The sequence below is a fragment of the Rhodococcus triatomae genome, from assembly GCF_014217785.1.
In the GTDB taxonomy this organism is placed as follows: domain Bacteria; phylum Actinomycetota; class Actinomycetes; order Mycobacteriales; family Mycobacteriaceae; genus Rhodococcus_F; species Rhodococcus_F triatomae.
In genome coordinates this window covers 1,709,044-1,765,422 of record NZ_CP048814.1, presented here as the reverse complement: position 1 = coordinate 1,765,422, position 56,379 = coordinate 1,709,044, and the positions used below count along the sequence as shown (strand labels likewise).

The window sequence follows — 56,379 nt, the reverse complement described above, 5'->3', positions numbered from 1 at the left end:
GGTGCAGAAGGAGGAGGTCTCCGGCAAGGAGGCCCGCCAGCTCACCGACGACGACGTGCTGAAGGTACTCGCCCGCGAGTCCAAGAAGCGTGGCGAATCCGCCGAAATCTACACCGAGAACGGGCGTGGCGAGCTGGCTGCCCAGGAGCACGCCGAGGCCCGGATCATCGACGAGTACCTGCCGACGCAGCTCAACGACGCCGAGCTCGCCGACGTGGCGGACACCGCCATCGCCCAGGTCGCCGAGCAGATCGGTGAGCGCCCGGGCCCGAAGCAGATGGGGCAGGTGATGAAGGCTGCCACCGCGATCGCCGCAGGCAAGGCCGACGGTTCCCGCGTCGCGAAGGCCGTCAAGGACCGCCTCTGAGCGAGGTCGCGTCACCTACGTGGAGGCCGCCCCGACCCACCCCACAGGCCCCGCCCGGTCGGGCGGGGCGGCTGGGTCAGCGGGGGATGCTGGGGATCTGGATCGGTGGTAGTCCCGGGATCTGGATCGGCGGGATGCCACCGCCACCGGCGCCGCCCGGAGCGGGCGGGGGCCCGGCCGGGTTCGCGCGTGGCGCGCGGCCGTCGCTGACGTAGATGGTGACCGCGGACCCGGGCACCGCCGAGCCGGACGGCGCCTGGCTCACCACCGTGCCCGACGGCGCCTCGGAGTTGGAGGTGCTGGCGGTGACGCTGAATCCGGCGCCCTCGAGGGTGGAGCGGGCCTGGGACTCGGGCATGCCGGTCACGTCCGGGACCTGACCGTTCTGCGATCCGCGCACATACTTCTGATCCACCGGCGGCAACGACGTGGGGCCGAAATTCTCCGCTACCGGCTTGATCGACTGGAACCAGGTCCGGGCAGGCTCGTTGCCACCGAACAGGTTTCCGTCACCACACGAACGCAGCGGGAACGAGCAGATCTCGCCGGGATTCGGTGAGTCACCGAACACGTAGGCGGATCCGGCGATGTTGTTGGTGAAGCCGAGGAAACCGGACGACATGTGCGACTCGGTGGTGCCCGTCTTGCCGGACATGGGCAGATTCCAGCCGACGCTGCCCGCCGCTGCGGCAGCGGTACCGCCGGGCAGATCGTCCTTGCTCATCGCGACGGCGAGGGTGTCCGCCAGACCTGGATCCACGACCTGCTCGCAGGCCTGCTCGGTGAGCGAGACGGGCTTGCCCTCCCGGTCCACGATCGAGTCGATCGGGCTCGGCGGGCACCACATTCCGTGCGAGCCCAACGTCGCGGCGACGTTCGACAGCTCCAGCGGGTTGATCCAGGTCGGGCCGAGTGTGAACGAGCCCAGGTTCTGATCCTTCTGGAAGTCGGCCATGCTGCGGTTGTCGAATCCGGAGGTGCCCGGGCGGGCGTAGGAGCGCATGCCGAGGCGCACCGCCATGTCCACCGTCGGCTCCACGCCGGTCGCCTGGATCAGCTTGACGAAGGTGGTGTTGGGGGACTGGGCGAGCGCATCCGTCACCGACAGCGCGGGCGGATAGGCGCCCGCGTTGCCGACACAGTAGGCGTCGGCAGGGCACCCACGGGCACCACCGCTACCCATACCGCGGGCCTGGTACGTGGGCGGGACGTCCAGGGTCGCGCTGGTGCCCAGCCCCTGCTCCATCGCGGCCGCGGTGGTGAAGATCTTGAAGATCGACCCCGCGCCGTGACCGGCGAGGGAGTACGGCTGGGGCTGGACGGTCTCGTGTGCGTCGATGTTGAGCCCGTACGTGCGGCTACTGCCCATCGCGAGCACCCGGTGCTTCTCCTGGCCGGGCTGCACGACGTTCATGACGTTCGCGACGTGCGGCAGGTTCGGGTTCGCGTTGGCGACCAGGGCGGACTTGACGGAGTCCTGTACCTCGGGGTCCAGCGTGGTGCGGATCAGGTAGCCGCCCTTGTCGATCTGCTCCCGGCTGATGCCGGCCTCGGCCAGGTACTGCAGCGCGTAGTCGCAGAAGAACCCGCGGTCGGCGGCAGCGATGCAGCCACGCGGCAGGCGGTTGGGCTGCGGCAGAACGCCGAGAGGCTCCTCCTTGAGGGCGCGGAACTCCTCGGCACGTTCGGGGATGTTCGCGATCATCGTGTCGAGGACGACGTTACGCCGTTCGGTGACACCTTCGGGGTTGGTGTAGGGGTTCAGTGCCGAACTGGACTGCACCATGCCGGCGAGCATCGCGGACTGGCCCGCGTCGAGCTCGGTCGCATCGATACCGAAATACGTCTGGGCGGCGTCCTGGACGCCGAACGACGCGTTGCCGAACGGGACGAGGTTGAGGTAGCGGGTGAGGATCTCGTCCTTGGTCAGTTCCTTGTCCAGCGTCAGCGCCATCCGGATCTCGCGGATCTTGCGAGCCGGGGTGGTCTCGATCGCGGCCCGGCGCTCGGCGTCCGTCTTCGCGACGACCAGGAGCTGGTAGTTCTTCACGTACTGCTGGTCGATCGTCGACGCGCCCTGCTGCACCTCACCCGACGTGGTGTTGGTGAGGAACGCGCGGATGGTGCCCTGCCAGTCGACGCCGCGGTGCTCGGCGAACCGCTTGTCCTCGATCGAGACGATCGCGAGCTTCATGTCGTTGGAGATGCGCTCGCTCGGCACCTCGAAGCGGCGCTGCTCGTACAGCCACGCGATGGGGTTGCCTGCCGCGTCGACCATCGTCGAGACAGCAGGGACCGTGCCTTCCACCAGTTCGGCGGACACGTTGTCCACGGTGTCGGCGGCGCGGTTCGATGCGTAACCGAAACCACCTGCCAACGGAAACATCACGCCGGCCAGGAGGACACCCGCCAGCAGGGAGCATCCCGCGAGCTTCCACAGAGTCTTAGACGTCGACACGGTCTACAGAGTACGTGCCGAGGCGACGAACGACGGGCGACGAGGGAGTACGCGCGTGGGCGGGCGGCGGCAGAGTACGTGACCGACGTCGAGAGCTGGGGAAATCGGCCGGTCACAGTAGGTGGTTTGGGACACGAACGGGTGGGGAACACGGTCTTTGCGGTGGTAGGGACGTCCGTACCAAAAAGGCCAACACAACATCTTGCGCGGTTTGGGATCTTTACCTAAATTGTGAGAAACAGTGTGACGTAGATAACACCCGATTGCGAATGTCGCGAAGTTATGCGGGGTACAGACCTTGTGAACGGCGTGAACATTGTGAACACCGTGAACAGCGGTGTTCGGACACGAAGAGGGGACACAGCATGCACACATCCACCCCGTCCGCCCATCTGAACGTCGAACAGGCCGAAGCGCGAATCGCCTGGGTGACGCAGGCTCGCTGCCGTCAGGTCGATCCCGACCAGTTGTTCGTTCGCGGCGCGGCGCAGCGCAAGGCCGCGACCATCTGCCGTCACTGCCCGGTGCTGATGCAGTGCGGGGCGGACGCTCTCGACAACCGCGTCGAGTTCGGGGTCTGGGGTGGAATGACCGAACGCCAGCGCCGTGCCCTCCTCAAGCAGCATCCCGAGGTCGAGTCCTGGTCCGACTTCTTCGCGGCCCAGCGTGAACGCCAGGCCACGCAGTCCGCTGCGGGCTGACCGGACTCGGTCCGGCACCCCGCGGGTGACCGGTTCAGCCGACCCGGGTGAGCTGGTCGCCCACCGCCCGTAGCGCCTCGAGGTCCGAGACCTCGAACGGCAGCGAGGGCACCCCCACGGTGGCGACGCGCGGATGCGCCGAGGTGAACCGCGCGAGGAGACCGACCTCGCGCTTGGCGGTCACCGCCCGCCGCTCGTGAATCCTCAGCACCGCCGCGGCGAGTTCGCCGTCCTCGGACGGCTCCCGGCCTTCGAGTAGGTCGGCCGCGGATCCGGCGCGATCGGCACCGAGCCGGGACAGCGTCGGGTGGGTGCGGTTGAGAACCAGACCCGCCAGCGGCATCCCGTCCGCGCCGAGCCGGTCCACGAAGTAGGCAGCCTCCCGTAGTGCGTCCGGTTCGGCTGCCGCGACCACGACGAATTGCGTGGCCGGCTGACGGAGCAGTTCGTACGTACTGGTGGCACGTTCCCGGAAGCCGCCGAACATCGAGTCGAGGGATTGGACGAAACTCGAGGCGTCCGACAACATCTGACTGCCGACGATGGTCGAGACACCCTTGAGCGCGAGCCCCATCGCCCCGGTGACGAAGCGGGTGATGCCGCGACCGGGCGCCGCGAGCAGCCGGATCATCCGGCCGTCGAGGAACGCGCCGAGACGCTGCGGCGCGTCCAGGAAGTCCAGCGCATTGCGCGACGGCGGTGTGTCCACCACGACCAGATCCCATTCGCCGCTCGAGGCGAGCTGGCCGAGCTTCTCCATCGCCATGTACTCCTGCGTGCCGGAGAAGGAGGTGGCGACCGTCTGATAGAAGGGATTCGCGAGAATCTGCTCCGCCTTCTCCGGCTCGGCGTGTTCGAGCACCATCTCGTCGAACGTGCGGCGCATGTTCAGCATCATGGCGTGGAGTTCGCCCGTCGCGCCCTCGGCCAGATCGACCGGCTGCGGGGTGTTGTCGAGCTCGGCCACACCGAGTGCCTGCGCCAGCCGCCGGGCCGGGTCGATCGTGAGGACCACGACCTTGCGGCCCTGTTCCGCCGCTCGCAGTGCGAGGGCCGCAGCCGTCGTCGTCTTGCCGACACCGCCCGCGCCGCAGCACACCACGATGCGGGTCTGCGGATCCGAGAGCATCCCGGCGACGTCGAGGGCGGGGGCGGTGCGTCGCTCGCGCCGGGCACCGCCGCCACTCGTGTTCTCGTTGTCCGCATTCTTTCCGGCCATGTCACCGCACCCCCTGATCGCCGAGGAGAGCGGCCAGCTCGTACAGGCCGCCCAGGTCGATGCCGTCCACCAGGGACGGCAGTTCCAGTCGTGAACCGGGCACGTCCGCGAGCTGCCGAGTGCTCTCGGCCTGGGCCTGGAGCACCGAGGCATGTTCGATCGTCTCGGTGAGCAGGCCGGCGAAGTCGTCGTCGGGCAGGTCCAACCCCGCCGACGACAGTCCGGCACGGATCGCGTCCGCGTCCAGCACGCCTTTCGCGGCGTCCGTCACCGCCGACTCCGGAAGGAACCGTGGCGTGGTGCGATTGACGACGACGGCACCGAGCCGGAGGTCGGAACCGGCGAGTTCCGCAGCGGCATCGGCGGTCTCCTGTACCGGGAGTGCCTCGAGCAGCGTGACCAGGTGCACCATCGTCTCGTCCGAGTGGAGCAGCCGGACGACGCCCTCGCTCTGGGAACGGACCGGCCCGCCCTTGGCCAGATCGGCCATCGCCTTGGTGACGTCGAGGAAGCTCCCGATCCGGCCGGTCGGCGGAGCGTCGACGACGACGGCGTCGTAGACGCGCTTGCCCGACTTGTCGGTGCGGACCGCGCACTCCTTGATCTTGCCGGTGAGCAGGACGTCCCGTAGACCCGGTGCGATGGTCGTCGCGAACTCGATCGCACCGAACCGGCGCATGGCCCGGCCGGCGAATCCCAGGTTGTAGAACATCTCGAGGTATTCGAGGAACGCGGTCTCGATGTCGATCGCCAACGCGACCACCTCGCCACCGCCCTCGGCGGCGGCGACCTTGGTCTCCTGCGGTGGGAGCGGGGGAACCTCGAACAGCTGGGCGATGCCCTGACGGCCCTCCACCTCGACCAGCAGTACCCGGCGTCCACCCTCGGCCAGCGCCAGCGCCAGCGCGGCAGCCACCGTGGACTTGCCCGTCCCACCCTTGCCGGACACGAAATGCAGACGGGCGCGGGCCGCGAGGTCCGGCCAGCCGGTCGGCTGTTCCGAGGACCCGGAAAGGGCGGCGTTCGAGGATGCAACCACGAGTGGAGCCTATAAGGCTGGGAGGACGAGCACGCGGGGGATAGGCTCACCCACATGAGTGAATCGACTTCGTGGGAGTACGCGACCGTGCCCCTGCTGACCCATGCCACCAAGCAGATCCTCGACCAGTGGGGAGCCGACGGCTGGGAACTCGTCACCGTGCTGCCCGGCCCCACCGGAGAGCAGCACGTCGCCTACCTGAAGCGTCCGAAGGACTGATTTTCATGGCAGACAACGGAAGTGACCGGAGCTGGACGGGTCGGCTCGTCGAGCTCGGCATCACCCTCCCTCCGGTCGCGGCCCCGGTGGCGGCCTACGTCCCCGCGGTGCGAGCCGGAAACCTCGTCTACACCTCCGGGCAGCTGCCGTTCGTGAACGGGGAACTGCACTCGTCCGGCAAGGTCGGCGCGGAGGTGAGCGAGGAGACCGCCAAGGACGCCGCCAAGCTCTGTGGGCTCAACGCGCTCGCGGCTCTGGACTCCCTCGTCGGCATCGACACCGTGGTGCGCATCGTGAAGGTCACCGGGTTCGTCGCGTCCGCGGACGGTTTCACCGGCCAGCCGGGCGTCGTCAACGGTGCGTCCGAGCTGTTCGGCGAGATCTTCGGTGACGTGGGTGTGCACGCCCGGTCCGCGGTGGGTGTCGCCGAGTTGCCGCTGGGTGCTCCCGTCGAGGTCGAGTTGATCGCCCAGGTGATTCCGGACGTCCCCGAGTAGCCGCGATGACCCAGAGCGATTCCGCACCGGGAGCGTCTCCACCGAGTCACCCCGCCTATGCGCAGCTGCGGCAGGTCACACCCGTCGCGGCGGTGATGCTCGAGAACAATCCGGGGATGATGACGCTGGACGGCACCAACACGTGGGTGTTGCGTGCACCGGGCCGGGACGAGTGCGTCGTCGTCGATCCCGGTGACCACGACGAGGAGCATCTGCACCGGGTCGCCGGGATCGGGCCGGTGGCGCTGACGCTCGTCACCCACCGGCACTTCGACCACACCGGCGGTGTCGAGAAGTTCGCCGAGATCACCGGCGCCCCCGTGCGCGCCGTCGACCACCGGTTCCATCGGGGTGGCGGCACGGCCTTCGAGCAGGGTGAGGTGATCGAGGTGGCCGGGCTGGTATTGCGGATTCTGCCGACGCCGGGTCACACGGCCGACTCGGTGTCCGTCGTGATCGAACCGGACCGTTCCCAGCCGGGGGCGGTCCTCACCGGAGACACCATCCTGGGTCGGGGCACCACCGTCCTCGACGACAGCGACGGCGACCTCGGCGACTACCTGACGTCACTGCGGGACCTGATCGGTCTCGGCGGTGGGCGCACCGTGTTGCCCGGGCACGGCCCGGACCTGCCCGACCTGGAGACCGTCGCCCGCCAGTACCTCGCGCATCGTGAGGATCGGCTGGCTCAGGTCCGCTCCGCACTGGACACCCTCGGTGCGGACGCGCCGGTACGCGCCGTCGTCGAGCAGGTGTATTCGGACGTCGACCCGACACTGTGGCCGGTGGCCGAGAAGTCGGTCAACGTGCAGCTGGAGTACCTGCGCCGCTGAGTGCGCTGCCGGACCCGACACCGGCACGATGCCCCATCGGTTCGATCTGACGAAACCGGTGTGACATCGTGCCGGGTGGGGGAGTCGATCAGCGGGCGCGGCGGGCCAGACGCTCGGAGTCCGAGATCAGCACGCTCTTGCCCTCGAGCCGCAGCCAGCCGCGGTGGGCGAAGTCGGCGAGCGCCTTGTTGACCGTCTCGCGGGAGGCGCCGACGAGCTGGGCGATCTCTTCCTGCGTCAGATCGTGCGTGACGCGCAGTGCGCCCGCCTCCTGGGTGCCGAAGCGCTGCGCCAGCTGCAGCAGGGCCTTGGCGACGCGGCCGGGGACGTCGGTGAAGATGAGGTCCGCCAGGTTGTTGTTGGTGCGGCGCAGACGACGCGCGAGGACACGCAGCAACTGCTCGGCGATCTCGGGGCGGTGGTCGATCCACTGCTTGAGCGCCTCGCGGTCCATGCTCACGGCACGCACCTCGGTGACCGTGGTGGCGGTGGAGGTACGCGGCCCGGGATCGAAGATCGACAGTTCGCCGAACATGTCGGACGGGCCCATGATCGTGAGCAGGTTCTCCCGGCCGTCCGGGGAACGGCGTCCGATCTTCACCTTGCCGGACACGATGATGTACAGGCGGTCGCCGGGTTCACCCTCGTTGAAGATGACATGTCCGCGGGGGAAGTCGACGGGCTGCAGCTGCTTGGTCAGCGCCGCTACCGCTGAGGGCTCGACTCCTTGGAAGATGCCGGCTCTTGCCAGGACGTCGTCCACGTGCGCTCCTTGAGAAATCGTTCTGCGAAATCGTGTGTTGTGTCATTCTGCGCACCCGTGTCGAACGGTGGTTCGACTTCGTTGCAGACGACGACCGGATCAGCGCTCGTGGTGCCGCATGCAACTGGTACGCGTGAAGTCTACGTTGACCTCGTGCCCAGCGAGTGACCGATACCACGTTACTGTCCGATTCGTTCGGAAGCGGGTCATGCGGCCCGGCGAGTCATCCGGCCTGTCCGGAACCGACGGCGTGGATGCCCGTGGGGCGGGGCTCGTTGCCTGCTGCGCCCTTGCGGCGAAGGTGGAAACGGTCGAGCGCATTCGGGAATCCCTCCTGCGCCAGCGCCGCGACCTCGTCGTGACTTGCCTGGTCGAGGAACTCTTCGACCTCCTGCTGGCGGACGGAGAAGCGACGGAGACGGAACTCCACACGCTCCATCGCCAACGCGAACAGCATGAGCAGCACTGGGAAGAGGATCACAGCGAGACCTTGCATACTGGGCAGTAAACACGCCCAAGGTCTCAGAAGCGACACGGCCCCGACACGGACTCGGCGGCTGCGGAATCGTGACCTGGCCGGGTCCGTACAGTTGACGGCGTGTCTTCTTCCACGCCCGTGCAGCGGCGGTCGCCGCGCGCGCCGGAGTCGCATCTGGCGCTCGTCCGCAGGGCACGGCGGATGAATCGCACCCTCGCGGTCGCTTTTCCGCACGTGTACTGCGAACTCGATTTCACCACTCCGCTCGAGCTGACCGTGGCCACGATCCTGTCCGCGCAGACGACGGACGTGCGCGTGAATCAGGTCACTCCGTCGCTTTTCGCCCGGTATCCCGACGCCCGCGCCTACGCGGAGGCCGATCGCACCGAGCTCGAGGAGTATCTGCGTCCGACCGGGTTCTACCGGAACAAGGCGAATTCGCTGATCGGGCTCGGGCAGGCCCTACTCGAACGTTTCGACGGCGAGGTACCGCGCACCCTGAAGCAACTCGTCACTCTCCCCGGTGTCGGCCGGAAGACGGCGAACGTGATTCTCGGCAACGCCTTCGACGTCCCGGGGATCACGGTCGACACGCATTTCGGACGGCTCGTGCGGCGATGGAAGTGGACGGACGACGAGGATCCGGTGAAGGTCGAGCACGCGGTCGGCGCGCTGATCGAGCGCAAGGAATGGACCCTGCTGTCGCATCGGGTGATCTTCCACGGTCGCCGGGTGTGTCACGCCAGGAAACCGGCCTGCGGAGTGTGCGTCCTCGCCAAGGACTGCCCGTCGTTCGGGCTCGGCCCGGTCGACAAGGAAACGGCGGCGAAACTGGTCAAGGGTCCGGAGACGGAGCACCTGCTGGCGCTGGCCGGCATCGCGGAATCGTCAGGTACCGACGGGCAGTGAGCAATTCGGCACGGTGGTCCCTGGTGGCTCTGGTGATGGTCGCGGCCCTCGTCGTCGCGATCTGGCCGCGCGGCGAGGACGAGGCGTCGTCGTACGACGACAGGTTCGGGCAGACCGGCAGAACTCCGGTCGGCGAGGTCGATGCCGACCCGTCCACGCTCACCGCCCTCCGGGCGGACGCCGCCCTCGAGGCCTGTCCGGAACCCGGAACAGCCGGTGCCGGGGCCGCATTGGCGGGGATCACGCTGTCCTGCCTCGCCGACGGCACGCCGGTCGACCTGGCCGACGCGTTGGCGGGACGCCCCGCTCTGGTGAACCTGTGGGCCTACTGGTGTGCTCCCTGCGCCGAGGAACTGCCCTATCTCCAGGAGTTTTCGGCCAGGGCAGGGGACGCGGTTACTGTTCTCACGGTGCACAGCGATCCCAACGAGACCGAAGCACTCGGCCGACTCGTCGCCTACGACGTGTCGCTGTCCGGGGTACAGGACCCGTCCGGACGGGTCCGGGCCGCGGTGAGTGCCCCACCGGTGCTGCCCGTGTCGGTGCTCGTCCGCGCCGACGGAACGGTCGCCAAGGTCCTGCCCCAGCCGTTCCACAGCGTCGACGAGATCGCCGACGCCGTGGACGAGCATCTGGGAGTCGCGGTATGAGCGGGAACCGGGTGCCCGACTGGTTGCGTGGCGTCGTCGAGCGCACACCGAGCGATCCCCATCACCTCAACCCGGTCGTCGGCCGGCGTGCGCCCGACGGGGCACCGGTGCGGGACGCGGCCGTTCTGATCCTGTTCGGCGGCCCGGCCGAGGCCGACCCCCTGGTGCGTGGGGGACTGCCACCGGACGCAGACATCCTGCTGACCCAGCGTGCCGCGACCATGCGCCAGCACAGCGGGCAGGTCGCCTTCCCCGGCGGTGCCGCCGACCCGGGCGACGACGGACCGATCGGGACCGCGCTCCGTGAAGCGGAGGAGGAGACGGGGCTCGACCCTGCCGGGGTTCGCCCGCTGACCGTGCTGCCCGAGATCTTCGTCCCCCCGTCCGGCTTCGACGTCACCCCGGTGCTGGCGTACTGGGAGCGACCCTGCCCGGTAGGGGTCGTCGATCCGGCCGAGGCGGCCCGGGTGGTGCGGGTGCCGTTGCACACGCTCATCGACCCGGCACACCGGTTCCAGGTGTCCCATCCGGCCGGCTATCAGGGGCCGGCCTTCACCGCCGACGGCATGCTCGTCTGGGGATTCACGGCAGGCATCCTCGCCGCGTTGCTCGCGGTGTCGGGGTGGGAGGTGCCCTGGGACACCGACGACGTCCGTGATCTCGAGTCCGCGCTGGCCGATGCGGGCCAGGATTGGGAAGGGCCGGCCACCGACACGGCCGACGGCAGGCCGGAGCGTGCGCGGTGACCGGATCGAACTGGCTCGACGTCCTGCTCGTCGTCGTCGCGCTGATCGCTGCCGCGTCCGGCTGGCGGCAGGGGGCGGTCGCCTCCGTCCTCGCCTTCGTCGGGGTCGTGCTCGGTGCGGTGGCGGGCATCATGATCGCGCCTCATCTGCTGGTCCACATCGAGGACTCCCGCTGGCGGATCCTCGCCGGGATCTGTCTGATCGTGCTGCTGGTGATCATCGGCGAGGTCGCCGGGATGGTGCTCGGCCGCGCGGCCCGGGGCAACATGCACAGTCCCGTCGCCCGGTCGGTGGACAGCATCGTCGGTGCCGGCGTACAGGCGGTGGCAGTGTTCGTCGCCGCGTGGTTGTTGGCGATTCCGCTCGCCTCGTCGTCGCAGCCGCAGATCGCAGCGGCCGTGCGCGGCTCGTCGGCACTGCAGTTCGTCGACGACCTGGCCCCGGACTGGCTGCGGGATCTGCCCGCCGAGTTCTCCGCTCTCCTGGACACGTCCGGTCTGCCCGAGGTCATGGGGCCGTTCGGCCGGACTCCGATCACGACCGTCGAGCCGCCCGACCCGAGCGTGCTGGAGAGCCCCGTCGCGCAGCGTCTGCAACCGAGTGTGCTCCGGATTCGCGGGGTGGCACCCAGCTGTCAGCGGGCGCTCGAGGGGTCCGGTTTCGTCGTCGCTCCCGAGCGGGTGATGACCAACGCGCACGTCGTCGCGGGCACTGCGGGCGTGGTCGTCGACACGATCGACGGTGGCAGTCTCGACGCCGAGGTGATCCTGTTCGATCCGGGCACCGACGTCGCCGTGCTGCGGGTACCCGGGCTGGACGCCACACCGCTCGACCTGGCCCCGGAGCCGGGACGGACCGGGGACGACGCCCTCGTGCTCGGCTACCCGGGTGGCGGACCGTACACCGCGAGTGCCGTCCGGATCCGCGAGGTGCTCAACCTCGAGGGGCCGGACATCTACCGCAGCGGCACGGTCACCCGCGAGGTCTACACCGTGCGCGGATCCATCCGGCAGGGCAACTCCGGGGGGCCGCTCGTCGACGTCGAGGGCCGTGTCCTCGGGGTGGTGTTCGGCGCCGCGGTGGACAACACGGACACCGGCTTCGCCCTCACCACCGGTGAGGTGTCCCGGCAGCTGGAGCTGGCCTCCGGCACGGGCGCGGCAGTCGGTACCGGCGCCTGCATCGGCTGATCGCGGAACGGCGCCGCGAGCGGCTCGTCAGCCGGTGGTGTCGTCGAGGAAGGCGCCGAGCTTCGCCGTCGTGAACTCCGGTGCCTCCCAGTGCACGTAGTGACCGATTCCCGGAGCCGATTCGACGTGCCGGTGCGGCGCGAGGCGGTCGCCGTGACGGATCGTCGGAGCGAGGATGTACGGGTCCAGTTCGCCGTGCAGGTGCAGGACCGGTAGATCCACCACCCGGTCCATCGCGTGCATGAAGCGGCGTCCGTCGGGACGGAACTGGCTGCGGAAGGCCCACCGCTGGTACTCCAGGGTGCAGTGCGCCGCGCCGGGGATGCGGATGGCCGAACGCATCCGCGTCACCACGTCCCGGTAGTCGTCCCGACGCGGGAATGCCGGTCCGCTCCGGTCACGGATCAGCTGTTCGACCCGGTCGCCGCCGTCTGCGGTGAGGCGCCGCTCCGGCCGCCACGGCAGCTGGCAGGCGAGGAACGAGGGCAGCAGCGCCGCGCGCTGGCGCCGGTCGCGCAGCACCGATTCCTTCAGCGCCACCGGGTGGGGCGATCCGATCAGCGCGATCGAGCGGACCAGGCGGGGATGGAGGATGGCGGTCGCCCAGCAGACGAGGCCGCCGTCGGCGTGCCCGATCAGCGTCGCGTCGGCGTGCCCGAGGGCGCGGATCAATCCCGCGATGTCCCCGGCGAGGGTCCATCCGTCGTATCCGCGCGGCGGCTTGTCGGAATCGCCGTATCCCCGGAGATCGACGGCGACGACACGGTAGCCCTGCTCGGTGAGCGCGGGAATCTGGTGGCGCCACGACCACCAGAAGTCCGCGAACCCGTGCAGCAGGACCGCCAGCGGCGCGCTCGGAGTGCCCCCGGGCGACTGCACGGTGTGGAACCGGATTCCGTTGGCGTGGACGTCGAGATGTTCCCACGGTCCGGGAAAGCGGACCGTCGACGGATCAGGTGCCGGCACAGCCCGTCGTCTATTTCGCGTGTCGCCCGGTGGGGACGGGCTCGTGGCCTGCCGCCGACAGCACCGACCCCGTCGTCTTCAAGGACTCGATGGTCTTCTCCGGAGCCCGGATCTTCTTCACCCGCCGATAGCCGATGAACGCGAGGATCGCGGTGGCCACGACCATGATGAGGAACACGATGAGGAAGGCCAGCCAACGAGCGACCCACACGTCCAGCAACTCGGCGAGGAAGAAGAAGAAGAAGAACGAACTGAAGAGCAGGACGGTGAAGGCGAGGATGAAGAACACGCTGCCCTGCAGGCCCCGCTTGACCTCGCCGGTCACCTCGGCCTTGGCCAGCTCCACCTCGGCGCGCACGAGCGTCGACATCTGCGTCGTCGCATCCTTGACCAGCGCGCCGATACTCGCGTCGGCCGGGGTCCGGGCATCGACGTCGGTCAACGGGATGGACGTGACGGTGCGCGGTACCCCGTCACCGGTGTAGCGCTCGTACGTGCCGTCGGTGTTGCTCACTAGTCGACCCCTCCAGGTAGCTCGTGTGGTTGCTCGGCGTCGTGTGCCGCTGTCGCATGCACTCGAACACCTCGCAACAGTAGTGCGGATCCGTTCGGGGAGGCAGCCACCGACCGCCACCCCGCCGCGGGGAGTTCTGCTACGTGCAGGCTAGCGGCACGCCGGATGCGGCGATGGCGGACCGCACGGCGGGATCGGATAGATTGAGCGGCGGTGTGCCGGGAAGCCTGGTCGGCGTCTGCATTCGTCGACGGCTCGTGAAGGTGGCTGCATGGTCTTGGTCTGGGCGTTGATCGTCCTGTCGGCGGCGGCCGTCGCCGCCCCGTTCGTCGATCGCGCCGTCGGCAGGGCCACCGGCTGGATCCTCGCCGCGGTGTTCACGACGGTCGGCGCCGTGGTCGCGGTCGTCGCCACGCCCCAACTCGCGGATTCCGGCGTCGTACAGGTGACACACGCATGGATCCCGGCCCTCGGGATCGACTTCTCGCTACGTCTGGACGGCACCGCATTCCTGTTCCTGGTGCTCGTGCTCGGCGTGGGTGCGCTGATCATGGCGTACTCGGCGAGCTATTTCGGCCACGGCAGGCACGGCGGTTTCTACCTTCTGATGACGCTGTTCGCCGCGTCCATGTTCGGGCTCGTCCTCGCGGACGACATCGTGTTGCTGTTCGTGTTCTGGGAGTTCACGACGATCTGCTCGTTCTTCCTGATCGGACGTTCCGGTGCGAGGGCGAGCGGCCCCGCCGTACGTACCTTCCTGCTCACCGGCGCGGGCGGGCTGGCACTGCTCGCCGCCGTGGTCACGATGTGGTCGTTCACCGGCACGACAAACCTCGGCGCGATACTCGCGGATCCGATCTGGCACGAGAACACCGCGTTCTCGACCAGTGTGGGAATCCTGATCGCGGTCGCCGCCTTCACGAAGTCCGCGCAGTTCCCGTTCCACTACTGGCTTCCGGACGCGATGGCCGCCGCGACGCCGGTGAGTGCCTATCTGCACGCCGCGGCGATGGTCAAGGCGGGGATCTACCTGCTGATGCGGTTCTCGCCCGCGCTCGGCGCGAACGGCGTCTGGCAGGCGATGCTGATCGGCGTGGGCCTGCTCACCGCGGTCCTCGGCGCCGTGTTCGCACTGCAACGCCACGACCTCAAGGAACTGCTCGCCTATTCCACCGTGAGCCAGCTGGGCCTGATCGTCGCCGTCATCGGGGTGGGGACGCCCACCGCGCTCGCCGCGGCCGGGTTGCACACCCTCGCCCACGCCCTGTTCAAGGCGACGCTGTTCATGCTGGTCGGGGTGATCGACCGGGAAGTGGGCAGCCGGGACATCCGGCAGCTCACCGGCCTGTGGCGGGTCATGCCGGTCACCGGAGTTCTCGCCGCGCTGTCGGCGGCCTCGATGGCGGGGATACCCCCGCTCCTCGGCTTCGTCTCCAAGGAGAACCTGTTCGGCGCCTATCTCGAGGCGCCGGGGCCGCAGTTCGCGGGCGGGGTCGTCGGTGCCGTCGCGGTATCGGCGTCGATCCTCACGTTCGCCTACTCCTTCCGCATCGTCTACGGCGCGTTCGGTGGTCCCACCACGCAGGCCCGGCTGCACGACCCGTCGATCGCGTTCCGCGTGCCCGCCGCGGTCTCCTCGATCGCCGGACTCGTCCTGGGGTTGAATTCGCAGTGGCTCGCCCCGCTGGTGGATCGCATCTCCCTCGACACCCAGGGCGAGGTGGGCAACGTCCACCTGGCGCTCTGGTACGGGTTCACACCCGCACTGTGGATGTCGGTGACCGCGATCGCCGTCGGTAGCCTGCTGTTCCTGCGCCGCGACGCGGTCGACCGGGTACTCGACCGGGATCTGTTCCCCGTGCGGGGGGTCGACGTGTTCGAGCGGATCCACGCGGGGACCATCGCGTTCGGCGCCCGGGTCGGAGACCTGACCAGGTCCCAGTCGCCGACCCGGCACCTGGCTGCCCCGCTCCTCGTCCTCGTGGCCTCGGCGGTGGCGGCGCTCGTGCTCGGCGTCGTGGTCGTGCCCTTCCCGGAACCGGTGACGGAGCCGGTCGACTGGCTGCTGCTGGTGCTCGTGGCGGTGGGCGTGCTGGGTGTCGTCTCCACCTCGTCCCGGCTCGCGGCCCTGGCGTTGCTCGGTGTGGTGGGGTTCGCCGTCGCTCTCGTCTTCTTCGTCCTCGGTGCCCCGGACGTGGGGCTCACGCAGCTCCTCGTCGAGGTGCTCACCGTCGTCGTCGCGGTGCTCGTGCTGCGTCGGCTGCCCGCCCGGTTCCGCAGGCCGTCCCGGATGCGGCGCAACGCCGCGGCGGGGGTCGCCGTCGCCGCCGGTGCCGCCGCCGCGTTCGGGACGTACTTCCTCACCGGCCGTCGCGAGCGGTCACCGGCGGCCGACTACTTCGTCGCCGAGACGGAGGCGGTCACCGGTGGTACCAACATCGTCAACACGATCCTCGTGGACTTCCGCGCGCTCGACACCCTCGGCGAGCTCACGGTGCTGGGGATCGCCGGGCTGGTGGTCGCCGGTCTGCTCGATTCGGCGCGATTGCTCCCCACCAGGCCCGACCCACACGCGGAATCTCTGCGGGACACACCCGTCGGATCGGCCGTGGACAACACGCTTCTGGCCCGCACCGTCGGCCGATGGCTGACCCCGGCGCTCATCGTCCTGTCGGTGTATCTCCTGCTCCGTGGACATTACGACCCCGGTGGCGGGTTCATCTCGGCCCTCGTCGGCGGCGCGGCGTTCGCGCTCGCCTATCTGAGTGCCCCCGACGCCGCCCGGGCGCCGATCCGGTTGCCGTACATCGGGCTCATCTGCTCCGGCGTCGCGTTGGGAACCGCAGTCGGTCTGCTCGGCTACGTCGACGGCGCGTTCCTCACTCCGCTGCACTTCACCGTCCCGTTGCCGTGGGGCGGCGACTACCACTTCACCACCGCCCTCGTCTTCGATCTGGGCGTCTACCTCGCGGTGATCGGGATCGTCCTCGCCTCGCTCAACCGGCTGGGACGCGACCCGGGCACCGAGGCGGAGCCGGCGGTGCCCACGCGGGCGGCCCGGTCCGGACGGAACGGAGACGGCCGATGACTCTCGCTCTCCTGGTCGGTGTCCTCGTCGTCGGCGGGGTGTACCTCGTGCTGCAACGCGGGATGGTCCGCATCACCTTCGGTTTCGTGCTGCTCGGCCACGCCGGGAACCTCGTGCTCATGGCGTCGGGGGTGACGTCCGATCGGGACGCCCCGCTGGTGCATCTGTCCGATCTCGCGTCGATGGCGGATGCGCTGCCACAGGCGTTCACCCTCACGGCCATCGTGATCGCCTTCTCCATCACGATCTACATGCTCACGCTGGCCGCGGTCGACGACGGTACGGACGACGACGACACCGTCCCCGACCCCGACCCCGACACCGGCCCCGGTCCCGACAGCCCCGGTCCCGCCGGCCGTGACGAGGAGACCTCATGACCGGAACACTCCTGCCGCTGGCCGTCGCCGTTCCGCTCCTGGCCGCGGCGCTCACGGCAGTCGTCCCCTCGCGGACGGTGCGCGCGGTGATCCTGCTCGCCACTCATCTCGCCGCCGTCGCGTTCGGCGTCGTCCTCGTCGTGGCCGTCGACGGCGGCGAGGTCCTGGTGAGCAACGTCGGTCTGTGGCCGAACGGAATCGCCATCCCGTTCGTCGCCGACATGTTCAGTGCGCTGATGATGACGGTGACCGCGCTGCTCACCCTCGTGTGCTCGTGGTTCGGTGTGGTCGCCGGCGACAGCGACCGCCGATACTTCGCTCCGCTGGTACTGGTGCTGTCCGCCGGTGTCTACGGCGCACTCTTCACCGGCGACCTGTTCAACCTGTTCGTGTTCATCGAGGTGATGTTGCTCCCCTCGTACGGGCTCATCGCGATCTTCGGTGGTGCGCGTCGCCTGTCTGCCGGTCGCCTCTACGTCACGACGAACCTGCTGACGTCGACGATCTTCCTGATCGGGGTCGGCCTCGTGTACGGGGTGGCGGGAACGGTGAACATCGCCGAACTCGCCGGCGCCGCCCGAGAGTCCCCGCTCGTCGCCTCGGCGTGCGCCGTCGTCCTCGTCGCGCTGTGCGTCAAGGCCGCCGTCGTCCCGGTGCACGGATGGCTCACACAGACCTACCCCGACGCGTCGCCGGCCGTGCGGGCGCTGTTCTCCGGACTGCACACCAAGGTCGCGATCTATGCGATCTACCGGATCTACGCGGTGATCTTCGAGGGCGAATCGACGTACCTGTGGATCGCCCTGCTCGTCACCTGCGCCACGATGCTGGTGGGGGTGTTCGGTGCCGTCGGCGAGAACGAGGCGCGCACCATCCTGACATTCCACATGGTCAGCCAGATCGGCTACATCCTGCTCGGTGTGGCACTGTTCGGGCCGATCGGCCTCACCGCCGGGATCTTCTACCTGCTCCATCACATGATCGTGAAGGCGTCGCTGTTCCTGTCGACCGGCGCGGTGGAGACGACGTACGGCACCGACACCCTGGGGTCCGTGCAGGGCCTCGCGAAACGTGAACCACTCGTCGCCGCCGCGTTCTTCGGTGCCGCGCTGTCGCTCGCGGGACTGCCGCCCTTCTCCGGGTTCGTGGCCAAGCTCCTGCTCGCCGAGGCGGCGGTCGAAGAACGTCGGTTCCTGGTCCTGGCAGTGGTGATCGTGGTCAGTCTGCTGACGCTCATGTCCATGCTCAAGATCTGGAAGGGCATGTTCATGGGCAACTACGTCGCCGCTGACCGGCCGCTGGTTCCGGTCGGCGGAGGGGGGCCCACTCGCGCTGCGGCGCAGGCGGACCCGAGGTCGCCGAGGATTCCGTTACGCCTCGCCGGGCCCGCCCTGGTCCTGACCGCCGCGACGCTGTGTGTCGGTCTCGGTGCGCAGGGCGTCCTCGTGCTGGTCGAGCAGGCCGCGGCCGGTTTGTACGATCCCGCCGCCTACGTCGAGGCGGTGCTGCGATGAGCGCCGCACGCCGTGTCACACACCTGATCACCTGGCCGTGGCGGCTGCTCGGGTTCGCCGGCTACTTCGGATGGCTGCTCGTCGTCTCCAACTTGACGGTGATCAGGGACATCGCCACCCCCGGTAGCGACGTGCAGGCCGGCATCGTCGAGTTGCCGCTGCGGTGCCGGACCGATCTCGAGATCACCCTGCTGGCGAATCTGATCTCACTGACCCCGGGGACGCTCACTCTCGCGGTACGTGCCGGGCCCGAGCACCCGGTGCTGTACGTCCACGGCATGTATGCGCCGGAGCCGGGGGCGTTCCGGCGCGAACTCGGTGACCTGGAGGCCCGGATGCTCCGCGCACTCCGGCGGAATGCGAATGTCGGTGCGTTGCCGGGCCGGAGTGCATCGGACAAGGGAGAGCAATCGTGAACCTCGTCGTATGGACGGTCCTGGTCGTCGTCGCACTCACGATGGTCCCGGCGGCCTGGCGGATCCACACCGGGCCCACCGATGCCGATCGCGCGGTGGCCACCGACCTCATCTTCTTCGCGTTCGTCGGAGTGGTCGCCCTGCTGGGCACACAGCTTGCCGAGGGCGTGGTCTTCGACGTGATTCTCGTGGCCACAGTGGTCGGGTTCCTGGCCACGATGTCCATGGCCCGGCTGGTCACCCGGGGGCGGCGATGAACGCGAACGAGATCGTGGGGGCGGTGCTCCTGGTCGCCGGTGCGCTCGTGTTCGCGGCCGGCGCGCTGGGGTTGCTGAGACTGCCGGACGCCTATGCCCGGATCAGCGCGATCACCACCGCGTCGGGTCTCGGGATCTCGCTGCTGATCCTCGGGGTGCTGCTGCTCGACCCGAGCGTTGCCAACGCGGTCAAGGCCGGTGCCGCCATCGTGATCAACCTGGCCACCTCCGCGGTCGGGGGGAACGCGCTGGGGCGGGCCGCCTATCTGGTCGGTGCCCCGTTGTCCGCGCGGACGGGCTACGACGAACTCGGGTCCGCCGGGCAGGGTGGCTCGGGGCAGGCCGACCCAGGGGAGGGTGACACCGGCCAGGAGACGGGTCCGACTCGCTGACCTCGCCGGTGCGGTCCCGCAGGGGCGTCTATTTGCGTCGTGAACTATCCAGGGTGTTCAATTCTCTACTCGGTAGGACTTCCTACTGATTGGGACGGGGTTCCGGAAACCGGATCGCGACCGCCCGGTCGAACAGCATCGAAGTCTCAGGAGTTGCCCCAGTGAGTACCACCGCCTTGCCGTCATCCGGGCCCGGCGGGAATCCCGAGGACGACGACGCCACCGTCGGCGGCGTTCCCCGGAGCCGCATCGTCGTCGCGAGCATGGTGGGCACGTCCATCGAGTTCTACGACTTCTACATCTATGCGACGGCCGCGGTCTCGGTGTTCCCCCACCTGTTCTTCCCGAAGGGCGATTCGTCGACGGCGTTGCTCGCCTCGCTCGCGACGTTCGGCCTGGCCTTCGTGGCCAGGCCGCTCGGATCGATCATCTTCGGTCACTTCGGGGATCGCATCGGCCGCAAGGCGACCCTCGTCGGCTCGCTGCTGACGATGGGCATCGCGACCTTCCTCATCGGCCTGCTGCCCACCTACCATCAGATCGGCATCCTCGCCCCGGCCCTGCTGGCGATCATGCGATTCAGCCAGGGCCTGGGTCTGGGTGGTGAGTGGAGCGGCGCCGCGCTGCTCGCCACCGAGACGGCGAAGAAGGGCAAGCGCGCCTGGGCCGCGATGTGGCCACAACTCGGCGCCCCGATCGGGTTCCTCATGGCCAACGGCCTGTTCCTGATCATCACGCTGTTCCTCGAGCACGACAACGGGAACCCGGATCTGGACGGATCCTTCCTCACCTGGGGCTGGCGTATTCCCTTCCTGCTCAGCGCGGCGATGGTCCTCATCGGTCTGTACGTCCGGCTGAAGCTGGAGGAGACCCCGGTCTTCGCCCGGGCCGTCGAGCGTGGCGAGAAGGTGAAGTCCCCGCTCGCCGAGGTGTTCAAGACCAGCTGGCGGCAGCTGATCATCGGCACGTTCGTCATGGTCGCGACGTACACGCTCTTCTACCTGATGACGACGTGGGTGCTCAGCTTCGGCACCGGCAGGACGGCGGCGGACGGCGGTCACGGAGCCGGCTTCCACTACAGCGACTTCCTGGTACTGCAGTTGATCGCGGTGCTGTTCTTCGCGGCGACGATTCCGGTCGCCGGCTGGCTCGCCGACCGCTTCGGCCGTCGCTCCACGCTGCTCGTCGTCACCGGCGCGATCATGGTGTTCGGCCTGGCGTTCGGCCCGATGCTCGCGGTGGACTCCATCAGCGAGGGCCGGATGCTGTTCTTCCTCGTCGTGGGCATGATCCTCATGGGCCTGACGTTCGGGCCGATGAGTGCCGTACTGCCCGAGCTGTTCCCGACCAACGTCCGCTACACCGGATCGGGCATCGCCTACAACGCGTCCAGCATCATCGGCGCCGCCGTGGCGCCGTTCATCGCGACCTGGCTGGCGACGACGTACGGCGTCGAGTGGGTGGGTGTCTACCTGCTGATCGCCGCCGCGGCGACCTTCGTCGCCCTGTTGGTGATGCGCGAGACCAAGGACGCCTCGCTGGACAGCTGATCGCGGGCCTCAGCCGGCAGCGACTGCCGCACGGGGGTGGGGGTGGACTTCGCTGCGGCCCTGGAAGGTCAGGATGTCGGGGTTGAGCACCACCCCGGCGCGGATCTCGATCGCGCGGGCGATCGTCTCGTCCGTCGCCCACGCGTCGGGGCCGCCGAGGACGGTCCGCAGATGCGGGATCAGCGCGTCACTGATCTCCCAGGTCGCCGACTCCCACAGGTACGACGGGCTGTGGTCGACGGCGTAGTAGAGCAGGCCGTCACCGACCACGAAGGCCGGATCGTCGAACGTGGTCGGTCGCGCCCAGTCGAACCCCATGCCCTCGTCGCAGGAGACGTCCACGAGAAGGCTTCTCGGGGCGAAGGCTCCCAGGTCGGCGGTCGTGAGGAAGGTCAGCGGTGCAGTGGGGTCCTGGAGGACGCAGTTGACGACGATGTCGTTGCCCGCGAGGAATTCGGGTATCGGAACCTTGCCGGCGTCGGTCATCGCGTGCGCTGCCGACGGGTCGCGCGGGTCGTACACGGCCTGCACGATCCGGGCCGAGTGGATCGGCGATCCGACCGCTGCGACCTTCCGGCTGGTCAGCACCCGGACGTCGTCGACACCGTGCGCGTTCAGGGCGGTGACGGCCCCGCGTGCGGTGGCACCGAACCCGATCACCACGGCCCGGAGCCGTCGACCGTAGTCCCCGGTGGATCCGGCGAGTTGCAGTGCGTGCAGCACCGAGCAGTACCCGGCGAGCTCGTTGTTCTTGTGGAACACGTGCAGGCCGAAGCTGCCGTCACGATTCCAGTGGTTCATCGCCTCGAAGGCGATGAGCGTCAGGTCCCGGTCGATCGCCACCTGGGTGAGCGCGGGATCCTGGACGCAGTGCGGCCACCCCCAGAGGATCTGGCCCGTCCGCATCTCCTGCAGGTCCGCGACATCCGGCTTGGGCTGCACCAGGACGTCGCACTCGGCGACCAGTTGCTCACGCGGGCGGACGCCCGCGACAACAATGGAGAGTTGCTCGTCGGTGACACCGAAGCCCTCGCCGTATCCGGACTCCACGAACAGATGCGCGCGGATGTCGGCGTCGAGGCGGGGCAGATGGGTCGGGTGGATGGGGAGGCGTCGCTCGTTCTCCTTGCGGGAACGGGCGAGAACGCCGAGGTCGAGCATATTCGGTTGTGCTCCTGAGGGAGAAGGGGCCGGTGTGGTGTGCCCGGTGAGGATCGTTCCCGGTTTCGGGTGTCTGCGGCTCAGCGCTTCTTGACGTTCGACACGATCTCGACGTCGGTGTGCCCGTCCGACTTGGCCTTCTTGAGGGCCCGCTTTTCCTTGAGGGACTTTCCGGACTTCTTCGTCATGCTGCTGCGCGGTGACTTGTCGGACATGAGTGCCCCTAGGGTTGGGAACCTGAACGGTCCCGATGGCTGCGACCTTACGCGAGTTTTCGGGAAACGGACTCGGGCAGCCGAAACGCGAGAGGGCCCCGACTCGCGTCGGGGCCCTCTCGGGTCGGATGCGGCAGCCTCGGGCTACCGGCCGCGAATGGCGTCGAAGACCTTCGGATCGACCAGGGTCGAGGTGTCGCCGAGGTCCCGGCCTTCCGCGATGTCGCGGAGCAGCCGGCGCATGATCTTGCCGCTGCGGGTCTTCGGCAGCTCCGGCACCACCGTGATCTGACGCGGCTTCGCGATCGGGCTGATCTCGCGGGACACCTCGGCCTTGAGCTCACCGATCAGTTCGTCCCCGGTGTTCTCGACTCCCTCCCGCAGGATCACGAATGCCACGATGCCCTGGCCGGTCGTCTCGTCGGATGCACCGACCACGGCTGCCTCCGCGACACCGTGGTGCCCGACGAGCGCGGACTCCACCTCGGCGGTGGAGATGCGGTGACCGGAGATGTTCATGACGTCGTCGACGCGACCGAGCACCCAGAGCGCTCCGTCCTCGTCGTACTTGGCGCCGTCACCGGCGAAGTACCAGCCCTGATCGGCGTAACGGGCCCAATAGGTTTCGCGGTAGCGCTGCATGTCGCCCCAGATGCCGCGCAGCATCGACGGCCACGGCTGGTCGAGGACGAGGTAGCCGGATTTGCCGTTGCCGAGTACCTCGCCGGCGTCGTCGACGATCTGCGCCGAGATGCCGGGAAGCGGCGCCATGGCGGAGCCGGGCTTGGCGTCGGTGACACCCGGCAGCGGCGAGATCATGATCGCGCCGGTCTCGGTCTGCCACCAGGTGTCCACGATGGGGACGTTGCCGCCACCGATCACGTCCCGGAACCAGCGCCACGCCTCCGGGTTGATCGGCTCGCCCACCGAGCCCAGCAGTCGGATCGACGACAGGTCGTGTGCGTCGGGAATCTGCCTGCCCCACTTCATGAACGTGCGCACCAGGGTCGGGGCCGTGTAGTAGATCGACACCCCGTACTTCTCGATGATCTCGAAGTGCCGGTGCTCGTTCGGGGAGTTCGGGGTGCCCTCGTAGACCACCTGGGTGACGCCGTTGCTGAGCGGGCCGTAGACGATGTAGGTGTGCCCGGTGACCCAGCCGATGTCGGCGGTGCACCAGTAGACGTCCTGGCCCTCCTTGTGGTCGAAGACGTTGTGGTGCGTGTACGACGCCTGGGTGAGGTACCCGCCGGTGGTGTGGACGATGCCTTTCGGCTTGCCCGTCGTGCCGGACGTGTAGAGGATGAACAGCGGGTGCTCGGCATCGAACGGCTGCGCCTCGTGTTCCGGGGACGCCTTCTCGACCGTGTCGTGCCACCACAGGTCACGGCCGTCGGTCCAGTCGACGTCGACGCCGGTTCTCTTGACCACCAACACCTTCTGCACCGATGCGGCGTCGGCGACAGCCTCGTCGACGGCGGGCTTGAGCGCAGCCGCCTGGCCGCGACGCCACTGGCCGTCGACCGTGACCACGAGCTTGGCCTCGGCATCGTCGACGCGCGAGCGGAGGGCCGTCGCGGAGAAGCCGGCGAACACGACGGAGTGGGTGAGGCCGAGGCGCGCACAGGCGAGCATCGTCACGATCGCCTCGGGAATCATCGGCATGTAGATCGCGACCCGGTCCCCGGCGACGAGGCCGAGGTCGGTGAACGTGTTCGCGGCGCGGGAGACCTCCGCGAGCAACTCGTTGTACGTGAGGTCCCGGGTGTCGCCGGGTTCGCCCTCGAAGTGGATGGCGACGCGGTCGCCCTTGCCGGCGAGGACGTGCCGGTCCACGCAGTTGTAGGCGACGTTGATCTTCCCGTTCACGAACCACTTGGCCACCGGGGCGTCGGTCCAGTCCAGGACGTCGGTCCACTTCTCGTGCCAGTGGAGGCGGGACGCCTGGTCCGCCCAGAAGGCGAGACGGTCCTGGTCGGCTGCCTGTTGCAGTTCCGGCCCGGCGTTGGCGGCGGCAGCGAACTCGGGGCTGGGCGGGTACGACTGGGGGACGTCGTGCTCCGCCACGTCGCTCGGATGTGCTGCGCTGGTCATGTATGCGGCCCTCTTTCGACTCGATAGTTCTCCTCTGTGAGGGTAGTCACAGGAGGGTGCCGACGCATTCTTCCGTCACCGACCAGTGCGATCACCGGTCGTTTCCGTGCGACGGACGGCCGCTCGGGCCGACGAGTGGACACGACGCCTTCGAGTGAACGTTGCGGTTGCCCCGGACGTGAGGGGCCGTGCCGGGCGGGTACCGTCGTTGTTCGTGAACGACCCCCTCGATCCGCTCGTCGACCTGCCAGGAGTTCGGGAGGCCGCCGACCAGGCCCGGACCGCGCTGGGCGAGGTGCACCGGCACCGCAGCAACCGCCGCGGCTGGCCGACCACCGCCGCAGAGGCGGCGGTGCGGGCGGCGCGCGCCTCGTCGGCACTCGACGGCGGGGTCATGGAGCTTCCTGCCCCGGGTGAGGCCGGCGATCCGGTGCTGTCCGGAGCACTGCGGGTGGGGCAGGCACTCGAGGGTGATGCGCTCGACGCCACGGTGCGCACGTGGCAGCGGGCGCCGCTCCAGACACTGGCCCGGTTGCACCTGCTGGCGGCGGCGGACCTGGTGACCGACGCCGAGCAACTGGGACGTCCGCGTCCGGACGCGGGGGTCGGCGAACGGCTCGACGGGCTGGCACAGCTCGTGACGGGCGGGACGTCCGCTCCCGCCCCGGTCGTGGCGGCGGTGGTCCACGGCGAACTGCTGACGCTCGCCCCCTTCGGGCTCTCCGACGGTGTGGTCGCCCGCGCGGCGTCCCGGCTGGTGTCGGTCTCGACCGGCCTCGACCCGCACAATCTGGGCGTACCCGAGGTGAGCTGGCTGCGTCGACCGCAGGTCTATCGCGACGCGGCGGAGGGATTTGCGGCGGGCACACCGGAGGGGGTCGGCGGCTGGGTCGTGTTCTGCTGCGGCGCGCTCGAAGCCGGTGCCCGCGAGGCGCTCTCGATCGCGGAGGCCGCAGCGCCCAGCTAGGGCCGCTCCGCTCGATCGGTCGCCGCCGAACACACGAATCGGGCGGCGTTTCCGATTCGCATCGGTTCCGCCGCCCGACCAGCACGGGTACCCGCTACCAGGCGTGCTCAGGTGGGTTGTGTGTCACTGGCCTCGGCGTCTCATCGGACCTCATCGGGTCGTCCCCGCAACCAGTGCAGAGTCCTTGCCGATCAGATTCGAATCTCGCAGGCCCACAACGCTTCTGCCCTTATAGTGGCTTAGGCTCCGCGTGGGTACTGGTGCCCGTACTCGGGAATTCGGGTCGGGAGATCGTTCCTTCTCTTCCGGGACGATCCTGGCCTTCCCGCCTTCCGTACCTCCTTTGTACCCCGTGCCGCGAGGCTTCTCAAGAGCCAATCGAGCTTTGTGACAGACGAGTTTTCGGGAGGGCGAGTACCCGATCAGCGTCGGCGGCGCAGTGCCCCGTAGGTGAAGGCGCCGGCCAGCACGGCCCCGACGAACAGTGCCGCGCCGGTCGCGAGTACGGGAGTGGAGGACGAGGAGAGGCGGGCTCGCAGCGACACCGGATTCGAGAAAGTCAGCATGGGCCAGCCCTTTTCGGCTGCCGCCTTGCGCAGGCCGCGGTCGGGGTTGACCGCCGTCGGGTGGCCGACGGCCTCGAGCATCGGCAGATCCGTCACGGAATCGGAGTACGCATAGCTGCGGGCCAGGTCGTAGCCGCGCTCGCGGGCGAGGGCCTCGATGCCCTCCACCTTGCCGGGCCCGTAGCAGTAGAAGTCCACCTCGCCGGTGTACTTGCCGTCGGCGACGGCCAGGCGCGTGGCGATCGAGTGGTCGGCGCCGACCGCGTCCGCGATCGGCTGCACCACCTCCTGGCCGGATGCGGACACCACCACGACGTCGTGCCCCCGTGCCCGATGGTCGGCGATCAGGTCCGCCGCCTCGGCGAACACCAGGGGATCGACGATGTCGTGCAGGGTCTCGGCGACCACGGCGCGCACCTGTTCGACGTTCCATCCCGCCGTCATGGACGTCAGGTAGGCCCGCATCCGCTCCATCTGGTCGTGATCCGCCCCGGACAGCATGAACAGGAACTGGGCGTAGCTGCTCTTGAGGACCGAACGCCGGTTGATCAGGCCCTGGTCGAACAGCGGCCGGGAGAAGGCGAGGGTGCTCGACTTGGCGATGATGGTCTTGTCGAGGTCGAAGAATGCCGCGACCCGACCGGTCGCTGGAGTGTTGCCCGTCGTGGTGCTCCTCGTCGTGGTCACACGCTCGAGGATAGGCGGAAACCCGGCCCGTCGTCGTCGCTGCACGCTCTCGTCGAACATCGGACAGTTGAACTTGCAAACATTGCTGCGAATGGGTGTAGTATCGGACGTGTCCGGCTCGATCCGGACGGGCTCAGCCCGACCCCCCGGGGCTGAGCACTGACGACCCCCGCCTCCTCCCCCCTGGCGGGGGTCGTCCTCTATCTCGGGCACGGTGCGCAGCCGAGAAGCCTTGCACATTCGCGACGGCCGTGCAGGAATCCATCCACAGGTCGGATTCATCCACAGATCGCTGATCGCCCCTTTCGTTGTCGTCCGCGCGGCGGGATTCTTCGATGCATGGACACCGCAGAACCGCGATACGCCGGCGGTAGCTCGCGTCTCGGCGACATCGCCGGAACACACGACGCCGCACCCGCCGCCGAACCGGACGACGCCTTCGTCCTCGTGGTGGTGGGCGCCGCGGCACTGCTCCCGAGCATCCACCGAGTGGCCGCCGCCGCGGGACGCCGCGTCGTGGAGATGCCGTCGATCCACTCGCCGGAATGGGAGTCCGCCGCACTGGTCGTCCTCGACACCCGGGCGGCAGCGCACCGGCGCGGTGGCGTCCGCAGGCGGTCCGGGGTGGTGATCGTGACGGAAGGAGAACCCGGTCTCGCCGAGTGGAAGGCCGCGGCCGAGGTCGGCGCCGAATCCGTCCTCGGTCTGCCGGACGACGAACCGGCGCTGATGACGTCGATGGGGGAGCGCCCGGGGACGGAGACCGGTACGGGAGCTGTGGTCGCGGTCGTCGGCGGGTGCGGCGGTGCCGGTGCGTCCACGTTCTCGGCCGCCCTGGCGTCGGCATCGGTTGCGGACGAGATGACGACGCTGCTCGTCGACGCGGACACCTACGGGTCCGGGTTGGATCTCACCCTCGGCCTCGAGAGCACGCCGGGGCTGCGGTGGTCGGGGTTGCGGGTGGAGAGCGGCCGGGTCTCGGCCACCGCGCTGTACGACGCCCTTCCCCGCGCGTCGTCCGGTGTGCGGGTGCTCTCCTGCGACCGGGTCGAGGGCGAGTCGTTCGGCCCGACGGCCGCGGCCGCGCGGGCCGTACTCGAGGCGGCTCGCTCGTCGGTGGAGGTCACGGTGTGTGATGTTCCCCGGCCCGGTGGCGAGATTCCCGGAGCGGAGATCGCGGACGTACTGCTGGCCGAATCCGATCTGGTTGCGCTCGTCGTTCCCGCGACGGTGCGCGGGTGTGTCGCGGCCGAGAAGGTGGCGGGGCGGATCGCCCAGCGGAATCCGAACGTCGGGCTCGTCGTCCGGGGCCCGGCACCCGGCGGTCTACGGGCGTCGGACGTGGTCACCGCGGTGGATCGTCCGCTGCTGGCCTCGATGCGCGCGGACCGGGCGGTGCCGGGAATGCTCGAGCACGACGGGTTCCGGCTGCGCCGTCGTTCGCCGCTCGGTGAGGCAGCGCGCGCCGTACTGGCGCGGTTGGCCGAGCGGCCCGAGCGCGTGGGGTGGGCGGCGTGAGCCCGCTGGTGAACACGGATCTCCTGGATCGGGTGCGGGACCGGCTCGCCCAGGCGGCCGGTGACCCGACTCCCGCCACGGTGGCCGAGGCGATCCGGTCCGAGTCCGGTGGGGTTCTCGGCGACGCCGACCTGCTCGCCGTGCTCCGCGAGTTGCAGACCGAACTCACCGGCGCCGGCCCTCTCGAGGCGATCCTCGCCGAGCCCGGCGTCTCGGACGTCCTGGTCACCGGGCCGGACCAGGTGTGGGTGGACCGCGGACGCGGCCTCGAGCGCGCCGCGGTGCGGTTCGCGGACGAGGCGGCGGTGCGTCGGCTCGGCCAGCGGTTGGCCCTGGCGGCCGGGCGCCGTCTCGACGACGCCCAGCCGTGGGTGGACGGCCGGCTCGGTGCCCTCGGGAACGGGATGGGTGTCGGCAACGGCACGTTCGGGGTGCGCCTGCACGCGGTGCTGGCTCCGGTGGCGCAGGGCGGGACGTGTCTGTCGCTGCGTGTGCTGCGCCCGGCGACCCAGGGCCTCGAGGCGTTGCGTGCCCGGGGCACGCTCGAGCCGGCCGCGTACGAACTGCTGGTCCGGATCGTCCGTGCCAGGCTCGCCTTTCTCGTCGTCGGCGGGACCGGCGCCGGAAAGACGACCCTGCTCGCCGCGTTGCTCGGCGAGGTGGACCCGGTCGAGCGCATCGTCTGCGTCGAGGATGCCGCCGAACTGGCGCCCGCGCATCCTCACGTGGTGCGGCTGGTGGCGCGGGCGGCGAACGTCGAGGGCGTGGGGGAAGTGACGATTCGTGATCTGGTGCGGCAGTCGTTGCGGATGCGTCCGGACCGACTGGTGGTCGGCGAGGTGCGGGGCCCCGAGGTCGTCGATCTTCTCACTGCCCTCAACACCGGCCACGACGGCGGCGCGGGAACGGTGCACGCCAATTCCCCCGACGAGGTTCCTGCCCGGCTCGAGGCGCTCGCCGCCCTCGGCGGACTCGATCGGGCGGCGCTGCACAGTCAGCTCGCAGCGGCCCTCCAGGTCGTGCTCCACGTCCATCGTGGCGCGGACGGGCGGCGTCGCCTCGTACAGGTGGGAGTCGTCTCACCGGACGCCCACACCGGCCGGGTCACGATCGTGCCGGCGTGGACGGTGGGCTCCGATCGCGCGCCTGGCGCGGAGCTCCTGCGGGCGCTCCTCGAGCGTAGGGGGAGTGGATGACGACGACCGTGGTGGTACCTCTCCTCCTGCTCGGTGCGGCACTGGCGCTGCTGCCGCCCGCGGGAGCGCTCCGGCGGATACGCACGCGGACGGCGTCACGATCGGTCCGTGCTACCGGCGCGGCCGGACGACGCCCTGTCGCGGTGGCGGCGATCGCGGCCCTGGCGACGGTGCTGATCGTGGTGAGCGGCAGCGTCGCAGTGGTGGTGGCGGCGCTGCTGGTCGGCGCCACCGCGCACGGGCGGATCGCACGAGCTCGCGCGGACCGGGAACGGATCGCCCAGGTCGCCGCCGTCCAGGCGGGGCTGGACACGCTCGCTGCGGAGCTGACGGTGGGCGCGCATCCGGCGGCGGCGTGCGCGGCAGCTGCCGACGAGTGCGCTCCGCCCGTGGCGGAGGTGTTTCGCACCGCCGCTGCGCGAGCCCGGCTGGGAGGTTCTGCAGCCCAGGGGTTCCGGGGTGCGCGGGGCCCGGCCGCCGAGGCGTTCGAGCGAATCGCCGCGGTGTGGCTCGTCGCCGACAGACACGGACTCGCACTCGCGGAACTGTTGCAGGCGGTTCGCGCGGATCTCCAGGGTCGAGCGAGGTTCCGGCGACGGACGGAGGCGGGCCTGGCAGGTGCGCGGGCCACGGCGGCCGTCCTCGCGGGGCTACCCGTTGTCGGGGTGGGGCTCGGGCAGTTGATGGGCGCCTCCCCGTGGCGCGTACTGCTCGGCGGCGGTGTCGGGGGAGTGTTGCTCGTCGTCGGATCCGCACTGGCCTGTGCCGGACTGTTCTGGACGGACCGCATCACTCGGCGGGTGGTCTCGTGAACTGGCTGGTGCCGATGCTCGTCGCCGGCGCGCTGATCGCGTTTCCGAGCCGGCCCGGTCCGGCGCTGCGAGTGCGGGCCCCCGACCCGGGCGCCCCGGTAGGGCCGGAGGTGGTCGGGCCGCCGGATCCGCTGGCGATCGCGGCCGGATTCGATCTGCTGGCGGCGTGCCTTCGAGCCGGTCTTCCGGTCGCCGACGCGGCCGCAGCGGTGGCAGGGGTCGTTCCGGCCACGATGGGCACTTCGCTCCGGCGGGCCGCGGATCTTCTCGCGCTCGGTGCGGATGCGGACGCCGCCTGGGAGCACGCCGCGGGGGATCCGTCGTGCGAATCGCTGGCGCGTCTCGCGCGGCGGTCTGCTCGTTCGGGCTCCTCCCTGTCGGCGGCGATCACCGAACTCGCCCGCGACGAGCGGTCGCAGGCCGAGGATGCTGCTGCGGCCGCCGCCGAGCGCGCGGGTGTGCTGATCAGTGGTCCTCTCGGGCTGTGCTTCCTCCCGGCCTTCGTGTGTCTGGGCATCGTGCCGGTCGTGGTCGGGCTGGCCACCAAGGTTCTCGGGGACGGGCTGCTGTGACAGCCCCGGCTCGGGTGCAGGACTCGACGCGGACCGGCCGCGTCGAGGCACCGCTCGCCGACGGCGGCGGTGTGTACGAGAGGGGGAATCATGGGGGAGAAGACGATTCACACGATGACGCAGGCGATCCGGACGCGAGCAGTGGCGCTCGCCGTCGAGGACGAGGGGATGAGTACGGCGGAGTACGCGATCGGCACGATCGCCGCCGCGGCCTTCGGGGCGGTGCTCTATGCCGTGGTCACCGGCAACAATATCGTCAGCGCGTTGACGGACATCATCGACCGCGCCCTCAACACCGCGGTGTGAGTGAGCACCGCGGTGTGAACGCTCCGAACCGTGTCCCGCGGGGTGACGAGGGTGCCGTCACGGTGGAGGCGGCCATCGCCATCGCCTCGATCGTGGTGGTTCTCATGCTGTGCGTGGCGGCCGTGGTCGCCGTGACATTGCATGTGCGGTGCGTGGATTCGGCACGCGAGGCGGCGCGGCTCACGGCCCGTGGAGACGCCGCCGCGATGGCGACGGCGCAGCGCGTCGCCCCGGACGGGGCACACGTGCAGATCCGGACCGAGGGTGATGTCGTCGTCGCGACGGTGCGTGCGCGTACTCCACTGCTCCCGATGGTGCGGATCTCCGCCGAGGCGGTGGCCGCGATCGAGCCCACGGCGGGGCAGGCCCGATGAAAGGGCGGTGCTCGTGAACGTGAGGCCGGACTCGGGTTCGGCGTCGGTGATCGGCGCGTTCGTGATCGTGGTGCTCCTGGTGATCACGGCCGCACTGATCCACGTCGGAGCGGCCGTCGGTGCGCGTCACCGCGCCCAGTCGGCGGCGGACCTGGCGGCTCTCGCCGGTGCCGCGGCACTGGTCTCCGGGGTCGAGGCGGCGTGCGCGGCCGCGGATTCCGTGGCCGCGCGCAACGCTGCCACCGTCGACACCTGCACGGTCGAGGATTGGGACGTGACAGTGCAGGTGTCGACCCGGGTGGCGATCTCGATTCCGGGGAGTTCGGAGGCTCACGCCGTGGCCCGGGCGGGTCCGGTGGGCGAATGAGCCGGCAACTCAGGAGGCGAGCAGGTCGTCGATCTGGTTGATCGCCGACGACGCTCCTTCCACGACGCCCATGTCCAGCACCTGCTGCAGGGCGTCGGCGGACTCGTAGGTGCTCACGTACGTGGCCCGGGTGCCGCCGTCGTGTTCGGTGAACGTGTAGACGTTCTTCGACACCGGCAGTTCGGTATTCGGGGTGAACTCCTCGTCGGCGAAACCGTCGAGGAAGGTCAGGCTCCCCGGCTCGTCGACCGCGACGATCTCCCAGTAGCCGGCGAACTTCTCGCCTTCCGGGCCGGTCATGTAGTACGTGACCCGGCCACCGGGTGTGAGGGAGTGCTCGACGACGGTCGCCGGATACGTCGGCGGGCCCCACACCTTCTCGAGCTGCCGCGGGTCGGCGTAGACCTGCCAGATCCGCTCCACCGGTGCCGCGAAATCGGCTGTGATGGTGAGCGTCAGTGTGTCGAGATCGTGCTGAACATCGGTGACAGGCATCGTTCAGTCCTCCAGTGTTGGTTCGATCTGGGTCGGGTCTATCGGGGTTGGTTCGATCAGGGTCGATTCGACGAGTTCGTCGATACGGGCGACACGGCCGCGCCACACCTGCTCGAGCCCGGTGAGCATGGACGCCACCGAGCGCACTGCTGCCACGTCACCGCGTGCCAACTGCTGCCGCCCGCTGCGCCGTTTGGTCAGCAGGCCGGCCTTCTCCAGCACGGAGACGTGTTTCTGCACCGCGGCAAAGCTCATGTCGTACTGCTCCGCGAGTGTGGACACCGAATGTTCGCCGGCCAGTACGCGGCGCATGATGTCGCGCCGGGTTCGATCGGCGAGCGCGTGGAACAGGGCATCCGCCCGATCCTCGTCGTCTCCGTCCACTCTCCTAACATACAACCAATTGGTTGTATGTTGTCAAGGGTTGTCCCGACGCCGGACCGTTCGGTGTCGCGTGAGCACCGACAATGATCAGATCCCGAGGACGGCCCTGGCGATGAGGAAGTAGAGCAGCAGCCCCGTGGCATCGACGAAGGTGGTGATGAACGGGTTGGAGAAGACGGCGGGGTCGGCACGAATGGTCCTGGCCACCAGCGGCATCGCGCCGCCGACCGTCGCGGCCATCGTGCACACGCTCAGCAGGGTCAGCCCGATGACGGTTCCCAGCGGCCAGTCGTAGACGAAGCCGGTGACGACGAATGCCACCGTGCCCAGGAGCAGGCCGAGCGAGATGCCCACGCGCAGTTCGCGGGCCAGGACCTTGGCGATGTCGCGCGGGCCCACGTCACCGAGAGCGAGGGCACGGGTCACCGTGGTGGCCGCCTGGTTACCGGTGTTGCCACCGGTTCCGATGAGGAGCGGCACGAACAGGGCCAGCGCCACCACCTCGCTGAGGGTGGTCTCGAAGACCTCGAGCACCTGCACGGTGAGGGTGGCACCGATGGCCAGCACCAGCAGCCACACCACTCGCGAACGCACGAGGCTGCCGACGGGCGTGGTCAGGTAGGGCTGACGCAGGGGCTCGGTACCACCGATGCGGGCCTGGTCCTCGCTGTCGGCGTGCTCGAGGATCTGCAGGGCGTCGTCGACGGTGAGGATGCCCACGATGCGGGTCTCGTTGTCCACCACGGGCAGAGCCAGCAGCTTCAGATCGGCGCACCGCCGGGCGACCTCCTCGCTGTCGTCCGTCGCGCGTGCCCAGTTGGCCGGCTGCATGATCGTGGACACCTCGGTGTCCGGCTCCGCCTTCATCAACTCCCGCAGGCTCACCATGCCCACCAGCACGCGATGGCCGTCGGTGACCGGCAGGGAGTAGACGGTCTCGGCGTCCTCGAGGCGCCGCCGCACCCGGTCCAGGGCGTGCTCCACCGTCCAGGAACGGTCGACGGCGACGAACTCCGGGCTCATCCTGCGCCCGATGGAGCCCTGGGGATAGCCGAGGATCCCGGCCGTCATCTCCCGTTCGTGGGCCGGCAGGCCCTGCATGAGGCGCCGGGCGACGGTGGCGGGCAGCTCGTCGAGCAATTCGACGCGATCGTCCGGATCGAGATCGGCGAACAGTGCGGTGACGTCGTCGTCCTGCAGTGCACCCAGCAGGTCCCGCTGCAGGCTCGGGTCGAGGTTCTCGAAGACCTCCATCGCCCGGTCCTTGGGCAGCAGTCGGTAGACGACCGCGCGGTCCTTGTCGTCGAGGCGTTCGAGGACGTCGACGACCTGCATCGGTGCCAGCGCCCGGACCGCCGCCGTCAGCGTGGCCAGGTCGGCGCCGCGCAGGGCCTTCTCGATCGCACGCACCGCCTGATCACGCGCGGCTTCCCCGGTCGGGCTCATCGGGTTCTGACTCATCGGTTGCACCTCATCAGGGCCCAAACTAGCTCAGCAGCGAGCACCGCTCCGGGCGAGTTCACCCGAGCGCGGCCAGGACGAGAGACAGGACCCGGACTGCCCCGTCCTTGTCCAACGGTTCGTTTCCGTTGCCGCACTTGGGCGAGTACACGCACGACGGGCAGCCGGCGCGGCACCGGCACGCCTCGATCGCGTCCCGGGTGGCGGTCAGCCAGCGTCGTATCTCGGCGTGGCCCCGGTCGGCGAATCCGGCACCGCCCGGATGGCCGTCGTAGACGAAGATCGTGGGCAGCCCGGTGTCCGGGTGCAGGGCGGTGGACACTCCGCCGATGTCGCCGCGATCGCACGTGGCGATCAGTGGGAGCAGGCCGATGGCCGCGTGCTCGGCCGCGTGCAGTGCTCCGGGAATCCGTTCGGCACCGAGACCCGCGGCTTCGAGCAGTTCCGGTGTCAGCGTGTACCTCACGGCCCGGGTGGGGAGCGTCTGGGCGGGCATGTCCAGCGACACCGAGTCCAGCACCTCACCGGACGGCAGTCGCCGCAGGTAGCCGATCACCTGGTCCGTGACGTCGACCTCCACGAGCGCGACGTCGACGTCACCGTACTGCTTCTGTTCGATCGACCCCGTGATCGTGATGTCGGTGGTCGAACGCACCGAGGTCGACCATTCGGGTTCTTCCTCGTGCACCAGCGCGACACCCTGGTCGAGATCGAGCTCGTCGACGACGTAGCTCTCCCCCTGATGGATGTGGACCGCGCCCGGGTGCACCGTGGCCGGAGCACGTCCCGCATCGACGGTGCCGAGCAGGCGGCCGCACCCGGCGTCCACGATCGCCACCTGGGAGCCGATTCCGCCCCGGATGTCGACCGCCGCGTGCGGATCGGTGCCGGGGGTGACGAACCACCCGTGGGCCCTGCGCCGGACCAGGCCCTCGTCGGCGAGCCGGGCCAGGACGTCGTGTGCGCCGAACTCGTCGACCTCGTCCTGGGTGAGCGGTTGCTCCGCGGCCGCACACAGCAGTTGCGGGCCGAGCACGTAGGGGTTGGTCGGATCGGTGACGGAGGCTTCGACGGGTCGCCCGAGCAGTGCCTCCGGGTGATGCACGAGATACATGTCGAGGGGGTCGTCCCGGGCGACGAGGACGACGAGCGAGCCCTCGCCACGGCGCCCCGATCGCCCGCCCTGCTGCCAGAACGAGGCGACCGTGCCCGGGAATCCGGCGACGACGACGGCGTCCAGGCCCGCGATGTCCACCCCGAGCTCCAGGGCATTGGTGCTCGCGGCGCCGAGCAGTTCGCCTTCGGAGAGCGCGGTCTCGAGTGCCCGCCGATCCTCGGACAGATAGCCGGCACGGTACGACGCCACCCGGGACACCAGGTCGGGATGGCGTTCGGCGAGGTGGCGGCGGGCGGCGAGCGCGGTGACCTCGGCCGCGCGCCGGGATCGCACGAAAGTGAGGGTGCGGGCGCCCTCGGCGACCAGGTCGGCCATGATCCGGGCGGCCTCGGTCGGCGCCGGACGCCGTACCGGACTGCCGTTCTCGCCGATCGTGTCGCTCATCAGCGGGGGCTCCCACAGCGCGATGGTGCGTGGGCCGTGTGGGGAACCGTCGTCGGTGACCTCGGCGCACGGGGCACCGACGAGCCGTGTGGCCGCCGCCCCGGGATCGGCCGTGGTCGCACTCGCGAGCACGAACACCGGGTGCGCGCCGTACCGGGCCGCGATGCGGCGCAGCCGCCGGATCACCCACGCGACGTGGGACCCGAACACGCCGCGGTACGAATGGCACTCGTCGATGACGACGTAGCGCAGCTTCCGCAGGAAGTGTGCCCATCGGGTGTGGCCCCGTAGCAGCGAGACGTGCAGCATGTCCGGGTTGGTGAACAGCCAGCGGGAGTTCTCCCGGGCCCATCCCCGGATCTCGGTGGGGGTGTCCCCGTCGAACCCGCACGGGTGGATGCCGGCGAGGTCCCGGTCCGCGGAACACAGCGTGGTCGTCGCCCGGAGCTGGTCGGCGCCCAGGGCTTTCGTCGGTGAGAGATAGAGCGCGGTCGCCCGCGGGTCCTCGGCGAGGTCGGTGAGGATCGGTAACTGGTAGGCGCAGGATTTGCCCGACGCGGTACCGGTGGACAGGACGACGTGGGTGCCGGAATGTGCCAGCTCCGCGGCCTCGGCCTGGTGCGTCCACGGTTCTCCGACTCCGGCGTCGCGCAGCGCCCGGACCACGGAAGGGTGAGCCCAGTCCGGCCAGTTCGCGTGCCGCGCAACGCGGCCGGGGACGTCGGTGGCGAACGTCAGGGGCGCAGTGTCTTGCTCTGAAGTACCGTCCGGTCCCGCCGGGATCGAGCCGCCGAGGCCGATAGTGCGGCCGCCGACGTGGCTCAGGAGTTCGCGACCATATGTCACGGCAGAATTTCCACTCGTGTCATCGGACGAAAACACCGTGTTCACGCGACTTCTCCGGACTGTCGATCGAGGGGAACCGTCACGGCGAACATGGCCGCAACCTGCGGATTCGATGATAGCGGTCGCACCGCCCGCGGGCCGGTGGCGGGCCGGGTCGTGTCGTATTCAATGGACTGCCGTGAGGTAGTGGCGAACAAGATCGAGTTTTTCGTGGAATTGTCGGCATTTCGACTGTTGCGTTCGCGCCGTTCATGGTTGACTACACCTGGTCGCAGCTTCTGTGCTCGTGGATTCGAGCCGCGTGTGCAGGATCGATGTTGCGAACGCGGTGCTCTGCTTTCCTGAGGGGGAAATCGAGTAGTACAGCGGTCGGAACCGGCCCGGCGGACTGTACAGCTGTCCGCCGAATCCGGTGGTTAGAAAGAGAAGGAAAGCATGGCTCAGGGCACTGTGAAGTGGTTCAACGCGGAAAAGGGCTTCGGCTTCATCGCACCCGAAGACGGCTCCGCTGACGTCTTCGTTCACTACTCCGAGATCCAGGGCAGCGGCTTCCGCACCCTCGAGGAGAACCAGCGCGTGGAGTTCGAGGTCGGCCAGGGCACCAAGGGCCCGCAGGCGACCGGCGTTCGCGCACTCTGATTTCACCTCTCACTCGCCGGGAGATCCCGGTGACGAAGTAGATCGGAAAGGCTGCGTCCTCGACCCGGCCTCGACTGTCCCCCATCACCCTCGCGGGTGGTGGGGGACGAGTCGTTTCGGGGACGCCGGATTTCGGGGTCGACTCGTTTCGGAGTCGGGTCGATTCGTGCCCGGTCTGCGGACATTTCGGGCCTAGGGTGGTGGACGGAACCAGAGGTGGCGCGATGAGTCAGTTGTCCTTCTTCTCCGCGGAGTCGATGCCTCCCGCGGTGACCGACCTGTGTGGTCTGCTCGCCGGGCCGGGGCAGGTCGTCGTGTCCGGCGACCGGGCCCGTATCTCCGTCGTGGTGGATTCCGTGCGGCGGGCCGAGGCGGTCGCCGCACTGATCCGGGAAGCCGGGATCGACGCCGTCGTCGCCCGCAGCGAGGAGGACAGCCCGCTGGTGCGCACCGAGGCTCTGCCCGAGTTGAAGCCCCTGGCCGACCAGTGGACGCGGGGTGCGGTGAAGGCGATGCCGGCGGGCTGGGTTCCCTCCGCGCGTCCGCTACGGATGTGGGCGGTGGCAGCGGGACGGGTGGAAGGGGAGGGGGAGCGGTTCGTCCTCGGGCTGGACCCGCACGCGCCGGACACCCACCCGGCGCTCGCGCAGGCGCTGATCCGAGCCGGTATCGCACCCACGCTGGTGGGTACTCGCGGAGGCTCGCCGGGCCTGCGGATCTCCGGCCGCCGCCGCATGCACCGGTTGCTCGACAACATCGGCGAAGCACCGGAAAAGCTGGACGCACGTACCGAATGGCCCCACGTATAGGTCCGCGTATGCGGTACTGATCTGCGAGTATGACAGCGGGATGTGTCACTCTAGTGAGAGGACACCGGCCCGAGAGGCTCGTCCACGGATGTGCCGGACACCCGGCATCGACAGCAGGAAGGCTCGGACTGACAGGTGGCAAAGGGAGACAACGGCAGCGCGCAGGGCACCGCGGGAGCTTCCGCGCAGCGGCGTCGCCTGGTGATCGTCGAGTCGCCGACCAAGGCGCGCAAGATTGCGCCCTACCTGGGCAAGAACTACGTGGTCGAGGCGTCGGTGGGGCACATTCGCGATCTGCCGCGCGGGGCCGCGGACGTACCGGCCAAGTACAAGGGCGAGCCGTGGGCGCGTCTCGGCGTGGACGTCGACCACGACTTCGAGCCGCTGTACGTCGTCAGCCCGGACAAGAAGGGCAAGGTCACCGAGCTCAAGAGCCTCCTCAAGGACGCCGACGAACTCTTCCTCGCCACCGACCCCGACCGTGAGGGCGAGGCCATCGCCTGGCACCTGCTCGAAACGCTCAAGCCGAAGATCCCGGTGCGCCGGATGGTCTTCCACGAGATCACCGAACCTGCCATCCGTGCCGCCGCCGAGGACACCCGCGATCTCGACAGCGACCTCGTCGACGCGCAGGAGACCCGTCGCATCCTCGACCGTCTCTACGGGTACGAGGTCAGCCCGGTGCTGTGGAAGAAGGTCATGCCGAAGCTGTCGGCGGGCCGAGTGCAGTCCGTGGCGACCCGTGTCATCGTCCGGCGCGAGCGCGAGCGGATGGCGTTCCGGTCGGCGTCCTACTGGGACATCGCGGCCACCCTGGACGCCGGTGCCGACGCCAGCCCACGGACGTTCGGCGCCCGGCTGGTCAGCGTCGACGGCTCGCGTGTCGCGGTCGGCCGTGACTTCGGTCCCGACGGCAAGCTCAAGACCGACACGGTCGCGGTACTCGACGAGGCCCGTGCCCGCCGTCTGGCCGAGTCGCTCGCCGGCGTCGACCTCGAGGTCGTCTCCGCCGAGAACAAGCCGTACACGCGCAAGCCGTACCCGCCGTTCATGACGTCGACGCTGCAGCAGGAGGCCGGCCGCAAGCTTCGGTTCACCTCGGAGCGCACCATGCGGATCGCGCAGCGGCTGTACGAGAACGGCTACATCACGTACATGCGTACGGACTCGACCACGCTGTCGCAGTCGGCGATCTCGGCGGCCCGCGCGCAGGCCACCGAGCTGTACGGCGCCGAGTTCGTCCACGGCTCGCCCCGCCAGTACACCCGCAAGGTCAAGAACGCGCAGGAGGCGCACGAGGCGATCCGCCCCGCCGGTGACGTCTTCGCGACACCGGGGCAGTTGCACGCCAAACTCGATACCGACGAGTTCAAGCTCTACGAGCTGATCTGGCAGCGCACCGTCGCCTCGCAGATGGCGGACGCGCGCGGCAACACCCTCACGCTGCGTATCGCGGGGCAGGCCGGTACCGGCGAGGAGTGCGTGTTCTCCTCCTCGGGCCGCACCATCACCTTCGCGGGCTTCCTCAAGGCATACGTCGAGAGCGTCGACGAGGAGGCCGGCGGCCAGTCCGACGACGCCGAGTCCCGGCTCCCGGTCCTCTCCGAGGGCCAGGCCGTCACGGCGACGAAGCTCGATCCGGACGGGCACTCCACCAACCCGCCGGCACGCTACACCGAGGCCAGCCTGATCAAGACCCTCGAAGAGCTGGGCATCGGCCGTCCTTCGACGTACTCGTCGATCATCAAGACCATCCTGGACCGGGGATACGTCTACAAGCGGGGCAGTGCACTGGTCCCGTCGTGGGTGGCGTTCGCGGTCGTGGGGCTGCTCGAGGCGCACTTCGGTCGGCTGGTCGATTTCGACTTCACCGCCGCGATGGAGGACGACCTCGACGAGATCGCCGGCGGCCGTGAGCGCCGTGGCGACTGGCTGAGCAGCTTCTACTTCGGCGGCGACCACGGCGCCGAAGGATCGGTGGCGCGCTCGGGTGGCCTGAAGAAGATGGTCGGCACCAACCTCGAGGACATCGACGCCCGGGTGATCAATTCGATCCGTCTCTTCGACGACGCCGAGGGCCGCGAGGTGCACGTGCGGGTCGGACGCTTCGGCCCCTACCTCGAACGAATGGTGCGCAACCCGGACGACCCGGACGGCGACCCGATCTCGCAGCGCGCGAACCTGCCGGACGATCTGCCGCCGGACGAGCTGACGCCGGAGTACGCGGAGAAGCTGTTCTCCACCCCGCAGGAAGGCCGCAAGCTGGGGGTGGACCCGCTCACCGGTCACGAGATCGTGGCGAAGGAGGGGCGGTTCGGCCCGTACGTCACCGAACTCCTGCCCGAGCCCGAGCCGACACCGCCCGCGCCCACAGCGGAGCCGGACGTGGTGCCGATTCCGGCAGAGGGAACGACCGCGACGAAGGCCCCCGCGAAGAAGGCCGCCAAGAAGGCGACCAAGAAGGCAGCCGGGCCCAAACCCCGGACGGGGTCACTGTTCAAGTCGATGGACCTGTCCACCGTCACGCTCGACGATGCGCTCAAGCTGCTGTCACTGCCCCGCGTCGTCGGCGTCGATCCGGCGTCGAACGAGGAGATCACCGCCCAGAACGGTCGCTACGGCCCGTATCTGAAGAAGGGCACCGACTCGCGCTCGCTCGCCACCGAGGACCAGATCTTCGACATCACCTTGGACGAAGCGCTGAAGATCTATGCCGAGCCCAAGCGTCGCGGCCGTCAGGCCGCGGCCACCCCGCCGCTGCGCGAGCTCGGCGTGGATCCGGTCAGCGAGAAGCCGATGGTGATCAAGGACGGCCGATTCGGCCCGTACGTCACGGACGGTGAGACCAACGCGAGCCTGCGCAAGGGCGACGAGGTGCACTCGATCACCGATGCGCGCGCTTCCGAACTGCTCGCCGATCGGCGAGCTCGCGGTCCGGTGAAGAAGAAGGCGACCAAGAAGGCACCGGCCAAGAAGGCGGCGAAGAAGACGGCAGCCAAGAAGGCGCCGGCGAAGAAGGCAGCGGCCAAGAAGGCGACCAAGAAGTCGTCGTGACGGCGGTGTCGTCGACGGGTCGGTGTTCTCGTCGGCTGGTCGGGGCCCGCGGTTAGGCTGACGCGGTGACGGTATTCGAGCGCCTCGTCGGCCAGGGGCATGTCGATGCCGAGTTGACGACGGCTGCGGCCGCGGCGCGCGGTGCGGATGCCGGCTCGGCGATGACTCATTCCTGGCTGTTCACCGGACCGCCCGGGTCCGGCCGGTCCGTCGCGGCGCTGGCGTTCGCCGCGGCGCTGCAGTGCACCGACGGGTCGGTGGTCGGGTGCGGCGCGTGCCACGCATGTTCCACGACGATGGCCGGCACCCACGGGGACGTGCGGCGGGTGGTGCCGCAGGGTCTCAGTATCTCGGTCGCGGAGATGCGTTCGATCGTGCAGACCGCGGCACGTCGGCCCAGCACGGGCCGGTGGCAGGTCGTCATCATCGAGGACGCGGACCGACTCACCGAAGGAGCGGCAAACGCACTGCTCAAGGTGGTCGAGGAGCCGCCGGACCGCACGGTCTTCCTGCTCTGCGCCCCGACCGTGGATCCGCAGGACATTTCGGTGACGCTGCGGTCGAGGTGCCGGCACGTCCATCTCGTCACGCCGTCGGTGGACGCGATCGCGCAGGTACTGCGGGAACGTGACGGGCTCGACGCCGAGGCCGCGCAGTGGGCGGCCTCGATATCGGGCGGGCACGTCGGGCGGGCCCGACGGTTGGCCACGGATCCGGATGCGCGGGAGCGCCGCCGCAAGGCACTCGCTCTCGCCGACGCGGCGCTGCGCCCGGCGAGCGCATACCTCGCGGCCGAGGAGCTGGTACGGGACGCCGACGCGGAAGCGAAGGAGATCAGCGCCCGCCTCGACGAGCAGGAGACCGACGAGTTGCGTACCGCCCTGGGCGCAGGCGGGACGGGTAAGGGTGCCGCCGGGGCGCTGAGGGGCTCGGCCGGGGTTCTCAAGGAACTCGAACGCCGACAGAAATCCCGCGCCACCCGCACCGGCAGGGACGCTCTCGATCGTGCGCTCGTCGACCTCGCTGCCCTGTACCGGGATGCGCTCGCCTGCTCGTGGGACGCGGATGTGACGGCCAACCATCCGGATGCCGACGATCGCGCCCGGGCTCTTGCATCGCGCACGACGCCCGCGGGACTGCTGACGTGCATCGAGGCCGTACTCGAGTGCCGCGAGGCGATTTCCGTGAACGTCAAGCCGCAGTGGGCCGTCGACGCGATGGTGGCCCGCATCGCGGCGGCTTTCCGGGATCCGTTTTCGCGTTCGGGGGGATGACGCGCTAGACTCGCCACCGCCGAAAGGCGCCGCTGCCTTAGCTCAGTCGGTAGAGCATTTCACTCGTAATGAAAAGGTCGAGAGTTCGATTCTCTCAGGCAGCTCGGACGAAGGCCCCCTCCCGATCGGGAGGGGGCCTTCGCCGTTCCCCCGTCTGTACGCCACCTCCGTCACGTCGCACCTCGCCGTGCTGGCCGCACGTCGGTCCTTCGGGAACACTGGTGCCATGGGCGCACCCGAGGTATCGCAGCGAGTCGGTGCAGTTGCCGCGTTGCGTGTGCCTGCCGCGGTGGCGGGAAGTGCGGTGGCCGCCGCGGCGGTCCTGCGATTCCGCGATCCTCATGTGTCCGGTTCCTACGGTGTCTGTCCGGTGTTCGCGCTGACCGGATTGTGGTGCCCGGCGTGTGGGGGTCTGCGCGCCGTCCACGATCTGACCCGTGCCGATCTGGCGGGTGCGATGTCGAACAACGCCCTGATCGTTCCCCTCCTGGTCGCCGCCGTGGTGGGATGGGCGATATGGGTACGCCGCCGGTGGGTGCGCGCGTCGACCACGCAGGATATTCGCCCGAGCCCGCTGTTCGGGCGGGCAACCGGCATCGTGGCGGGAGGCATCGTCGTCGCCGTCCTCGCCGTATTCACCGTCCTTCGGAACACGCCGTGGGGCAGCTGGCTCGCGCCGGCCTGAACGAAGTGGAGTCCTGATGACCCTGCAGATCTTCTCGCTCGTCGTTCTCCTCGGCGCGGTGGTCGTGCTGATTCCCACCGCCATGCGGGTCTTCCGCAAGGACGATCGGGACCACGACGACCGCTGACCGCCCTCGGCGTGCCGGTTGTCCTCGACATCGCGCGCCCACCGGACCATGCTTTTCCCATGAGCGATTCGTTGAAGGACCGCGTCCGGGAGAAGCTGCTGCGCCAACGCTCCGAGGACGGTGGACGTCCGGTGCAGGAGGCGGAGCAAGGAGATCAGCGTCTGGTGGCGATCGACCGGGATCTGGCCGTGCTGGATCAGGCCGCCGAAGGCGACAAGGTCATCGAGGAACTGGCGGCAAAGTACTGGGTCCCCTGACCTCCTGCAGCGTGCAGTTCCCGGTTTCGGGCGTTGACCAGGCGATTTGGTGATCGCGGCAATGTTCGCGTAACTTATTGCAAGTCAGAGCGACACGGACACCGACTCCCGGCCCCGGCCGGTGAGACAACGAGGTTGGACGAAGGCGCCTGGCCCTGGGTCAGAGACTCTCCTGTAGAGTCGAGACCCGATCCCAGTTACACGAACCTACGGTTGCTTCTTGCGCCCAAGGCGAGTGTGGGATAAGATGGAACGGTTGCCCCGGATCTGCCTTGGTGGGTGGTGATGGTGTGTGCGTGTTCTTTGAGAACTCAACAGTGTGTCGATGAATGTCAGTGCCATTTTTTGGTACTCTGCTTCGGTCTTTTGGGCCGGGGTGGGTATTTGCTGGCTCTTCTCCTTCTTCCGTCGGGGAGGGGTCAGTGTTGTGAATGCTAGTTTGAGTTTTTGTATGCTAGTGATTTGGCTCGATGTGTTTGACTGATTAGCCGGCCCTTTTGGGGTTGGTGATATCTAGAGTCTTCAACGGAGAGTTTGATCCTGGCTCAGGACGAACGCTGGCGGCGTGCTTAACACATGCAAGTCGAGCGGTAAGGCCTTTCGGGGTACACGAGCGGCGAACGGGTGAGTAACACGTGGGTGATCTGCCCTGCACTCTGGGATAAGCCTGGGAAACTGGGTCTAATACCGGATATGACTACCGGCTGCATGGTCTGGTGGTGGAAAGATTTATCGGTGCAGGATGGGCCCGCGGCCTATCAGCTTGTTGGTGGGGTAATGGCCTACCAAGGCGACGACGGGTAGCCGACCTGAGAGGGTGACCGGCCACACTGGGACTGAGACACGGCCCAGACTCCTACGGGAGGCAGCAGTGGGGAATATTGCACAATGGGCGAAAGCCTGATGCAGCGACGCCGCGTGAGGGATGACGGCCTTCGGGTTGTAAACCTCTTTCAACAGGGACGAAGCGCAAGTGACGGTACCTGTAGAAGAAGCACCGGCCAACTACGTGCCAGCAGCCGCGGTAATACGTAGGGTGCGAGCGTTGTCCGGAATTACTGGGCGTAAAGAGCTCGTAGGCGGTTTGTCGCGTCGTCTGTGAAAACCAGCAGCTCAACTGCTGGCTTGCAGGCGATACGGGCAGACTTGAGTACTGCAGGGGAGACTGGAATTCCTGGTGTAGCGGTGAAATGCGCAGATATCAGGAGGAACACCGGTGGCGAAGGCGGGTCTCTGGGCAGTAACTGACGCTGAGGAGCGAAAGCGTGGGTAGCGAACAGGATTAGATACCCTGGTAGTCCACGCCGTAAACGGTGGGCGCTAGGTGTGGGTTTCCTTCCACGGGATCCGTGCCGTAGCTAACGCATTAAGCGCCCCGCCTGGGGAGTACGGCCGCAAGGCTAAAACTCAAAGGAATTGACGGGGGCCCGCACAAGCGGCGGAGCATGTGGATTAATTCGATGCAACGCGAAGAACCTTACCTGGGTTTGACATACACCGGAAAGCCGTAGAGATACGGCCCCCCTTGTGGTCGGTGTACAGGTGGTGCATGGCTGTCGTCAGCTCGTGTCGTGAGATGTTGGGTTAAGTCCCGCAACGAGCGCAACCCTTGTCCTGTGTTGCCAGCACGTAATGGTGGGGACTCGCAGGAGACTGCCGGGGTCAACTCGGAGGAAGGTGGGGACGACGTCAAGTCATCATGCCCCTTATGTCCAGGGCTTCACACATGCTACAATGGCCGGTACAGAGGGCTGCGATACCGTGAGGTGGAGCGAATCCCTTAAAGCCGGTCTCAGTTCGGATCGGGGTCTGCAACTCGACCCCGTGAAGTCGGAGTCGCTAGTAATCGCAGATCAGCAACGCTGCGGTGAATACGTTCCCGGGCCTTGTACACACCGCCCGTCACGTCATGAAAGTCGGTAACACCCGAAGCCGGTGGCCTAACCCCTTGTGGGAGGGAGCCGTCGAAGGTGGGATCGGCGATTGGGACGAAGTCGTAACAAGGTAGCCGTACCGGAAGGTGCGGCTGGATCACCTCCTTTCTAAGGAGCATTCTCTTGTCTCGCTCACACAGTGGTGTGGGGGAGCAAGCAGAGCCCATTACGGACACGCATGTTGTCCGGTGGGAGCTCATGGGTGGAACGCTGACAAGTATTCTCTTCGTTGCTGCCGGCCCGAGTGCTGGTGGGGAAGAGGGTTATATCGATGCACTGTTGGGTCCTGAGAGAACACGTGAGTGTTTCTTCTCTGGATGAGTGACGACGATCAGGGAGTTTCGGTTATACCGCGGGTGGTGGTGACATCACGTGGTCTGGTGGCGGTGGGGCTTTCTGGTTGTGTGTTGTTTGAGAACTGCACAGTGGACGCGAGCATCTTTGTTGTAAGTGTGTAAGAGCGTACGGTGGATGCCTTGGCACCAGGAGCCGATGAAGGACGTAGGAGGCTGCGATAAGCCTCGGGGAGCTGTCAACCGAGCTGAGATCCGAGGATTTCCGAATGGGGAAACCCAGCACGAGTGATGTCGTGTTACCCGCATCTGAATATATAGGGTGTGTGGAGGGAACGTGGGGAAGTGAAACATCTCAGTACCCACAGGAAGAGAAAACAACAGTGATTCCGTGAGTAGTGGCGAGCGAAAGCGGATGAGGCTAAACCATGGGTGTGTGATAGCTGGCAGGCGTTGCACTCGTGGGGTTGTGGGGCCTTTCTTCCCGTTACTGTCATGACGGGCGAGAGTAAGAAACCGAGTTGTTAGTCGAAGTGGTCTGGGACGGCCTGTCGTAGAGGGTGAGAATCCCGTAGACGAAAACATCTCGGCTCTCGTGAAGGGTTCCCAAGTAGCACCGGGCCCGTGAAATCTGGTGTGAATCTGTCGGGACCACCCGATAAGCCTGAATACTCCCTGGTGACCGATAGCGGACTAGTACCGTGAGGGAAAGGTGAAAAGTACCCCGGGAGGGGAGTGAAATAGTACCTGAAACCGTGCGCTTACAATCCGTCAGAGCCTGTGCCACTTCGGTGGGTGGGTGATGGCGTGCCTTTTGAAGAATGAGCCTGCGAGTTAGTGGCATGTCGCGAGGTTAACCCGTGTGGGGTAGCCGTAGCGAAAGCGAGTCCGAATAGGGCGTTTGAGTGGCATGTTCTAGACCCGAAGCGGAGTGATCTACCCATGGCCAGGGTGAAGCGACGGTAAGACGTCGTGGAGGCCCGAACCCACTTAGGTTGAAAACTGAGGGGATGAGTTGTGGGTAGGGGTGAAAGGCCAATCAAACTCCGTGATAGCTGGTTCTCCCCGAAATGCATTTAGGTGCAGCGTCGCGTGTTTCACTCTGGAGGTAGAGCTACTGGATGGTCTAGGGGGCCCACAAGCTTACCGAAATCAGCCAAACTCCGAATGCCAGGGTGTGAGAGCGCGGCAGTGAGACTGCGGGGGATAAGCTTCGTAGTCGAGAGGGAAACAGCCCAGATCGCCGGCTAAGGTCCCTAAGCGTGTACTAAGTGGAAAAGGATGTGGGGTCGCGAAGACAACCAGGAGGTTGGCTTAGAAGCAGCCACCCTTGAAAGAGTGCGTAATAGCTCACTGGTCAAGTGATCCTGCGCCGACAATGTAGCGGGGCTCAAGTACACCACCGAAGCCGCGGCACTCACACAATAGCCCGCCTTCCCTTTGCGAGGGTTGGCCAGGTGTGTGGGTGGGTAGGGGAGCGTCGTGCAGCCAGGGAAGCCACAGAGTGATCTAGTGGTGGAGGCTGTGCGAGTGAGAATGCAGGCATGAGTAGCGAAAGAAGAGTGAGAAACTCTTCCGCCGAATGACCAAGGGTTCCTGGGCCAGGTTAATCCGCCCAGGGTGAGTCGGGACCTAAGGCGAGGCCGACAGGCGTAGTCGATGGACAACGGGTTGATATTCCCGTACCCGTGTGAACGCGCCCCTGGTGAATCAGTGATACTAACCATCCTGAAGCGTCTTTACGCCCCTTCGGGGGCCCTGGACGTGGATGCATGGGACCTGATCTGGTAGTAGCCAAGCGATGGGGTGACGCAGGAAGGTAGCTGAGCCAGTCAGTGGTAATACTGGTGTAAGCGTGTAGGGAGTGTCCCAGGTAAATCCGGGGCGCACATATCCTGAGACGTGATGCGTAGCCGATTGAGGCGAATTCAGTGATCCTATGCTGCCGAGAAAAGCCTCTAGCGAGCTTTCACATGGCCCGTACCCCAAACCGACACAGGTGGTCAGGTAGAGAATACCAAGGCGATCGAGATAACTATGGTTAAGGAACTCGGCAAAATGCCCCCGTAACTTCGGGAGAAGGGGGGCCTCGGCTGGTGATCACCCTTGCGGTGTGAGCTGGTTGGGGCCGCAGAGACCAGTGAGAAGCGACTGTTTACTAAAAACACAGGTCCGTGCGAAGTCGTAAGACGATGTATACGGACTGACGCCTGCCCGGTGCTGGAAGGTTAAGAGGACCGGTTAGTTCCCTCGGGAGCGAAGCTGAGAATTTAAGCCCCAGTAAACGGCGGTGGTAACTATAACCATCCTAAGGTAGCGAAATTCCTTGTCGGGTAAGTTCCGACCTGCACGAATGGCGTAACGACTTCTCAGCTGTCTCAACCATAGACTCGGCGAAATTGCATTACGAGTAAAGATGCTCGTTACGCGCGGCAGGACGAAAAGACCCCGGGACCTTCACTATAGCTTGGTATTGGTGTTCGGTTCGGTTTGTGTAGGATAGGTGGGAGACTGTGAAGCGGGCACGCCAGTGTTCGTGGAGTCGTTGTTGAAATACCACTCTGATCGTATTGGACCTCTAACCTCGGACCATGATCTGGTTCAGGGACAGTGCCTGGTGGGTAGTTTAACTGGGGCGGTTGCCTCCCAAAATGTAACGGAGGCGCCCAAAGGTTCCCTCAGCCTGGTTGGCAATCAGGTGTCGAGTGCAAGTGCACAAGGGAGCTTGACTGTGAGACTGACAAGTCGAGCAGGGACGAAAGTCGGGACTAGTGATCCGGCACCGGCATGTGGAAGCGGTGTCGCTCAACGGATAAAAGGTACCCCGGGGATAACAGGCTGATCTTCCCCAAGAGTCCATATCGACGGGATGGTTTGGCACCTCGATGTCGGCTCGTCGCATCCTGGGGCTGGAGTAGGTCCCAAGGGTTGGGCTGTTCGCCCATTAAAGCGGCACGCGAGCTGGGTTTAGAACGTCGTGAGACAGTTCGGTCTCTATCCGCCGCGCGCGTTAGAAACTTGAGGAAGGCTGTCCCTAGTACGAGAGGACCGGGACGGACGAACCTCTGGTGTGCCAGTTGTTCCACCAGGAGCACTGCTGGTTGGCTACGTTCGGAAGGGATAACCGCTGAAAGCATCTAAGCGGGAAGCCTGTTCCAAGATGAGGTTTCTCTCCCCCTTTGAGGGGTTAAGGCCCCCGGCAGACTACCGGGTTGATAGGCCAGAACTGGAAGCGCAGTAATGTGTGGAGGTGACTGGTACTAATAGGCCGAGGGCTTACCACAAAGGTGTTACGCGTCCACTGTGCGGTATCTGAAACAACACACAGATACCCCCATCTACTTGCTCTGTCCCCACGGTGACGTGGGAGACGGGTGCAGGTGTGTAGGGGGTGTGTGGATAGTTTCATAGAGTTACGGCGGCTATAGCGGAGGGGAAACGCCCGGTCCCATTCCGAACCCGGAAGCTAAGCCCTCCAGCGCCGATGGTACTGCACTCGACAGGGTGTGGGAGAGTAGGACACCGCCGTACAATCCGTTACCGGTAGCCCCCGACCTCATGGTCGGGGGCTACCGGCATTTCCGGACCATTCATCGCGCGTGAGGGCGGTCAAACTTCCTGGACGCGAGCACGATTCGGACACGGCTCGGCCTGTCGACATGAGATAGTCCTTAACCCTGCGTAAGGTAACGCGGGCAGATCCGTTTGGATCGTGCCCGGCGCGGTGCGCATCCTCCTGGATCGTCATCAAGATGACGAAGGAGAAACTAGTGACAGGCAAGATTTCGAGTAGGCGTTCGACCCTGCGGGCTACTGCCGTTCTACTCGGTGCGGTCGTCGCGGCGGGCTCCGTCGCCGGCTGTACCAGGACCACCACCGACTCCGACGAGCCTCTGCTCGATCAGTTGCAGGACCGGGGCTCGGTCACGGTCGGGTTCGCAGGCGAGGCCCCGTACAGCTTCATGGACGACGGTCAGTTGACCGGCGCCACGGTGGCACTGCACCGGGAGATCTTCGGAAACCTCGGCATCGATACCGTCGAGGGAGTCAATGCGGACTTCGGCGCCCTCATCCCGGGTCTGCAGGCCCGTCGCTTCGACGTGGTCAGCGCCGGCATGTCGATCCTGCCACAGCGGTGCGAGCAGGCCGCATTCAGCGAGCCGGAGTTCAACTACACGACGGCGCTGATGGTGCCGACCGGTAACCCGCAGAATCTGACGGACATGGAGTCGGTCCGCGACAGCGGCGCCCGCATGGTCGCCATGACCGGTGCCATCGAATCCGATTACGCCCAGGATCTGGGCATCGACGCAACCCAGGTCGCCACGCCGCAGGACGGCATGGACGCGGTCGTCAACGGGCGCGCCGATGTGTTCGCACTGACCGGCATCTCGCTGAACTGGCTGGCCCAGAACAATCCCGACGCGCCGATCGAGGTCACGCCGTCCTTCGTGGCCGTGATCAACGGTGTTCCGCAGGTCGGTGCCGGCGGTACCGTGTTCCGCACGGACGACGCCGCACTCCGGGACGCCTACAACGAGGAGTTGAAGAAGATCACCTCGGACCGGGACAAGTACCTGTCGATCGTGGGTGAGTACGGATTCACCGAGGCGGAACTGCCCGATCCGGAACTGACGACCGCCGACCTGTGTGAAGGGGTCGGCTGACCCGGGGCCTGATCGTGAAAGACAATATCGACGCCTTTCTGAATGCGTGGCCGCAGATCCAGAACGGCATCATCATCACCCTCGAGCTCACCGCGGGAGGGGCGCTGCTGGCGTTCCTCCTCGCGGTGGTGCTCGGCCTCTCGGTGCGGGTGAAGAATGTTCTGGTTCGCGGTACCGCCCGTGTGTTCATCGAATTCTTCCGCGGCACGTCGCTGCTGGTGCAGTTGTTCTGGCTGTTCTACGTCATGCCGTTGCTCGGATACCAGATCGAGCCGCTGGTGTGCGGAATACTCGCACTGGGCTTGAACTTCGGTGCATACGGTGCGGAGGTGGTCCGGGGCGCGGTCAATGCCGTCCCGCAACCGCAATGGGAAGCCGCTACGGCCCTGAATTTCACTCACGGGCAACGGCTCCGACGAATCATCCTCCCCCAGGCGTGGGCCGAGATGATCCCGCCACTGACCAACCTACTCATCCAGCTGGTCAAGGGAAGCGCGCTGGCCAGCTATATCCTCCTGCAGGACTTGACCTTCGAGATCGGTGAGCTGCGAAAGTCCACCGGGGACACGATGTTCGCGTTCGGGGTCGGACTGATCATCTACTTCGTGATCGGCTATCTGCTCACTCTGTTGATGAACGCGCTCGAAGTGCGGGCGAAGAATCGCCTGGGCACCGGTCCGTCGCTCCGCGAGATCTTCAGTCTCGCACCGAACGAACTGGCCGGAGAGGGGGTGCGTACCCGATGACCGTGCAATGGAGTTGGGAGCGGGCGTTCGACGCACTCCCGGTCTTGCTCGACGGATTCAAGATCACCTTGCTGGCCACCGTTCTGGCGTTCATCATCGGCGCGGTGCTGGGTCTGGTCATCGCGATCATCCGTCGCACGTTCCCTCGGTGGATCAGTCTGCCCGTGCGCGCGGCGGCCGAGTTCATCCGGTTGACACCGGTCGTCGTGCAGCTGCTGTTCGTGTACTACCTCTTCACGGATTTCTCGGCACTGCAGATCGGTGTCGTCGTTCTGGGCGTGCACTATTCGACGTACATGGCGGAGGTGTACCGGGCCGGCATCGAGGCGGTCCCGAAGGGGCAGTGGGAGGCGGCTCGCGCTCTGTCACTGCCACCGGGGCGAACCTGGCGAGCGGTGATCCTGCCGCAGGCCATACGCCGAGTCGTTCCCGCATTGGGCAACTGCGCCATCTCGTTGTTCAAGGACACCCCCTTCCTCTTCGCCATCACGGTCGTCGAACTGGTGACTGCGGCGCAGCAGTTCGGCGCTCGGAACTTCCAGTACCTCGAGCCGCTGACACTGGCGGGTGTGATCTTCCTGATCGCCAGCTACCCGACATCGGTTCTCGTCAGACGATTGGAGAAGCGCCTTGCCTACTACTGAGACGAGCGAGACGAGCGCACAGCCCAAGGTCCGCTTCGACGACGTCGTCAAGCGGTTCGGTCAGAACGTCGTACTCGATCATCTGAACTTCGACGTCGCCCAGGGGGATCGAGTCACGCTCATCGGGCCCAGCGGGTCCGGGAAGACCACGATCCTGCGGCTGTTGATGACGCTCGAGACGATCAACGAGGGTGTCATCTGGGTGGACGGCAAGCCGCTCACCCATCAGGACAAGGGCGGAAAGCTGGTCCCGGCGTCCGAGAAGCACCTCCGGGAGATGCGTACCAAGATCGGAATGGTGTTCCAGCAGTTCAACCTGTTCCCGAACATGAACGTGCTCGAGAACATCACCGAGGCGCCGGTTCACGTCCTGGGGATGAGCAAGGATGCCGCGGTGACGCGGGCGCGGGAACTGCTGGACATGGTGGGGCTCGCGGAGAAGGAGTCCGAGCATCCGACGCGACTGTCCGGTGGTCAGCAGCAGCGGGTGGCGATCGCCCGGGCGCTGGCGATGGACCCGGACATCCTGCTGCTGGACGAAGTGACGTCGGCGCTCGATCCGGAACTGGTGGCGGATGTCCTCGACGTGTTGCGCGACATCGCCCGCACCACGGACATCACCATGCTCATCGTGACTCACGAGATGCATTTCGCTCGGGACGTCTCGAACCGCGTGCTGATGTTCGACGCCGGCCGGATCGTGGAGGAGGGCACGCCCCAACAGATCTTCAGCGACCCGCAGAACGAACGCACGCAGAGCTTCCTCAAGGCGGTCCTCGCCGCCGACTGATCTCCTGGGTGAAGGTGGCCTTCGACCGGTCAGACCGGTCGAAGGCCACCTTCACCCATGTCAGGGGGAGGAGACGAGAAGACAAGGGGGGCGGGTGGCGGCGGAGGAGGGCGGAGGCGTATAAATACGTCTTGTGTCTATGTTGCATTCGTCATCCGGATCGCCGGCGCCGTCGGCCGCCGAGCAGGTGTACCAGGATGTCAAGGAGCTGATCCTCTCCGGTGGCCTACCCGGTGGGGAACTCATCAGTGAGGGTGAGGTCGCGAACCGCACGGGATGCAGCCGGACACCGGTGCGCGAGGCGTTCCTGCGGCTCGAGGCCGAGGGGTGGATGCGGCTCTACCCCAAGCGGGGCGCACTGATCGTGCCGGTGGCCGACGGCGAGGCCGAGCACATCGTGGACGCCCGGCAACTGCTCGAGACACACAGCGTCCGCTACCTCGCCGAGCACGCCGCCGAGCGCGCCGCGGTGGTACACGCACTCGACGACAACCTCGACAGGCAACTCGGGATCGTCCGCGACGGGGACGTCGTGGCGTTCAGCGCGGCCGACGCCGACTTCCACCGGCTCATCGTGCGTGCGGGCGACAACCCGCTGCTCGACTCCTTCTACGGGGGACTGCGGGAGCGTCAGCGCCGGATGACGGCGCGCTCCCTCGCCCGCGACCCGGAACAACTCCCGGCGATCGTCGACGATCACGTCCGTCTGCGCGATCTCGTGGAGGCGGCCGACCCCGACGGGTACGACGCGGCGCTGCTCGAGCACATGCTCAGCGTGCACGCGCTCAATCCCCGTTCGGCGAACCGGAGAGGACCCCGCACGTGACCGCCACCGCCACCGACCACGCCGCGTCGGTCCGCACCTCCTCACGGCGACTCTGGTTCGCGGTGGGCGCGACCATGTTCGCCGTCGCGTGGGGCGGCAACGAGTTCACCCCCCTTCTGGTGATGTACCGCCTCTACCACGGGTTCTCGCCGGTCGAGGTCGATCTGTTCCTGTTCGCGTACGTGTTCGGCATCGTTCCCGGTCTGTTGCTCGGTGGCCCGCTCTCCGACCGCCTCGGCCGGCGGCCGGTGCTGTTGCCCGCACCGCTCCTCACGATCCTGGGGTCGCTGCTCCTCGCGCTCGGCGCCGATTCCGCGGCCCTGCTCGTCGCCGGGCGAGTTCTGTGCGGAGTGGCTCTCGGCCTGGGAATGGCCGTCGGTGGCAGCTGGGTGAAGGAGCTCTCCGGGCCGGACTGGGACCCGGCTGCAGGTCCGGGAGCCGGTGCCCGGCGCGCCGCCATGAGTCTGACCGCGGGCTTCGGGCTGGGTGCGGGCGCCGCAGGGCTGCTGGCCCAGTGGGCGCCGTGGCCGAGCGCCCTGTCCTACGGCGTGCACATCGCCGTCGCGGTGCTCGCGACGGCGGCGTTGCTGCGGGCACCGGAGACGCGCCCCGCGCAGCCCGCGCACGAGCGGGCCCCGCTCACCGAGGACCTGAAGATTCCCTCCGCCGGACACCGGCGCTTCCTGTTCGTCATCGCACCACTCGCACCCTGGGTGTTCGGGTCCGCCGCGGCGGCCTATGCGGTGCTGCCCGCGCTGATGTCCGACCGGACGGACGTGCCGCTCGCCTTCTCCGCCGTGATGTGCCTGGTGGGTCTGGGTGCGGGCTTCCTGATCCAGTCCCTGGGCCGGAGAATCGACGATCCGCGGAACTCGCGCGGAGTCGTCGTGGCGTTGAGCTTCGTGATCGCAGGGATGCTGATCGCGGTGGTGGCCTCGTTCGTGCTCACCGTCCCGATGGCACTGTTCGCCTCGGTCGTGCTCGGATGCGGTTACGGGATGGCGCTCGTGTCCGGACTCCAGGAGGTCCAGCGGATCGCCGGGCCCGACGACCTCGCCGGGCTGACCGCGGTGTTCTACTCGCTCACCTACCTGGGCTTCGCGACCCCGGCGATCATGGCGGCACTGTCCGAGACGTTCCCGGCGGTGACGTACCCCGTGATGTTCGGGTTCGGTGCCGTAGCGGCCACCGGCTGCCTGATCCTCGTCCTCGTCAAGTGGACGGCGCACCTGCCCCGCGAGGAGCTCGCCGACTCACAGTGAACTCGCCGGCTCACAGTGACGGCAGTTCCTTCTCGTACAACCAGTTCGACCACAGCTCCCGCAGCGGGCGATCCGTGAATCGGGCCGCCAGATCGGTGAACTGTTCCGTCGTCACCGTCGAGTAGCGATATCGATCCGTCCATGTGCGGATCAGCTCGAAGAAGGCGTCGTCGCCGAGACGGTGCCGGAGCGCATGTAGCGCCAGGGCCCCCCGCTTGTAGACGCGGTCGTCGAACATCAGTGTCGGGCCCGGGTCGCCGACCAGCAGGTCCTGCGGCTTGCGGGCCAGGCCCTGGTGGGCGCGCACCGCGTGTTCGTGCGCCGACTGGCCGCCGGAGTTCTCGGCCCACAGCCATTCGGCGTAACAGGCGAAGCCCTCGTGCAGCCAGATGTCGCGCCACTGCCCGAGCGTGAGGCTGTTGCCGAACCACTGGTGGGCCAGTTCGTGCGCGACGAGCCGCTCCGACCCGCGCCGACCGTCCAGATGGTTGGAACCGAAGATCGACAGCCCCTGGGCCTCGATGGGGATCTCGAGCGGATCGTCGGTGACCACCACCGTGTAGCCGGGAAACGGGTACGGCCCGAACAGTTCGGTGAAGACGTCCATGATCTGGCCCTGGCGGCCGAAGTCGTGGTCGAACGCCGTGTGCAGACGGGGCGGCAACACCGCATGGATGGGTACCGCACCGTCCGCGACGCGTCGGCGTTCGTAGTGTCCGATCTGGATGGTCGCGAGGTAGGTCGACATCGGCTCGGACTGCTCGAACACCCACGTCGTCTGACTCGCTCGCACCCGACGGTCGCGGAGCTTGCCGTTCGCGACGGCGTAGTAGGGCGAATCCGTGGTGATCGAGATCCGGTAGCTGGCCTTGGAACTGGGGTGATCGTCGCAGGGAAACCAGGACGCCGCCCCGTTGGGCTGGCTGGCCACCAGCGCTCCCTCGTCGAGTTCCTCCCAGCCGACCTCACCCCACACCGACCGGATCGGCGCGGGCGCGCCCTGGTACTGGATCGCCACGACGAGTGCCGCGCCCGCCGGCAGCTTCTCGCGGGGCGTGATCACGAGCTTGCCCGCCCGGTGCGAATATTTCGCCCCGCGCGAACCGTTCACCACCACCTTCGTGACGTCGAGGTTCGGCGCCAGATCGAGCCCGATCCGGCTGCGTGCCTCGGTCGTGACGGCGGTGATCGTGGCCTTGCCTGCGAGCCGGTTGCTGGCGACCTTGTACTCGAGGTCGAGCTCGTAGCGGGACACGCGGTATCCGCGATTGCCGTTCTGGGGCAGGTACGGGTCGATCGGGGTGTCGGTCTTTCCGTTCTTCATCGGTCACCCCACGGCGCGATCGGGTTGCCCTGCCAGCGGGTGGAGGCGGGCACGGTGTCGCCGCGCATCACCAGCGACGCCGGCCCCACGGTGGCGCCGTCACCGATGTGCGAGGCGGGCAGCGCCACGCAGTGCGGCCCGAGGGTGGCGCCCGATCCCAGAGTGACGGTGTCCATGGACATGATCCGATCATGAAACAGATGTGTCTGCACGACACATCCGCGTTCGACCGTCGCGCCGTCACCGAGAGTCACCAGGTCTGCCTCGGGAAGCCAGTAGCTCTCGCACCACACGCCTCTGCCGATGGTGGCGCCGAGTCCGCG

Annotated in this window: 53 protein-coding genes, 1 tRNA gene and 3 rRNA genes (2 of these 57 cut by a window edge); 40 read left to right on the top strand and 17 right to left on the bottom strand. The window is 67.6% G+C overall.

Features of this window, described 5'->3' with window-relative positions; genetic code table 11:
* A protein-coding gene (locus G4H71_RS08265; RefSeq protein ID WP_072737323.1) for a GatB/YqeY domain-containing protein crosses the window boundary here: on the top strand, positions 1-367 show its 3' portion. It extends 101 nt beyond the left edge of the window; 367 of the gene's 468 nt are visible here — the last part of the coding sequence; its start codon lies off the left edge, out of view; the stop codon is at positions 365-367.
* Between the two features lie 76 nt (positions 368-443).
* On the opposite strand, the gene G4H71_RS08260 is transcribed toward G4H71_RS08265, so the two are convergent.
* Positions 444-2,807, bottom strand: coding sequence for a penicillin-binding protein (locus G4H71_RS08260; protein ID WP_072737535.1), 2,364 nt, complete (start codon positions 2,805-2,807; stop codon positions 444-446).
* 383 nt (positions 2,808-3,190) lie between these two features.
* Between G4H71_RS08260 and G4H71_RS08255 the strand changes: the two genes are divergently transcribed.
* Positions 3,191-3,526: a WhiB family transcriptional regulator gene (locus G4H71_RS08255; RefSeq protein ID WP_072737322.1), complete on the top strand. Its 336-nt coding sequence runs from the start codon at positions 3,191-3,193 to the stop codon at positions 3,524-3,526.
* A gap of 34 nt (positions 3,527-3,560) precedes the next feature.
* On the opposite strand, the gene bagB is transcribed toward G4H71_RS08255, so the two are convergent.
* On the bottom strand, positions 3,561-4,745 hold the full coding sequence (gene bagB / locus G4H71_RS08250; protein WP_083343053.1) for an ATPase BagB: 1,185 nt from the start codon (positions 4,743-4,745) through the stop codon (positions 3,561-3,563).
* 1 nt (position 4,746) lies between these two features.
* Positions 4,747-5,784 carry an ATPase BagA gene (bagA, locus tag G4H71_RS08245; protein ID WP_072737321.1) on the bottom strand — a complete coding sequence of 346 codons (1,038 nt, stop codon included), beginning with the start codon at positions 5,782-5,784 and terminating at the stop codon, positions 4,747-4,749.
* A gap of 54 nt (positions 5,785-5,838) precedes the next feature.
* Here bagA and sp36 point away from each other — a divergent pair, with 54 nt between their 5' ends.
* The 3 genes from sp36 to G4H71_RS08230 are packed head-to-tail and all read left to right on the top strand — an operon-like array spanning position 5,839 to position 7,333.
* On the top strand, positions 5,839-6,003 hold the full coding sequence (gene sp36, locus G4H71_RS08240) for a Sp36 family protein (protein WP_072737320.1): 165 nt from the start codon (positions 5,839-5,841) through the stop codon (positions 6,001-6,003).
* Between the two features lie 5 nt (positions 6,004-6,008).
* Complete coding sequence (locus tag G4H71_RS08235) at positions 6,009-6,500, top strand: RidA family protein (protein WP_072737319.1); 492 nt, start codon at positions 6,009-6,011, stop codon at positions 6,498-6,500.
* Between the two features lie 5 nt (positions 6,501-6,505).
* The gene (locus G4H71_RS08230; RefSeq protein ID WP_072737318.1) at positions 6,506-7,333 is read left to right on the top strand and encodes an MBL fold metallo-hydrolase; all 828 of its coding nucleotides are present in this window, start codon (positions 6,506-6,508) and stop codon (positions 7,331-7,333) included.
* Between the two features lie 88 nt (positions 7,334-7,421).
* Here the strand turns inward: G4H71_RS08230 and G4H71_RS08225 are convergent, their stop codons facing one another.
* Both G4H71_RS08225 and G4H71_RS08220 read right to left on the bottom strand, forming a co-directional pair.
* Positions 7,422-8,096 carry a Crp/Fnr family transcriptional regulator gene (locus G4H71_RS08225; protein WP_072737317.1) on the bottom strand — a complete coding sequence of 225 codons (675 nt, stop codon included), beginning with the start codon at positions 8,094-8,096 and terminating at the stop codon, positions 7,422-7,424.
* A gap of 223 nt (positions 8,097-8,319) precedes the next feature.
* Positions 8,320-8,592 (bottom strand): hypothetical protein, encoded by a 273-nt coding sequence (locus G4H71_RS08220; RefSeq protein ID WP_072737316.1) that lies wholly within the window; start codon positions 8,590-8,592, stop codon positions 8,320-8,322.
* 183 nt (positions 8,593-8,775) lie between these two features.
* Between G4H71_RS08220 and nth the strand changes: the two genes are divergently transcribed.
* From nth to G4H71_RS08200, 4 genes are read left to right on the top strand one after another with little or no spacing between them, the layout of a single operon-like run.
* On the top strand, positions 8,776-9,483 hold the full coding sequence (gene nth / locus G4H71_RS08215) for an endonuclease III (RefSeq protein WP_083343054.1): 708 nt from the start codon (positions 8,776-8,778) through the stop codon (positions 9,481-9,483).
* A 35-nt stretch (positions 9,484-9,518) separates the two neighbouring features.
* On the top strand, positions 9,519-10,133 hold the full coding sequence (locus G4H71_RS08210; RefSeq protein WP_072737533.1) for a TlpA family protein disulfide reductase: 615 nt from the start codon (positions 9,519-9,521) through the stop codon (positions 10,131-10,133).
* Positions 10,130-10,879, top strand: a complete 750-nt coding sequence (locus tag G4H71_RS08205; protein WP_072737314.1) for an NUDIX hydrolase — start codon at positions 10,130-10,132, stop codon at positions 10,877-10,879. The genes G4H71_RS08210 and G4H71_RS08205 overlap by 4 nt, the downstream gene beginning before the upstream one ends.
* Positions 10,876-12,069 (top strand): MarP family serine protease, encoded by a 1,194-nt coding sequence (locus G4H71_RS08200; RefSeq protein WP_072737313.1) that lies wholly within the window; start codon positions 10,876-10,878, stop codon positions 12,067-12,069. The genes G4H71_RS08205 and G4H71_RS08200 overlap by 4 nt, the downstream gene beginning before the upstream one ends.
* 27 nt (positions 12,070-12,096) lie before the next feature.
* On the opposite strand, the gene G4H71_RS08195 is transcribed toward G4H71_RS08200, so the two are convergent.
* Positions 12,097-13,035, bottom strand: a complete 939-nt coding sequence (locus tag G4H71_RS08195; RefSeq protein WP_072737312.1) for an alpha/beta fold hydrolase — start codon at positions 13,033-13,035, stop codon at positions 12,097-12,099.
* A gap of 10 nt (positions 13,036-13,045) precedes the next feature.
* Positions 13,046-13,549: a phage holin family protein gene (locus tag G4H71_RS08190; protein ID WP_072737311.1), complete on the bottom strand. Its 504-nt coding sequence runs from the start codon at positions 13,547-13,549 to the stop codon at positions 13,046-13,048.
* Between the two features lie 271 nt (positions 13,550-13,820).
* Here G4H71_RS08190 and G4H71_RS08185 point away from each other — a divergent pair, with 271 nt between their 5' ends.
* The 7 genes from G4H71_RS08185 to G4H71_RS08155 all read left to right on the top strand — a co-directional run bounded on the left by G4H71_RS08185 (position 13,821) and on the right by G4H71_RS08155 (position 21,143).
* On the top strand, positions 13,821-16,637 hold the full coding sequence (locus G4H71_RS08185) for a DUF4040 family protein (RefSeq protein ID WP_072737310.1): 2,817 nt from the start codon (positions 13,821-13,823) through the stop codon (positions 16,635-16,637).
* Entirely contained in the window at positions 16,634-17,014 is a 381-nt protein-coding gene (locus G4H71_RS08180) for a sodium:proton antiporter (RefSeq protein ID WP_072737309.1), read from the top strand. Before G4H71_RS08185 ends, G4H71_RS08180 begins: the two co-directional genes overlap by 4 nt.
* A complete protein-coding gene (locus G4H71_RS08175) occupies positions 17,011-18,528 on the top strand; it encodes a monovalent cation/H+ antiporter subunit D family protein (RefSeq protein ID WP_072737308.1) in 1,518 nt (505 codons plus the stop codon). Before G4H71_RS08180 ends, G4H71_RS08175 begins: the two co-directional genes overlap by 4 nt.
* Positions 18,525-18,944, top strand: a complete 420-nt coding sequence (locus tag G4H71_RS08170; protein ID WP_072737307.1) for a Na+/H+ antiporter subunit E — start codon at positions 18,525-18,527, stop codon at positions 18,942-18,944. The genes G4H71_RS08175 and G4H71_RS08170 overlap by 4 nt, the downstream gene beginning before the upstream one ends.
* Complete coding sequence (locus G4H71_RS08165; RefSeq protein ID WP_246442405.1) at positions 18,941-19,201, top strand: MrpF/PhaF family protein; 261 nt, start codon at positions 18,941-18,943, stop codon at positions 19,199-19,201. The genes G4H71_RS08170 and G4H71_RS08165 overlap by 4 nt, the downstream gene beginning before the upstream one ends.
* The gene (locus tag G4H71_RS08160; RefSeq protein WP_074700636.1) at positions 19,198-19,593 is read left to right on the top strand and encodes a cation:proton antiporter; all 396 of its coding nucleotides are present in this window, start codon (positions 19,198-19,200) and stop codon (positions 19,591-19,593) included. Before G4H71_RS08165 ends, G4H71_RS08160 begins: the two co-directional genes overlap by 4 nt.
* A gap of 176 nt (positions 19,594-19,769) precedes the next feature.
* The gene (locus G4H71_RS08155; RefSeq protein WP_074700639.1) at positions 19,770-21,143 is read left to right on the top strand and encodes an MFS transporter; all 1,374 of its coding nucleotides are present in this window, start codon (positions 19,770-19,772) and stop codon (positions 21,141-21,143) included.
* Positions 21,144-21,152: 9 nt separating this feature from the next.
* Here the strand turns inward: G4H71_RS08155 and G4H71_RS08150 are convergent, their stop codons facing one another.
* The 3 genes from G4H71_RS08150 to acs form a co-directional block, all read right to left on the bottom strand.
* Positions 21,153-22,304 (bottom strand): N(5)-(carboxyethyl)ornithine synthase, encoded by a 1,152-nt coding sequence (locus G4H71_RS08150; RefSeq protein WP_072740299.1) that lies wholly within the window; start codon positions 22,302-22,304, stop codon positions 21,153-21,155.
* Between the two features lie 80 nt (positions 22,305-22,384).
* Positions 22,385-22,519, bottom strand: coding sequence for a hypothetical protein (locus tag G4H71_RS22570; protein ID WP_255314925.1), 135 nt, complete (start codon positions 22,517-22,519; stop codon positions 22,385-22,387).
* Positions 22,520-22,663: 144 nt separating this feature from the next.
* A complete protein-coding gene (gene acs, locus G4H71_RS08145; RefSeq protein ID WP_072740298.1) occupies positions 22,664-24,613 on the bottom strand; it encodes an acetate--CoA ligase in 1,950 nt (649 codons plus the stop codon).
* Between the two features lie 214 nt (positions 24,614-24,827).
* On the opposite strand from acs, the gene G4H71_RS08140 reads away from it, so the two are divergent.
* On the top strand, positions 24,828-25,580 hold the full coding sequence (locus tag G4H71_RS08140; protein ID WP_072740305.1) for an oxidoreductase: 753 nt from the start codon (positions 24,828-24,830) through the stop codon (positions 25,578-25,580).
* Positions 25,581-26,002: 422 nt separating this feature from the next.
* Here G4H71_RS08140 and G4H71_RS08135 read toward each other — a convergent pair whose 3' ends face one another.
* Entirely contained in the window at positions 26,003-26,893 is an 891-nt protein-coding gene (locus G4H71_RS08135; RefSeq protein ID WP_083343055.1) for an HAD family hydrolase, read from the bottom strand.
* Positions 26,894-27,172: 279 nt separating this feature from the next.
* On the opposite strand from G4H71_RS08135, the gene ssd reads away from it, so the two are divergent.
* The 7 genes from ssd to G4H71_RS08100 all read left to right on the top strand — a co-directional run bounded on the left by ssd (position 27,173) and on the right by G4H71_RS08100 (position 31,978).
* Positions 27,173-28,351 (top strand): septum site-determining protein Ssd, encoded by a 1,179-nt coding sequence (gene ssd / locus G4H71_RS08130; RefSeq protein ID WP_083343056.1) that lies wholly within the window; start codon positions 27,173-27,175, stop codon positions 28,349-28,351.
* A complete protein-coding gene (locus G4H71_RS08125) occupies positions 28,339-29,547 on the top strand; it encodes a TadA family conjugal transfer-associated ATPase (RefSeq protein WP_371843051.1) in 1,209 nt (402 codons plus the stop codon). Before ssd ends, G4H71_RS08125 begins: the two co-directional genes overlap by 13 nt.
* A complete protein-coding gene (locus tag G4H71_RS08120; protein ID WP_072740296.1) occupies positions 29,544-30,359 on the top strand; it encodes a type II secretion system F family protein in 816 nt (271 codons plus the stop codon). The genes G4H71_RS08125 and G4H71_RS08120 overlap by 4 nt, the downstream gene beginning before the upstream one ends.
* A complete protein-coding gene (locus G4H71_RS08115) occupies positions 30,356-30,931 on the top strand; it encodes a type II secretion system F family protein (protein WP_072740295.1) in 576 nt (191 codons plus the stop codon). The genes G4H71_RS08120 and G4H71_RS08115 overlap by 4 nt, the downstream gene beginning before the upstream one ends.
* Positions 30,932-31,045: 114 nt before the next feature.
* Positions 31,046-31,237 carry a DUF4244 domain-containing protein gene (locus tag G4H71_RS08110; protein WP_072740301.1) on the top strand — a complete coding sequence of 64 codons (192 nt, stop codon included), beginning with the start codon at positions 31,046-31,048 and terminating at the stop codon, positions 31,235-31,237.
* Positions 31,238-31,251: 14 nt separating this feature from the next.
* Positions 31,252-31,611 (top strand): TadE family type IV pilus minor pilin, encoded by a 360-nt coding sequence (locus tag G4H71_RS08105; RefSeq protein WP_072740302.1) that lies wholly within the window; start codon positions 31,252-31,254, stop codon positions 31,609-31,611.
* A gap of 13 nt (positions 31,612-31,624) precedes the next feature.
* A complete protein-coding gene (locus G4H71_RS08100) occupies positions 31,625-31,978 on the top strand; it encodes an Rv3654c family TadE-like protein (protein ID WP_246442408.1) in 354 nt (117 codons plus the stop codon).
* Between the two features lie 9 nt (positions 31,979-31,987).
* Here the strand turns inward: G4H71_RS08100 and G4H71_RS08095 are convergent, their stop codons facing one another.
* From G4H71_RS08095 to sftH, 4 genes are all read right to left on the bottom strand, one after another.
* A complete protein-coding gene (locus G4H71_RS08095; RefSeq protein ID WP_072740293.1) occupies positions 31,988-32,473 on the bottom strand; it encodes an SRPBCC family protein in 486 nt (161 codons plus the stop codon).
* Positions 32,474-32,476: 3 nt separating this feature from the next.
* Complete coding sequence (locus G4H71_RS08090) at positions 32,477-32,857, bottom strand: ArsR/SmtB family transcription factor (protein ID WP_072740292.1); 381 nt, start codon at positions 32,855-32,857, stop codon at positions 32,477-32,479.
* A gap of 87 nt (positions 32,858-32,944) precedes the next feature.
* Positions 32,945-34,318: a magnesium transporter gene (gene mgtE / locus G4H71_RS08085; protein ID WP_246442458.1), complete on the bottom strand. Its 1,374-nt coding sequence runs from the start codon at positions 34,316-34,318 to the stop codon at positions 32,945-32,947.
* Between the two features lie 58 nt (positions 34,319-34,376).
* The gene (gene sftH / locus G4H71_RS08080; RefSeq protein ID WP_072740290.1) at positions 34,377-36,770 is read right to left on the bottom strand and encodes a DNA 3'-5' helicase SftH; all 2,394 of its coding nucleotides are present in this window, start codon (positions 36,768-36,770) and stop codon (positions 34,377-34,379) included.
* Between the two features lie 390 nt (positions 36,771-37,160).
* On the opposite strand from sftH, the gene G4H71_RS08075 reads away from it, so the two are divergent.
* The 16 genes from G4H71_RS08075 (at position 37,161) to G4H71_RS08000 (ending at position 54,732) form a co-directional block, all read left to right on the top strand.
* Positions 37,161-37,364 carry a cold-shock protein gene (locus tag G4H71_RS08075; protein ID WP_003935252.1) on the top strand — a complete coding sequence of 68 codons (204 nt, stop codon included), beginning with the start codon at positions 37,161-37,163 and terminating at the stop codon, positions 37,362-37,364.
* A gap of 224 nt (positions 37,365-37,588) precedes the next feature.
* Positions 37,589-38,173, top strand: coding sequence for a hypothetical protein (locus tag G4H71_RS08070; protein ID WP_072740300.1), 585 nt, complete (start codon positions 37,589-37,591; stop codon positions 38,171-38,173).
* A gap of 135 nt (positions 38,174-38,308) precedes the next feature.
* Positions 38,309-41,227: a type I DNA topoisomerase gene (gene topA / locus G4H71_RS08065; protein WP_072740289.1), complete on the top strand. Its 2,919-nt coding sequence runs from the start codon at positions 38,309-38,311 to the stop codon at positions 41,225-41,227.
* A 65-nt stretch (positions 41,228-41,292) separates the two neighbouring features.
* On the top strand, positions 41,293-42,501 hold the full coding sequence (locus G4H71_RS08060; RefSeq protein WP_072740288.1) for a DNA polymerase III subunit delta': 1,209 nt from the start codon (positions 41,293-41,295) through the stop codon (positions 42,499-42,501).
* Between the two features lie 31 nt (positions 42,502-42,532).
* Positions 42,533-42,605: transfer RNA gene (locus G4H71_RS08055), tRNA-Thr, on the top strand.
* Positions 42,606-42,727: 122 nt separating this feature from the next.
* Positions 42,728-43,186: a DUF2752 domain-containing protein gene (locus G4H71_RS08050; protein ID WP_083343058.1), complete on the top strand. Its 459-nt coding sequence runs from the start codon at positions 42,728-42,730 to the stop codon at positions 43,184-43,186.
* A gap of 186 nt (positions 43,187-43,372) precedes the next feature.
* Positions 43,373-43,570, top strand: a complete 198-nt coding sequence (locus tag G4H71_RS08045) for a hypothetical protein (protein WP_072740286.1) — start codon at positions 43,373-43,375, stop codon at positions 43,568-43,570.
* A gap of 522 nt (positions 43,571-44,092) precedes the next feature.
* Positions 44,093-45,612 (top strand): 16S ribosomal RNA (locus G4H71_RS08040).
* Positions 45,613-45,948: 336 nt separating this feature from the next.
* A 23S ribosomal RNA gene (locus G4H71_RS08035) occupies positions 45,949-49,081 on the top strand.
* A gap of 130 nt (positions 49,082-49,211) precedes the next feature.
* Positions 49,212-49,328, top strand: a 5S ribosomal RNA gene (gene rrf / locus G4H71_RS08030).
* The 16S, 23S and 5S rRNA genes sit together here, the layout of an rRNA operon.
* A 272-nt stretch (positions 49,329-49,600) precedes the next feature.
* Complete coding sequence (gene ehuB / locus G4H71_RS08025) at positions 49,601-50,464, top strand: ectoine/hydroxyectoine ABC transporter substrate-binding protein EhuB (protein ID WP_371843085.1); 864 nt, start codon at positions 49,601-49,603, stop codon at positions 50,462-50,464.
* A gap of 14 nt (positions 50,465-50,478) precedes the next feature.
* A complete protein-coding gene (gene ehuC / locus G4H71_RS08020; protein ID WP_072740391.1) occupies positions 50,479-51,210 on the top strand; it encodes an ectoine/hydroxyectoine ABC transporter permease subunit EhuC in 732 nt (243 codons plus the stop codon).
* The gene (gene ehuD, locus G4H71_RS08015; protein WP_072740390.1) at positions 51,207-51,854 is read left to right on the top strand and encodes an ectoine/hydroxyectoine ABC transporter permease subunit EhuD; all 648 of its coding nucleotides are present in this window, start codon (positions 51,207-51,209) and stop codon (positions 51,852-51,854) included. The genes ehuC and ehuD overlap by 4 nt, the downstream gene beginning before the upstream one ends.
* Positions 51,841-52,644 (top strand): ectoine/hydroxyectoine ABC transporter ATP-binding protein EhuA, encoded by an 804-nt coding sequence (gene ehuA / locus G4H71_RS08010; protein WP_072740389.1) that lies wholly within the window; start codon positions 51,841-51,843, stop codon positions 52,642-52,644. The genes ehuD and ehuA overlap by 14 nt, the downstream gene beginning before the upstream one ends.
* Before the next feature lie 139 nt (positions 52,645-52,783).
* Positions 52,784-53,470: a GntR family transcriptional regulator gene (locus G4H71_RS08005; protein WP_072740388.1), complete on the top strand. Its 687-nt coding sequence runs from the start codon at positions 52,784-52,786 to the stop codon at positions 53,468-53,470.
* 74 nt (positions 53,471-53,544) lie between these two features.
* Positions 53,545-54,732: an MFS transporter gene (locus G4H71_RS08000; RefSeq protein WP_083343327.1), complete on the top strand. Its 1,188-nt coding sequence runs from the start codon at positions 53,545-53,547 to the stop codon at positions 54,730-54,732.
* Positions 54,733-54,742: 10 nt separating this feature from the next.
* Here the strand turns inward: G4H71_RS08000 and G4H71_RS07995 are convergent, their stop codons facing one another.
* Both G4H71_RS07995 and G4H71_RS07990 read right to left on the bottom strand, forming a co-directional pair.
* A complete protein-coding gene (locus G4H71_RS07995; protein ID WP_072740386.1) occupies positions 54,743-56,056 on the bottom strand; it encodes a M1 family metallopeptidase in 1,314 nt (437 codons plus the stop codon).
* Positions 56,053-56,379 carry the 3' end of a Pls/PosA family non-ribosomal peptide synthetase gene (locus tag G4H71_RS07990; protein WP_074700700.1) on the bottom strand. It continues 3,576 nt past the right edge of the window, so 327 of the gene's 3,903 nt are visible here — the last part of the coding sequence; the start codon falls outside the window, past its right edge — the gene reads right to left on this strand; it ends in the stop codon at positions 56,053-56,055. The genes G4H71_RS07995 and G4H71_RS07990 overlap by 4 nt, the downstream gene beginning before the upstream one ends.

What these genes read in the sequence shown, in the direction of transcription:
- G4H71_RS22570 (WP_255314925.1), bottom strand. Translation starts at nt 22,519, where the DNA reads ATGTCCGACAAGTCACCGCGCAGCAGCATGACGAAGAAGTCCGGAAAG.
- G4H71_RS08000 (WP_083343327.1), top strand. Translation starts at nt 53,545, where the DNA reads ATGTTCGCCGTCGCGTGGGGCGGCAACGAGTTCACCCCCCTTCTGGTG.
- sp36 (WP_072737320.1), top strand. Translation starts at nt 5,839, where the DNA reads ATGAGTGAATCGACTTCGTGGGAGTACGCGACCGTGCCCCTGCTGACC.
- G4H71_RS08205 (WP_072737314.1), top strand. Translation starts at nt 10,130, where the DNA reads ATGAGCGGGAACCGGGTGCCCGACTGGTTGCGTGGCGTCGTCGAGCGC.
- G4H71_RS08230 (WP_072737318.1), top strand. Translation starts at nt 6,506, where the DNA reads ATGACCCAGAGCGATTCCGCACCGGGAGCGTCTCCACCGAGTCACCCC.
- G4H71_RS08070 (WP_072740300.1), top strand. Translation starts at nt 37,589, where the DNA reads ATGAGTCAGTTGTCCTTCTTCTCCGCGGAGTCGATGCCTCCCGCGGTG.
- G4H71_RS08210 (WP_072737533.1), top strand. Translation starts at nt 9,519, where the DNA reads ATGGTCGCGGCCCTCGTCGTCGCGATCTGGCCGCGCGGCGAGGACGAG.
- G4H71_RS08135 (WP_083343055.1), bottom strand. Translation starts at nt 26,893, where the DNA reads ATGTTCGACGAGAGCGTGCAGCGACGACGACGGGCCGGGTTTCCGCCT.
- G4H71_RS08075 (WP_003935252.1), top strand. Translation starts at nt 37,161, where the DNA reads ATGGCTCAGGGCACTGTGAAGTGGTTCAACGCGGAAAAGGGCTTCGGC.
- acs (WP_072740298.1), bottom strand. Translation starts at nt 24,613, where the DNA reads ATGACCAGCGCAGCACATCCGAGCGACGTGGCGGAGCACGACGTCCCC.
- G4H71_RS08180 (WP_072737309.1), top strand. Translation starts at nt 16,634, where the DNA reads ATGACTCTCGCTCTCCTGGTCGGTGTCCTCGTCGTCGGCGGGGTGTAC.
- bagB (WP_083343053.1), bottom strand. Translation starts at nt 4,745, where the DNA reads ATGGCCGGAAAGAATGCGGACAACGAGAACACGAGTGGCGGCGGTGCC.
- ehuD (WP_072740390.1), top strand. Translation starts at nt 51,207, where the DNA reads ATGACCGTGCAATGGAGTTGGGAGCGGGCGTTCGACGCACTCCCGGTC.
- mgtE (WP_246442458.1), bottom strand. Translation starts at nt 34,318, where the DNA reads ATGAGTCAGAACCCGATGAGCCCGACCGGGGAAGCCGCGCGTGATCAG.
- G4H71_RS08185 (WP_072737310.1), top strand. Translation starts at nt 13,821, where the DNA reads ATGGTCTTGGTCTGGGCGTTGATCGTCCTGTCGGCGGCGGCCGTCGCC.
- G4H71_RS08220 (WP_072737316.1), bottom strand. Translation starts at nt 8,592, where the DNA reads ATGCAAGGTCTCGCTGTGATCCTCTTCCCAGTGCTGCTCATGCTGTTC.
- G4H71_RS08110 (WP_072740301.1), top strand. Translation starts at nt 31,046, where the DNA reads ATGACGCAGGCGATCCGGACGCGAGCAGTGGCGCTCGCCGTCGAGGAC.
- G4H71_RS08050 (WP_083343058.1), top strand. Translation starts at nt 42,728, where the DNA reads ATGGGCGCACCCGAGGTATCGCAGCGAGTCGGTGCAGTTGCCGCGTTG.
- G4H71_RS08235 (WP_072737319.1), top strand. Translation starts at nt 6,009, where the DNA reads ATGGCAGACAACGGAAGTGACCGGAGCTGGACGGGTCGGCTCGTCGAG.
- G4H71_RS08045 (WP_072740286.1), top strand. Translation starts at nt 43,373, where the DNA reads ATGAGCGATTCGTTGAAGGACCGCGTCCGGGAGAAGCTGCTGCGCCAA.
- G4H71_RS08095 (WP_072740293.1), bottom strand. Translation starts at nt 32,473, where the DNA reads ATGCCTGTCACCGATGTTCAGCACGATCTCGACACACTGACGCTCACC.
- G4H71_RS08175 (WP_072737308.1), top strand. Translation starts at nt 17,011, where the DNA reads ATGACCGGAACACTCCTGCCGCTGGCCGTCGCCGTTCCGCTCCTGGCC.
- G4H71_RS08120 (WP_072740296.1), top strand. Translation starts at nt 29,544, where the DNA reads ATGACGACGACCGTGGTGGTACCTCTCCTCCTGCTCGGTGCGGCACTG.
- nth (WP_083343054.1), top strand. Translation starts at nt 8,776, where the DNA reads ATGAATCGCACCCTCGCGGTCGCTTTTCCGCACGTGTACTGCGAACTC.
- G4H71_RS07995 (WP_072740386.1), bottom strand. Translation starts at nt 56,056, where the DNA reads ATGAAGAACGGAAAGACCGACACCCCGATCGACCCGTACCTGCCCCAG.
- G4H71_RS08005 (WP_072740388.1), top strand. Translation starts at nt 52,784, where the DNA reads ATGTTGCATTCGTCATCCGGATCGCCGGCGCCGTCGGCCGCCGAGCAG.
- G4H71_RS08170 (WP_072737307.1), top strand. Translation starts at nt 18,525, where the DNA reads ATGAGCGCCGCACGCCGTGTCACACACCTGATCACCTGGCCGTGGCGG.
- G4H71_RS08160 (WP_074700636.1), top strand. Translation starts at nt 19,198, where the DNA reads ATGAACGCGAACGAGATCGTGGGGGCGGTGCTCCTGGTCGCCGGTGCG.
- G4H71_RS08255 (WP_072737322.1), top strand. Translation starts at nt 3,191, where the DNA reads ATGCACACATCCACCCCGTCCGCCCATCTGAACGTCGAACAGGCCGAA.
- ssd (WP_083343056.1), top strand. Translation starts at nt 27,173, where the DNA reads ATGGACACCGCAGAACCGCGATACGCCGGCGGTAGCTCGCGTCTCGGC.
- G4H71_RS08150 (WP_072740299.1), bottom strand. Translation starts at nt 22,304, where the DNA reads ATGCTCGACCTCGGCGTTCTCGCCCGTTCCCGCAAGGAGAACGAGCGA.